A 42661-nucleotide genomic window follows, 5' to 3' on the forward strand; every position below is an offset into this window, starting at 1 on the left:
GCTCGCACTCGTCACCGGGCTCAACTCCCGAGGGCAGTTGTTCACCACGCAGCCAGCCGCTCATAATCACCGCGGGTGATTCCGCAACCTGGGCGGGTACTACCGGCAGGGTGCCGAGGGACTGCCGCAACAGTTTCATCAGCTCTTCGGCTTTGGCGGCGGAAGAGGCATCCACCACCAGCCAGCCGGTTTGGGTGTCGATATAGGCGTAGGTACGCTGGGATTTGGTAAAGGCCTGAGGCAGGCATTCAAACACAATGTCGTCTTTGAGGCTTTGCTGCTCCTTGCGATAGACCCGGCGATCCTCGGTGGCTTGAATGTGGGCGACCTTTTCTTCCAGCTTTTCGCGGATTACCGCCGCGGGCAGTACTTTTTCTTCGCGTCGGGCGCAGAACATCAGACAACCATTGGCTGAGTGAAACAGCTGATCGCTCAGATCGCCCATGGGGGGTACCCAACCATAGCGGTGAGTATCCTGTTTGCCGCAGGGTTTAAAGGCTTGCTCCTGCAATTGCTGGTTGAGGGTATTCTGATCGATGTCCACTTTGCCGGGAAAGCGGTACAGGAGAAGATTTTTAAACCACATAGTTGCTGTATTTGTCTCTTAATGTGCTGCCAGTACTGGCGCTGAATTTTCAGGGCCGGGCATTATGCAGCAGCGATTAGCCAAACAAAAGTGGTTTAACACGGGCCAGCCAGACCATGCCGCTGACCGCCATAAGCGCCAGTACGCAGCAGCTGATTCTGGCTTTCAGGGTGCTGGCGTAGCGCAGGCCAAAGGCCCCTAAAAATATATAGGCTATTAATAAGATCAGCTTGGCCATTAGCCAGGGGTGGTAGATGGGGTTATAGGCAAATTGCCAGGCCAGAGTGATGCCTGTGAACAATAACAGGGTATCGATGATATGGGGCAGGATTTTGACGTGGCTTAGACCCAGTACGGCAGGTTTCATGACCATGGCGACGAACCGGGCAGTGAACCCGGTGATCGACAGCAGTGCCAGCGATATGTGGAGTAGTTTCAGGCTTGTCATTGCGAGGATCCTTCAGGCAGCGCGGCAATCTTTTGAATGACGTGCCTGTCCCCAGAGATTGCTTCACCGCTGTTCGGCTCGCAATGACGAGTGGTTACCAGGTCAAGCATTCAGCGCCTTGCCCACCAGCTCGCCCATGGCCTCAGGCAGATCCAGCGCCAGTGCGGCGGAGTGGCCCTGATCGGACATTTTATTCCAGGTCTTCTGAATGATACTGATCAGCTTTTCTTCGCTGTGTTTCGCGGCGAAGGGCTCTAGATAGTATTCAAGAAAGACCAGACAAATAACGTCTTCCAGTGCCTGGGCTTCCGGGTCGCGCTTGAGCTGTTTCTTTTGCAGCAGACTGTGGACGCGATCCTGACTGGTCTGGTCAAAACCCTGCTGTTGCATCAGTTCTACGGTGAGGTCGGCGTGAAAGCGGCCCAGTTCGGTACGCCACTTTTTATAGCCGGCGCGATCCATGGGGTAGTCGCTGCGGGGGCTGGCCCAGCGCTTGATGTGTTGTGCACGGCAGGCGATTTGCAGTTCGGGGGAGGCTTCCGGGCAGAACTGTTGTTGCTGCCGGGTCATGCGCTGACCATAGATCAGTTCTTTGGGTTGTTCACTGCCATCCACCTGTTCGATGTTGGGGTCTTGCTGGTTGATGGCATCAATGGCGTGAAATACAGCGTCGAGAGGTGTTTGGTTCATGAAAATCCCATTGGTTCAGAAAATTTGGTCTATTTTATTTCAGGAATTGGAAAAAATTAATTCAGATCAAAAAAAATTGTCAGATGCTGGGGTTTAATGGCCCCACTTAATGATTTCCACCAAATTAATACATTGAAAGAGAGATTGATGCTATGAAAAAAGTATTGAAGCCTTTGACTCTGGCCGCGGCCGTTTCTGCTGCTCTGGTTTCCGGTCACGTTGCTGCCTATGAAGCAGGTGATTGGATTGTGCGTGCGGGTGCTACTCAAGTAGCTCCTGATGAAGATAGTTCAGAAGTACTTCTCAATGGCGGCGGTATTGGTACCGAAGCTGAAGTTGATAACAATACTCAGTTGGGTCTGACCGTTGAGTATATGTACACTGCCAATTGGGGTATTGAAGTGCTGGCCGCTACTCCATTTAGCCACACTGTTTCAGGTAAGGGTGGTGTTTTAAATGGCTTGGATGTTGCCGATATTGAACACTTGCCTCCTACTGTAAGTGCCGTATACCACTTTGATACTCAAGGCAATCTGGATCCTTATGTAGGTGTTGGTATCAACTACACTGCTTTCTTTAGTGAAGATCTTGCTTCTGATACTGCAGGCGCTGTTACAACTGGTGATGTTGACTTAGATGATTCTTGGGGCTTGGCACTGCAAGTTGGTGTTGATTACCAAATCAATGAAAAGTGGTTGGTTAATGCCTCCGTTCGTTGGATCGATATTGATACTGAAGCTGAAATCAAATTCGATAATGGCGCTGTAGCTGAAGTTGATGTGGATATCGACCCAATGGTTTACTCCGTAATGGTTGGCTACAAGTTCTAAGATAAAGATCTTGTCTGTTGGGCTGCAAAGCCCAACACCAAAAAAAGGGACGCTGCTTTAGCAGGGTCCCTTTTTTAATGCTGGAGCAAAAGATCACTCAACGTTGGCAATGGCCTTGAGTCCTTCCATATCCAGAATGGTAATTTCCTTCTTGTCGACCTGCAGCAGGTCACTTTTCTGGAAGCGTCCCAACACCCGGCTGACGGTTTCGATGGTCAGGCCCAGATAGTTGCCCATATCCGAGCGCGACATGGGCAGGCGGAAGTGGGTGGCCGACAACTGGCGATGGTGATTGCGGGTAGAGATGCTCAACAGCAGGGCGGCAATACGCTCTTCGGCGCTGTTTTTGCTGAGCTGGATAATCAGTTCCTGATCGGCGGTGATCTCTTTGCTCATCAACTGGAAGAAGTGGCGCTGCAGGCTGGGGATTTTGAGACTCAACTCTTCCAGACGGGTAAAGGGAATTTCACATACGGCGGAAGTTTCCAGCGCGCTGGCAGAATTGGAGTGGCTGTCATCAGCCAGACCATCCATACCCAGAATTTCACCGGGCAGATAGAAGCCGGTGACCTGTTCCTGGCCGTCGTTGGTGATGCTGACGGTTTTGACACAGCCGGAGCGCACCGCATAGACTGCCTGAAAATTTTCACCGGCACGGTACAGATACTCGCCCTTTTGCAGGGGCTTGCCGCGCTGAATGATTTCATCCAGCTTTTCAATGTCATCCATGTGGACGCTGATGGGCAGACAAATACCGCTCAGGCGGCAGTCACCACAGGATACTTGCGGGTTGTGATGGCAATTAGTGCTCTTGCCCGCGGAAGCGGATAGAGGTTTATTGCTGGCAATGAGTTCACGCATGGATGAATCCCGTAGAGTCCTTGAGTCTGGTCAAAAAAACCTCGGTATTTTGCATTAGATATCGCACCAAGGTAAAGCATTATTCCCGGTTATTTTTTATAGTAATTAGCTTATTTCTTTAGGAAATAAGTCGATTTTTCTTTTTAGGTTATTGTTTTTAAAGTGTTTTTTAAAGGCTTTGTGGTGCGGTTACAGGCTGGCAAGGTATTCTGGCACCACTTCCGTGGCCGGGCCGTAGATGGCCTGATCGAACTGGGAGCCATTGCTGGATGGCTCAAGGTTCAGCTCCACGGTGTGGGCTCCGGACATCTTGGCGAGTTGATGAAAGCCGGCCGCGGGGTAGACGTTGCCCGAGGTGCCAATGGAGATAAACAGGTCGCACTGGCTTAATTCTCTCTCGATGATATCCATATACAGAGGTATTTCCCCGAACCAGACAATGTGCGGGCGCAAATTACCCGGTTGTTGGCAGCAGGGGCAGGGTGTATCCACCGCAGTTTCACCATGGCAGGAGAATATCCGGTTTGAATCCATGCAGCGGACCTGCATCAGCTCGCCGTGCATATGTAACAGGTTCTGGCTGCCCGCCTGTTCGTGCAGGTTGTCGACATTCTGGGTGATCAGGGTAAAGCGACCGGCAAAGCCTTTTTCAAAGTCGGCCAGCGCCCGATGGCCGGCATTGGGCTCGATGCCGTTGAGTAGTTGCTGGCGTCGCTGGTTGTAAAACCGGTGCACCAGTTCAGGGTCGCGCTCAAACGCCTCCGGGGTGGCCACATCCTCGACCCGATGATCCTCCCAGAGGCCGTCAGCGGCGCGGAAGGTACGAATGCCGGATTCAGCGGAGATTCCGGCCCCGGTGAGCACAACAATGTGCGAATATCTACTCATGGGGTTTCATTCCGGCCGACTTGTCTCAAGCTGTCTGGCATGGGCATTTTCTGTCCGGGGAAATAACTTGCCCAGATTCTGTCCAGAGTGCCGTCTTGTGCCATGCGGATCAGATTTATGTTTATCTCGTCTGCGCGATTGGCCAGTGGTGAGTTTTTGCTGATGGCGATCAGGGCAGTATCCCACTGGTCCAGCACCAAGGGCGCGAGTTCAATATCCGGGTAGTCCCGATTAAGGTTGGCCAGTAGACCACCATAGGAGGGAAAGGCATCAATTCGGCCAGCGGCCAGCATCTTGGGCAATTGCCCTTCAACCAGTATCTGGTGCCGCTTGAGGCGGCTGTCACGGTCAAATCGTGGTGAGTAGACGTAACCGTTAACGGAACCAATCTGAAAGTCGTACAGGTCTTCGTATGTCTGCAGTTTGTGGGAGTCCGCTTTGCGAGTTACAAAATAAATGGGAACGGGGTTGCTCCAAGTTTGAACCGGCACAATAAATTCGCTTCTTTCCGGGGTGACCGCAATAAACACCATCAGATCCAGTTCTCCGCTGAAGAGCATGCGGGTGCAGCGTTTGAATGGGCACACCTGATGATCTGTTTGCAGGCCCATTCTTGAGGCCAGTTCGTCGACGATGTCACGGTTCATGCCGGATATCAGGCCCCGGTGATCCATTTCGGTGAAATGCATCTTGTGTTGATTGCCGTGTTTGATGATCACGTCATCCGCTGCCAGCGCCAGTGATACTGGCGCCGTGATGCAGATCATCAACAGGGTATTGATCAGGTATTGAATCCGGGGCACTTAAATTTCCGTCAGGCAGGATGTAACAGAGCCTTGTTATTACAAATGTCTCATCAGCATGGCATAGCCGCCGTCATCAGACAACGGGATGTCCGTTGGCACCGGAATGCGAACCTTATGGCCCGAGCCCGGGGCAACATCAATGGCTTCGCCCTTGCTGTTTTCCAGTGTGTCCAGAGAGAACTGCAGATTGCCTGCCGGTGTAATCAGTTCCAGTCGATCGTTGCGCTCGAAGCGATTTTTGACATCGAGGGTTAACCAGCCGCTGCTGGCATCGTAGTTAATGGCTTCCCCGACAAACTGTTGGTTCATGGTGGAGTTGCCGTTTTCGTAGTTCTGGTATTCGTTGGGAACGTGGCGGCGGTAAAAGCCTTCGGTGTAACCGCGGTTGGCCAGATGCTCCAGTTCGCCCATCAGATTCATATCGAAGCTCTTGCCGGCAAGGGCGTCGTCGATGGCGCGCCGGTAGGTCTGGGCGGTGCGGCCCACATAATAATGGGACTTGGTACGCCCCTCGATTTTGAGTGAGTGAATGCCCATTTTCACAAGACGCTCGACGTGCTGTACCGCGCGAAGGTCCTTGGAATTCATGATGTAGGTGCCGTGTTCATCCTCGTAAGCGGGCATGTACTCACCGGGGCGGCTGCGCTCCTGTAACAGTACGGCCAGTTCATCCTGTTGCTCGTTGGCATCGGCTGAGGTGTTTGGATCAAAGCTTTGTGCGCCGGGGGCGGAGTCAACGGCAATCAGATCGCCGGTTTCCGTCTCAGTGGCAGCGTGAGCATTGTACTGCCAGCGACAGGAATTGGTGCAGGCCCCCTGATTGGAGTCACGGTGGGTCATATAGCCCGACAGCAGGCAGCGGCCTGAGTAGGCAATGCAAAGTGCGCCATGGACAAACACTTCCAGTTCCATCTCCGGGCAACGCTGACGGATTTCTTCAATTTCATCGAGGGATAATTCGCGGGATAAAATAACCCGTTCAATGCCCTGACGGTGCCAGAACTGGACCGTGGCGTAGTTGACGGCATTGGCCTGTACCGATAAATGCACCGGCATGTCGGGCCACTTTTCCCGTACCATCATGATCAGGCCGGGGTCGGACATGATCAGTGCGTCCGGGTTCATTTCGATGACCGGTTCCAGATCGCGCAGGTAGGTGCGCACCTTGTCATTGTGGGGTGACAGGTTGCTGGCCAGATAAAACTTCTTGCCCTGACTGTGAGCCTCGTCGACCGCGGAGGCCAGATTTTCAATGCGGTTGAATTCGTTGTTGCGAACCCGAAGGCTGTAGCGCGGTTGTCCGGCATAGACAGCATCCGCGCCATAGGCAAAGGCGTAGCGCATACTTTTCAGGGTTCCGGCGGGGGAGAGAAGCTCTGTGCTCATGTTGTAAACTCTTGAAACAGTAATAATCTAAGGCGGTTCTGGTTTGTGTCGTTCAGTTGGAGATCCCTCGCATTCGCTCGGGATGACGTTCTGCGAAGCTATCAGGCTGACGCCCTGCGAATCTGTCAGTGTGGCAGGTTTTTGCTCCTGCAAAACCTGCATACACGCCATCCATGGCGATAACGACCGCAGGGCGGAAGAATCTCTTTGACAACAAAAAGCCAAATTTTACGCTAAATCGGCCGATAATTCAGAAATAGATAATCTCTTTGGAGTACCCGGGTGGGCCTTGAACAGGAAAATGCGCGATTGCAGCAGACATTGAAGCGTCTGTTGGAGCGATTGGAAGACAATCAGCGCATCAGTGACCATTTTCATACCTTCGAATTGCATCTGCTGGGCTGCAAGAGTCTGGCGGAGCTGCTGGAGTGTATGCTCAATGAGGCGCTGGATCATTTCAGCCTGTCGGATGTGAGTCTGATTCTGGTGGACTCCGATTACAGTCTCAAAGGGGTGCTCGAATACCTGCAATTGGGTATTTATGGCAATCGGTTGCAGTTGCGCCACAGTGACGATTTCGCCATGACCCTGTATGGCAACAAATACGACGTATTGCTCGATGTGTTGGACCCGCTTGCCGCCGGCCGCCTGTTTCCCAACAGTGCAGAAGTTAAGTCGGCTGCGCTGTTGCCACTGGAACGACATGGGGTGCTGATTGGCAGTTTGCATTTGGGCAGTAATTCGGCCGAACGATTTACTCGCGACAAGGGGGTGGATTTTCTGTCGTTTCTTGCTTCAATTTGTGGTGTCTGTATTGAAAATGCTCTGGCCCGTGAGCATCTGCGCTATCAGTCCCAGATCGATATGCTGACCCAGGTGCGCAATCGCATGAGTTTTGATGCCGAGTTCGCCAAAGAACTGGAGCGCACTCAGCGCGGCGATGATCATTTGACCTGTCTGTTTGTGGATCTGGATCACTTTAAGAGCATTAACGACCAATACGGTCACACGGCAGGAGATAACTGCCTGCGCGCCGCTGCCGATGCCATTGCCGGGCAGCTGAGAAAAACCGACCTGGTGGCCCGCTATGGGGGTGAAGAATTTGTGGTGCTGTTGCCTCGTTGCGATGAAGAGTCGGGCATGGTTACTGCCGAGAGGATTCGCGCCGCAATTGAGCAGTTGCGGGTGGATCACATTGCCGGTGATGGCTGCATTCGGCCGACTGCGTCGCTGGGGCTTTCGACCTGGCATCCGGTGGGTGAAAAGCGCACGGATTTACAGAAATTGGGTGTGCGTCTGCTCAATACCGCCGATGAAGCCATGTACGAGGCCAAGCGCGATGGCCGCAATCGGGTCGTGTTCAAGCCCTTCTACTATCTGGTGTGATACAGTTAGGGTGTTTTCTTACTTTTGAGTCAGGGGCGGCTGTTTTATGCTCAGGTCCAAGTTTGTTGCGTTGATGTTGTTGGTGTTGTCTGCATCCGTTTGCGGATCTGAGGTTTTGCCAGGCAAACTGGTGCTTGCCTCAACCGATTGGTGCCCTTACGCCTGCGCCCGAGCCGGAAAGCATTCTGATGCCAATACCCAGCAGGGTATTGTAGTGGAATATCTGGCAGAGATTCTGGGTGACCGGGGGGTTGAGCTTGAAGTTCAGTTTTACCCCTGGAGCCGGGCCGTCGCCAATGCCCGACAGGGCAACAATATTCACGGCCTTCTGACCGCTGTGCCGGCCGAGGCGCCGGGTCTGTTGTTTACCTCGGTACCCACCATGTCTTACGGTACCTGTGTATTTACCCGGGAAAATTCAGGCTGGCAGTATCAGGGGCTGACTTCTCTTGAGGAATTGCGCATCGGCTATATTCAGGATTACAGCTACGGTGCGCTGATGGATGCATACATCAACACCCATGCCGATAGCGACCAGTTGATGGTGATTACCAGTATGGGCGGTGTCAAACAGCTCTCCCGCATCCTTCAGGCCGGGCGTATTGGCGGTTTTGTCTCTGATCCTCTGGTGGCATTGAATGAGCTGTCGGCCTCTGACATCAGTTTGAAAGTCAGTGCCTGCTTTGAGCAGTATCCCTTCTTCTTGGCACTTAACCCGGATAATGAGTGGTCGGCGGCTTTGATCAAGTGGTTGAATCAGGCGTTTGCGGATGAAACGCAAAAATTGAGGCTGGCCAAGTTGATCGGTGGTTATATTGATACGTCCATCGAATTACCGTTGGATTTTCCCGCTGCCGGGCAATAACTCGAGCTGGTAGAGGTGTTGCCAGTATTTTCCGGTTACCCACAGAGTGTTGCTGCTGTTGTCCCAGGCAATGCCGTTCAGTACGGCTTCATTCTGGTATGAGCGGTTTTCATCGACCAGTTTGCGCAAATTAAGATGCGCTGTGACTTCGCCAGTGTCTGGGTCTATCTGGATAACTTGATGGTTGTGCCAGATATTGGCCCACAGGTGATTACTGGTGGCGGTCAGGTCGTTTAGCCGGGTTACCGGCTCTCCTTCCGCTCTGATCTGGATTGACCGCTTCGGAGAGAGGGTTTCCGGGTGGTAAAAAGTGATGGTGTCGCTACCGTTACTGATTGCCAGATCTTCTCGCCAGAGTGACAGTCCCCAGCCCTCACCATGGATGCGATAGGTTCGGTCCAGTTCCAGTGAATGTTTTCGCCAGCGATACACGCGCCCGGATTTCCAAGTCAACCCGTAAAGGTAGTCGCCCATCAGCGCGATGCCCTCGGCAAATTCATGGGCCGGGTAGCGGAACTGAGTCAGTGCCCGGACTTGCTGTTTGTCCCTGCGCTGTAACAGCGATCGGCCATACAGGCCGCTGGATTCCCACAGGGTGTTATCTTCAATAACCAATCCCTGAGTGAACAGCTGCGGATCGTGAGGCAGCTTTTGCAGGACTTTGTAGGGCAGTTGCGGGCCTAATGGTTGCGCCGCGGCAATCAGTGGCAGCTGGCACAGCGCGAGCAGGAAAAGCGTTGGGATCAATCGGTAGTGCATGGCAAGGGCGGTGTGATACACCGCCATAGATGGGTTGCGGCGTGAATCATTCCTGAGGTTGTTCGGCCATTGCTCGAGCGGCTTCCCGCTCTTCAACATAGGCAATGGCATCGCTGACGGCTTTACTGACTTTTTCTTCAATTTCGGCTAACTCTTGGGTCGACATAAAAAAGGTCATGTCGACATCGTGACGAATGTAGCGCGGCGGTAGACGATTGAGTGCAACACAGGCTGCGTCGGCGAGAAAGTCACCGTCGGTGCGGCTGCGCTCACTGGTTTTCTGGAGTTCGACCAATACCAGATTTTCGTAATAGTTGTGTACTGAGTCGACTCCACTGGCGATGTGTTCGACTCGTTGTCCTGCGCCGAGTAGCATGATGTTCTCCTTAGGCCTTGTTTCTTATGTTTCCAGTGTAGTCCTTTTGTTGCCGCTTGTTGATGCTATCGCGCTATCTCTTTTTACGAATCAGATCCCGGATCTGGAACCGGGCCGGGTTTAATGCCTTTTGCAGCTCGCGCCCCATGGGCATGGGGTCGCCATTGATCTGGGCGGCGAGCATCATGGAGCACAGTGGAATATAGGCCAGTCCCCGTGAGCCATAACCGGTGCTGATGAAAAGGTTGGGGTGGTAGGGGCCGGGGCGGGGTATCTCCGAGCGCGCGTTTTTGCGCAGCAGCTGGAAGTCCTGATCAAAGGCCTCGCTGTTGGGGGCCGGGCCGGTCAGTGGCAGGTAATCGGGACTGGTGCAGCGCAGTGCAGCTCGCCCATCGACATCGTCGGCAGTGAATGCTGAGTTTGTCAGACCGGGAAATTGCTCGCGCAGGCGCTGCAGATTCTGACGGTGATCGTCTGCGGTGGTGGCGGTTGACAGGCTGCCAAGATCAAAACTGGCCCCGAGGCAGTGGTGATCATGGTGTGCCGGGGCAATATAGCCCTCGCCGCACAGGACGGTTTTAAGTCGGCGGCTGCTCGGGTCGGCTGGGATTTGAGTGATCTGTCCGCGCACCGGTTTCAGTGGCAGTTCCCGGGTCTGGGAGAAGCTCTGGCTGGCGTTAGCGCAGCAAATAATGGCGGTAGTTGCGCTGGCAATGCATTGATTGTCGCCGTCGAGCAGCTGCCATTGATCATCACGGTGTTGCAGGTTTGAGACAGGCTGATCGAATTGGGCGTTGATGCGCGGGTGTTGCAGCAAATGCTCGCAGACCAGCGGAGGGATCAGCCAGCCGGAGCGCGGGAAAAACAGTCCGCCCTGCGCCAGATCAATGCCGGCAAGGGTGCTGGCTGTCTCTTTATCGATGCGCCTTGTCAGGTGTTCGCTTGATAATGCCTCGGCAATCAGTTGCTGCTGTTGTTCGGTTTTATCGCTCTGAGCCAGTTGGATAACGCCGCACTGTTCACCCAGTTGCGGCTGTTGTTGCCACAGTGGCGTGTAATGACGTTGGGCAAACTGCAGTGCCGCCAGATTGAAGTCGCTGAGGGTTTCTTGGCGGTGGGAGAGTTTGGCGTAGAGGATGCCCTGAGGGTTGCCCGAGGCTTCCTGCCCCGGTTTGCTGTGGCGCTCAATGACAGTGATCTGCCAGCCTTTGTCTGCCAGGTTGCGGGCAATTTGACAGCCGGCGAGGCCGGCGCCAATTACCAGCGCCTGCTTTTGCTTGGTGGGCTGGTCTTCGAGCGGGGCGCGCCTCTGGGAATAGTGCCAGGGTGCAGCATTAGGGCTGTTGAAATGGCTCTCCTTGAAGGTCTCTGGTTCGGGCAGGGTTGCTGGCGTGTCCAGGTGGCCGCGCAGCATGTCGCGCTTGTGGCCAAAGCCCTGAACCTTTTCGATGGCAAAGCCGCATTCCCTGAGGCCGCGCTTGACGATGCCCGCGGCGGTGAAGGTAGCAAAACTGGTGCCGGAGTGGCTCAGTTGCTGCATTCTCAAAAACAACTCCGGCTGCCACATATCGGGGTTTTTGGCGGGGGCAAAGCCGTCCAGAAACCAGGCATCAACCGGACACTGGGGCAGGCTGAAGGCGGGGTGGGTGCTTGCTAACAATTGTTCAAAGCCGTTGCTGGCGTCGTCAATAATCAGGGTCAGTTGTACGCGCCCGCCATCAAATAAAAGCGTATGAAAGCCGGGGCAGGGTTCGTCCGGATACTGCTCGCAGAGATTTTGGCTGAAGTAGGACAGCTCATCCCACAGTGAGAGGGCCCGGGATAATTCGGGTTTGGCAATGGGGTGCTTTTCTACGCTGATAAACTGCAGCTGCGCGTTTTCTGGCGCGGTTTGTTGCCACAGCTGCCATGCCGCCAGAAAGTTGAGGCCGGTACCAAAGCCGGTTTCAGCAATCACAAAGCGATCGCTGTCACCCAGTTGTTGCCAGCGTTGCGGCAGGTGGTTGTGTTGCAGAAAGACGTAGCGGGTTTCTTCCAGACCGTTGGCTTTGGAGAAGTAAACGTCGTCGAACTGGCTGGAAATGGGCTGGCCGTCGTCGCTCCATTGCAATTGGGCCAAGTGGCCCGGAGGGTGGTCGTGTTTGTCTGTCATGGTTACAGGCCAAATTCATGATGCAGCTGGGCCACCCACTGGCGAATCCGGTCATCGCTCTGCTCAAACTGGGTTTCATCGTCCAGTGCCAGCCCAACAAAATGGCTTTGATCGGTGGTCAGGGCTTTGGATGCTTCGAATTCGTAGCCCTGATTGGGCCAGTGTCCAACCATCTCGGCGCCGCATTTGCGGGCTTTGTGATACAGATAGCCCATGGCATCGACAAACCATTCCGGGTAGCCTTCTTGATCCCCCATGCCATAGACGGCCACTTTCTTGCCGGTCAGATCCAGCTCGTCGATGTCGTCCCAGATCTCTTCCCAGTCTTCCTGCAGTTCGCCGTAATCCCAGGTGGGAATGCCAAAGATAATAAAATCGTAGAAACCGGCTTCGACAATGGGGGTGTCGGTGATGTTGAAGGTGTCTACTGCCGGCGCCCCGGGGGTCTGGCTGAAGGCTTGCTGGATCTTTTCGCCGGCCATTTCGGTGTAACAGGTGGAGCTGCCGTAAAACAGGCCTATGGGTGCCTTGGCGGTCATAAATCGTACTTCCAGTGGGCAAAGGGGGGATTATACCGCGTTTGTGAATCCCTGTTGGCGCCAGGCTTCGTACACCATGACGGAGGCGGCATTGGACAAATTCATGCTGCGGCTGTTGGTCTGCATGGGGATTCTGACAATGTCGTTGGGCGCCATGCTGTTGAGTATGTCGTCAGGCAGGCCGCGGGTTTCCGGGCCAAATACCAGATAATCCCCCGCCTTGAACTCGATGTCCGTGTACCAGGATTTCCCCTTGGTGCTGATGGCGTAGAGGTTTTGCGGCTGGCAGTTCTGCAGGAAGTCTTGCCAGCTGTCGTGAACCTGCATGTCTTTCCATTCGCCGTAGTCGAGGCCCGCTCGGCGCAGGCGTTTGTCGTCCAGCTCAAAAGCAATGGGTTTGATCAGGTGCAGGGCGGCGCCGGTGTTGGCACACAGGCGAATAATGTTGCCGGTATTGGGCGGAATTTCCGGTTGATAGAGGACGATATTGAGTATGGCTTGGGGCATAGTGTCGGGTCTTTTTCTGACTGAAATCCGGCGTCTGTCCGGAAGTCTTAAAAAAATGAGTCAATTTAAGTGGATATATTAGAGTTCTTTATAAAAAGTGGCTAATATCTCTTTGAATAAGAAGGATTTTATCTGATTTCTTTGTGTGTCTGTGTCTCTCAGCTCGGATTTTGAGCGACATCATACTCGACCATAACGCCGGGGGCGAAAGTTTGGTGAGCCTGAAGAGCTTGTTGAATCGTTTTAAAAGCAGCCAGAATGCGGGCGCGCTGGGTCTCGGCATGTGCCCGGATGGTTTTTCCGTAGCCCGTTTTACCCCGGGTGCTGAGGGCCCCACCCTCAAGCAATGTGACTTCCTGCTGAATATGGATGGCGCGCCACCGGTTGCCGAACTGAAAAATCGCGTTCACGACTACAAGCTGCAAGGGGCCGACTGCCACGTCTGTCTGCCCGTCAGCGAGTACAACCTGTTGCTGGTAGAGGCGCCCAAGGTTCCCGAGGAAGAATTGCGCGAAGCGATTCGCTGGAAGGTCAAGGATCTGTTGCCCTACCCGCTGGAAGAGGCCGCAATCGACGTGTTTCCGCTGCCGCCTGAGAGTTCCCGGGGTCGCAATATGGTCTATGCCGTGGCGATGCCCGAGGCCGAGGTGTTAAGAATCAAGGCCATGCTCGACGAAGTCGGGTTGAAACTGGCGTCCCTTGGCATCATGGAGTTGGCCCTGCGCAATCTGACTGAGCAGATTGTCGAGGATGAGCGCGGTATCTGTCTGGTGTACCTCAAACAGAACCGCGGTTTGCTGGTGCTGCTCAAGGGCAGTTCGGTCTTTCTGTCGCGTCAGTTTGATGTCAATTACAACGCCGGTCTGTTCGATGAGCTGCCGGAAGATCAGCTGATCCTCGAGTTGCAGCGCAGTCTCGACTACTACGAGAGACAAATGGGGCAGGCGCCACCGGGCAAGATCCTGTTCTGCGGTGAAAATGTTTCTGGCGACAAGATTACAGAAACTCTGCAAGGGGCGTTTCGCTCTGAGGTTGCGGTACTGGATGTGTCACCTTTAACGGGGGCCGAAGTATTTGAATCATCACTGCTTAACCTGGCGCTGCCCGCCATAGGCGCGGCCATGACTCAGGGAGGCAATTCATGAGTCAGGTGCGCCAGGAAGTCGATCTGTATTTGCCCCATCTGCGGCCCAGTGTCGATTGGTTGTCGCCGGTCAACAGTTTATTGATTGTGGTTGCGGCTACGCTGTTGATGTCGCTGCTGGCCTTGTTGACCTGGCAGGGCAATCAAAAGTTGCAGGATGATATTGCCGCCTTAACCCAAAAAAAACCGGGATACCCAAACTCAGATTGAACGTATTTCTGCCCGCTTGCCCAAGAGTCAGGCGCAGCAGCTGGATTTGCAAATTGCCGAACTGCGTGAACAAATTGTTCAGCGCCAGCGTATTAAGAGTCTGGTTGAAGCCCAGAATCTGGGCAATGCCGATGGTTTTTCCGGGCAGATGGAAGGCTTGGCGCGGCAGATCCCCGGGGAAATGTATCTGCAGGGATTTCGCTTGGAATCCGGCGGTTCTCAGGTGTCACTGACGGGCATGGCCCTTAAGCCGGAGTCGGTGCCTCTGTATGTCGAACAACTGCAGGGCGAAGCCGCCTTTGCAAACAGTCAGTTCGGGGTCATGGCCATTGAGCGACAGACCAGTCAAGCGGCGGTGAGTTTCAGAATGGCGCCTGCCGCCAGTTTTGATCAGGCCGGTGCTCAGGTAGCCACACCAACTGCGCCGGTGCAGGGTGCTGCTCCGACAGTCGTTGAGGGAGAGCAGCCATGATGGATTCGCTCAATAATTCCGAACTGGCTCAAAAGTATCAGGTTCTCTCTACCCGGGAGAAGGTGTTGCTGATCGGTGCGGCGGTGGTGGTGCTGTTTCTGTTGTTCAATCTGATGCTGCTCACTCCTCTCGATGAAAAGCGGGTACGGCTGCAAAACGCTCTGGCCAAAGAGCAGGAGCAGCAGGTGGCTCTATCCCAGCAGCTGGTAACCCTGTCAGAAGCCTTGGCCAGTGATCCGGACAAAGCCAAAAAGCAGCAGTTACAGGCTTTGAGCAAGCAGTTACAAACTCTTGATAAGGCGCTGGCCGAAATGTCGGCGGGTCTGGTGCCGGCCGGTCAGTTGGCTGTGGTATTAAGGCAGGTGCTTGAGAATCTGGACGGGGTGGATCTGGTGTCCATGAACACTCTGGCGGTGGAAGAATTAAAATTTGCGGTGCCGCAACAGGCGGCGACAGAGCAGGTCGATATTGAAAGCCTGAGCGATGCAGTGGACGATGGCTCGGTGGGCATGTTCAAGCACGGCGTGGCAATTAAATTCAGTGGCAGCTATTTTGCGGTGATTGATTACCTCAAAGCACTGGAAGAGTTGCAATGGCGCTTCTATTGGGAGTTGGTTGACTATCAGGTTGCGGACTATCCGAAAGCCAGTGTCGAGTTGCAGGTGTATACCTTGTCTACCGAAATCGGCGCTTTGGGTAGTTGAGGTTTATGTTATGAAACAACAAAAGAATAAACCCAGCCAGATGATTCGATGTGTCAGTACCTCTGTTCTAGCGCTGTTACTGGCGACTTTGTCGAGCAATCTACTGGCAGAGTCTCTGCAAGATCCAACCCGGCCGTTGTTCCAATTGGCTGGTGCGCCAGACCAATCCGAGCAGGGATTAAAGCTGGAATCAATTTTGGTGGCTGGCAAACGCAAAGTGGCTGTGATCAATGGTCAGCCGGTTACCGAGGCGCAATCTGTGAACGGTGCGCGAATAGAAAAAATTTTCCCGGATAGAGTGATTGTGCTGCATCAGGGTAAAACCAAATCATTGAGTTTAATAACTTCCGTCAGATCGGTAAAACCATGAGCGGGGGTTCAGGAATGCGTATGAAACCATCGATGAAACATCTTCTGTTGGGGGCGTCGGCTCTGCTTTTATCGGCTTGCCAGACAAGTTCTGTCAATACGGCTGTTGGGCCGGTAGAGCGCCAGTCTGAAACCATAGAGCAGGCGGCCAATCAATATTCTAAAGACAGCAAGCCAGCGGTCAGTTCGGAAAAGTCGGTGGTTGATCAATTGCTGCTGGCCGGAGGTGCGGCGGAGTCTAAGACCAAGGCAGAAGTTGAAGATGAAACCTTTGATGTGTCTGTTATAGACATTAACTCCCGGGATTTTTTCCTGGGGCTGGTCGCAGGTACCGATCTCAATGTGGTGGTGCATCCAGAAGTCACGGGCACGGTGTCGCTGGGATTGAAAAATGTCACCATTGAAGAAGTGTTGGCGACGGTTCGTGATATCTATGGCTACGAATACAAGCTCAACGGTTCCATTTACACCATTTATCCGCGCAAGCTGCGCACCGAAATTTTTAAAATTGATTATCTCGATGTCAAGCGTGTCGGTGTTTCCGATACCAGTATTCTGATCGGTAAAATTGACTCAGAGAGTGGCGATTCCAGCAGTTCTTCGTCAGACAGTGGCGATGAAACTTCCAACCTGTTCGGCCTGGCCGGGTTGACTTCTTCCGAAGGTGGAGCCGGTTCTGAAGCGATTTCTCCCGGGTCGCGCGTACAAACCCTGACCCGCACCGATTTCTGGACCTCTCTGCAGGAAACCATGATGGCCATGATCGGCACCGATGGTGTCAGTGGTGAGCGTATGGTGGTGGTGAACCCACAAGCTGGTCTGGTGGTGGTAAAAGCCTATCCACAGGAATTGAATGCGATTCGCCGTTTTCTTGATAAGTCAGAGTTGAGTGTTAAACGCCAGGTGATTCTGGAGACCAAAATTCTTGAAGTGCAGCTCAATGACAGTTTCAACGCTGGTATCAATTGGAATGCCATTAATGGCCAGTTGCTGTTGACCAATAATGTCGTCGATTTTACCGCGCAACCTTCGATTGATACGGCTTCGGAAGCTGTCGGCGAAGTTTTTTCCTCGATCTTTATGGTTAACGACATCACTACCCTGATTGATCTGCTGCAAACCCAGGGCAATGTGCAGGTGTTGTCGAGCCCGAGAGTGTCTACGGTCAATAATCAGAAGGCCATGATTCGGGTGGGTTCTGATGAATTTTTCCTGACCGGCTTGTCATCCGATACGGTATCTAACGCCTCTTCGACGGTCAGCACACCTGACGTTGAACTGTCGTCTTTCTTCAGCGGGATTGCGTTGGACGTAACGCCGCAAATTGCGGATAACGGTGAAGTGATTCTGCATATCCATCCGGTGGTCAGCACCATCAGTGACCAGGTGAAAGAATTTACCATTGGTAACAGTGAGTATTCGCTGCCATTGGCTCTGCGGGAAATTCGCGAATCCGATAGCATCGTGCGGGCCAGCAGTGGTCAAATTGTGGTGTTGGGCGGTTTGATGCAGGAGCGCCAAATAGATGTGAACTCAAAACATCCCTACATAGGGGATGTGCCGGTGGTTGATACCTTCTTCAAACGTAAAAACAATACGACAGTAAAAACCGAGCTGGTGATTCTGATGCGCCCTATCATTGTTGAGGATAACGAAGACTGGGCCAACGATATCCGTCAGTCCAACAGCCGGATTAAAGATCTGGGTAGTGCCTATCGCAACCGCTAAATAGCGAGATTAAATAGTCACAACAACTACCACAGAGGTCCAACAAGAAGCACACGCCATGGCAATGTATTTGGAACATTTCGGACTGCAGGAAAGGCCTTTTTCCCTGACGCCCGATACCCAGTTTTTTCTCAATGGTCAAAGCCATCGCCAGGCATTAAACACCATGTTGCTGTCGCTGTCCCACAGCGAAGGCTTTATTAAAATTGTCGGTGAAGTCGGCACCGGTAAAACCATTCTTTGTCGTAAATTATTGGCCTCTCTGGACAGCCGTTATCTGACGGCGTATGTGCCCAACCCCTACCTGACCCCGGATGAATTGAAATCCTATCTGGCCGGGGAGATCGGTGCCCAGTTAACCGACGACATGAAAGCCCATCAGGTGATGTTTTCAATATATCGTCGCTTGATTCAGTTGGCGCGTCGCGACAAGCGGGTGGTATTGATCATTGATGAAGCTCAGGCGATGCCAGTGGAAACCATTGAAGCATTGCGGCTGCTGACCAATCTGGAAACGGAAAAACGCAAGCTGGTGCAGGTGGTGCTTCTGGGGCAGCCTGAATTGGATGACCTGCTGAATCGGCCCGATTTGCGTCAGTTGAAACAGCGCATTGTCTTCTCTGAATACCTCAAGCCTTTCTCATGGAAGGGCGTAAAAACCTATCTGGATTACCGTTTGAATGCGGCTGGAGCCACGGAGAAGGTTTTTTCTTCGCCTGCGGTCTGGCTGATTTACAAGGGATCAGGCGGCATCCCCAGACTGATGAATGTTATTGCTCATAAAGCCATGATGCTGGCTTACGGACAGGGCGATAAAAAGGTTAAAGCGCGGCATGTGGCCAAGGCGATTGTCGATACGGATGAAAGTTCCCGCATTGGCAAATTTTACGCTTTGCGCTGGCGTCTGTTGTGGCCAGTAGTTGGGGCGGTTACTGCGACCCTGTGCATTCTTTTACCTCAGTGGCTGGGAGGTGCACTGTGAGTCTGGTTAACGACATGCTGAAGGATCTGGATGCCCAGCAGCAGGAGCGTGTGGGTGATGAGGATCTGGCTCTGACCGAGGCGCTGCCAAATGATGACAAACTTGGTCAGCCGGACAAAAATCCCGCGCAGTTCTGGTCGGTAGTCAGTGGCTTTCTGATCTTCTTTGTTATCCTCGGAGGCTATTTTTATTGGCAATTTGTGCCGCAAGAGGTTGAAGAAGTTGTTGTTGAAGAGAAGCCCAGCTTTGATGAGGTGCTGTTAAGTTCCGATGTGATTGCGGTGCTGGACAAAGAGGTTGACGAGATTACTGATGCCGACGCGGTGTTTGACAGTGACCTTGTCAGTGAAAGCCGGCGTAAACAGAATCAGGTGGTTGAACTGATTGAGGTGCCGGAACAGCCAGTGGTTACGGCCAATGTGGAAAACCACATACAGTCCCTGCTCGATGCCGGTGACAAAGCTTTCAAGGCCGACCGGTTGCGCACTCCCAAAGACGACAACGCCTATGATCGTTACACCGCGGTACTGTCTCTGCAGCCGGATAATCCCGGAGCTCAACAAGGCATTGAGAAAATTCAGCAGCGCTATCTGGGTTTTATCAAAAGCGTGATTGCCAAAGGGCAGTATTACAAGGTGCCTGATCTGGTGAAAAAAGCCAGAGAAGTGGGTGCCTCTCAGGCTGATATCGATGACATGCTGAATCAACTGCCCAGTCAAAAAAGTCAGCCGGCCAAGGATGTGATCAAGCACCTGGAAGAGAAAAAAGTTGCCGGAGGCCAGCTGGCCAATGATGCCTCAGGAACAGCGGTTATTGTGGAAAAGAGTTTCAGCAGTCGCGATCTGGAACTGGCTCAGGAAGCGGCTCGCAATATGGACAAGGGGCGTTTGCTGCAGGCGGAAAAACAATTGTCGGACTTTGTCAGCCAGAACCCGCAATCGGTATTCGCCTATCAGAAACTGTTTGATCTGTTGCTGTCTCAGGGAAGGGTGCAAGAAGCGGAAGCCATGGTTGATCAGGGCACTCATCTGCCCGGAGAACTGTTTTCCTATATGGTGGCTCAGGTACTGACTCGCCGCGGCGATCTCGAAGGTGGCTTGCGCGCGTTGGAATCTCATTCCCCGAGCATGGAAAAACTGCCCGGTTATTACGCGTTAAAGGCCGGGTTGTTGCATAAGCTGGAGAAAAACAAGGAGGCGATAGCGCTGTATCAGAGGCTGATCGCTCAGGACTCCCAGAATCCCGGTTACTGGCTTGGGCTGGCGGTATCCATGGATGCGATTTCCGCCGCACAGACGCTATCGGTATTTGAGCAGGTTTACAAAATTGCTCCTGATAATGCCCCCTACCTGAATTACGTACAGCAGCGTATTCAGGCTCTGGATCCCAACACTTCCGCAGGTACTGATTCATGAACACAGCACAGCCACAACGCATTCGCCTCGGTGATCTGCTGGTTGCCCAGCAGTTGATCACCCCGGATCAGCTGGATGCTGCTCTGCAGGAACAAAAAGTCACCGGGCTGAAATTGGGACGCACCCTGATTGAAATGGGGTTTGTGGATGAGAACACTCTGCTGGGGCTGCTGTCACGGCAGTTGAACTACCCGTTTGTAGAGCTCAAACACTTTCACTTCGATCGCGAGCTGGTGCAGCGACTGCCCGAGACGGTGGCACGACGCTATCGGGTCATGGTGCTGAAAGAAGATGATGATGGTATCCAGTTGGGTATGGGTGATCCCACCGATATTTTCTGTCTGGACGATATTGCCAAGTATTTTGACAAACCGCTGAAGCCAGCGGTGGTTCGCGAATCAGAACTGCTGGATATTCTCGATATCGGCTACAGCCACACGGACGAAATTGCGTCACTGGCTGAAGAGCTGCACGACGAGCTGGAAGAAGACAGTCTCGATCTCACGGATATTGTTGAAGATGCCACCGCAACCGATGCCCCGGTGGTGCGGCTGCTGCAGAAAATTTTTGAAGACGCCATCAACGCCAAGGCGTCGGATATCCACATTGAACCCGATGAAACGGTGCTGCGAATTCGCGAGCGGATCGATGGTGTGCTGACCGAACAGGTGATGAACGAGCAGCGAATTGCCGCGGCGCTGGTGGTGCGTTTGAAGTTGATGTCCGGGTTGGATATTTCGGAGAAACGTCTGCCGCAAGATGGCCGCTTTAATCTGAAAGTGAAGCATCACAACATCGATGTGCGTATCTCAACCATGCCGGTGCAGTTCGGCGAGTCGGTGGTCATGCGTCTGCTGGACCACACTCAGGGGGTGTTGCCGTTGGAGAAAGTGGGGATGCCCGATTACTACATCCGACGTTTCCGCAATCTGATTCACCGGCCGCACGGTCTGGTGTTGGTGACAGGACCTACGGGTAGCGGTAAAACCACGACACTCTATGGTGCCCTGTCAGAATTGAATACCCCCGAGAAAAAAATCATCACGGCGGAAGATCCGGTGGAATACCGGCTGCCGCGGATCAGTCAGGTCCAGGTGAATGAGAAAATCGGGCTGGACTTTGCCACAGTTCTGAAAGCGACACTGCGTCAGGATCCGGATGTGCTGTTGGTGGGGGAGATTCGGGATTCCGATTCAGCGGAAATCGCCCTGCGTGCAGCGATGACCGGTCACATGGTGTTATCAACCTTGCACACCAACGATGCGGTGACTTCGGCACTGCGTCTGGTGGATATGGATGTCGATCCCTATCTGGTGGCCGCCTCCCTGAAAGCAATTATTGCTCAGCGTCTGGTGCGCAGGGTATGTGAAAGTTGCGCCAAACCCTACACACCCAATGCGGGCGAGGCGCAGTTGTTGCGTCAGGTTCCTCAGGAGCAGTGGGTCAATCTGAAAAAGGGCAGTGGTTGTCCCCATTGTTTTAATTCCGGTTATCGCGGTCGTATCGGTGTGTTCGAATTATTGGAAATCAATCGTCCAATGGCCGATGCCTTGCGTGATAACGACGTTAAAGCCTTTAATGCTGCCGCACTGGCAAGCAAGGATTATCGCCCATTGAGCAACAGTGCCCTGGACTTTGCCCTCAAAGGGGTGACCACGCTGGAAGAAGTGCTGCGGGTGTCTGCGCAGGTAGAAGACGAATCACTGAGCGAGCTGACTGATGGCTAATTTTCAGTATCAGGGGCGCGATGCCGAGGGGAAATCGGTAGCGGGTATGTTGGAGGGTTCGTCCTCCGATGCGGTGGCATCACAGCTGATGGGGCGGGGTATTACGCCTGTGTCCATTGCGCCGGCCAAGGCGGGCAGTGTTGAAATTGATTTCAAAAGCTTGCTCGGGCCTGAAAAAGTTCGACCCGAAGACCTGATCATGCTGACCCGGCAATTCTATACCATCACCAAAGCCGGTATTCCTCTGATTCGCGGGGTGCGCGGCTTGGCCGCCTCCATCAGCCATCAGCGCCTTAAAGAAGTGCTGATGGATATTGGTGATTATCTGGAAACCGGTATGCAGCTGTCGGCTGCGATGAACCGTCATCAGGATATTTTCGATACCCTCTATATCAATATGATCAAAGTGGGTGAAGACAGTGGCCAGCTCGAAGCCATCTTTGACCAGCTGAGTGAATACCTGGAGCGAGATATGGAATCGCGCAAACGGGTTAAGGCGGCCATGCGCTATCCCTCTTTTGTATTGGCAGCCTTGGCTGTGGCGATGGTGGTGGTCAATATCTTTGTGATCCCGGCCTTTGCCAAAATGTTTTCGCAGTTCGGTGCGGATTTGCCTCTGGCGACCCGGATTCTGATTGGTACCTCCAATTTTTTCCTCAATTACTGGGGGTATCTGCTGGGTATAACCGTGGCTGCCATGGTGGCGTTTCGGCGCTATATCAAAACGGCTGATGGCAGCCAATGGTGGGGCAAGTACAAATTAAAACTGCCCATTGTAGGCGACATTCTACTGCGCGCATTGATGGCTCGTTATGCCCGTTCGTTTGGTCTGATGCTCAAATCCGGTGTGCCATTACCTCAGTCGCTGGAGTTGTGTTCACGGGCTATTGGTAACGATTATCTGGGTCATAAAATTGCTGACATCAAACACGGCGTTGAGCGAGGTGAGTCCTTGCTGCGTACTCATAATCAAAGTGGATTATTTACCCCTCTGGTATTGCAGATGATTGCGGTGGGTGAAGAGAGTGGTCAGGTAGATACGCTGTTGGCAGAAGTGGCGGGCTTTTATGAGCGGGAAGTGGACTACGATCTGAAAACCCTGAGTGATCGCATTGAACCGATAATGATTGTGATTATGGCGATTTTTGTGTTGATTCTGGCATTGGGCATCTTTCTGCCAATGTGGAGCATGTACGATGTGCAGGCCGCATAAGAAATCCTGTAATCAGGGCGGGTTTACCCTGATTGAACTGATTATTGTGGTCTGCATGATTGCGGTATTGATGGTTGTCTCTCTCAAGTATTACCAGAATGTGATGGACCGTGCCCAGAGAACCGGTATGCAAATGCTGTCCAGTCGATTTGATTCCACCATGACTGTGCTGCACATGAAGTGGAAGTTTGCCAGCATGCCCAGCGAACTGATCAGCGAAGAAACGGTCTATCAGATGAATGACAGAGGTTGGCCGGTGGGGGCCAGGGCAGACTTTATTGAGGCGGGTCAGAAAGATTGTCAGCAGTTATGGCAGGCGGTGTTTAAAAATCCGGGAAAGTTGCTGGATTTTTTGCCGAAAGATGACGCGGGTATGCAATTTTGGATGTCGTACCCGGAAAAGGGAGTCTGTAGGTATCAGATGGTTACTGCGGAATCACAACGCTACTATTTTGATTACAATTCTTTAAGTGGTTCTGTAAAAGTTACTCTTAACTAGTTGGTATATAAGGAAAAACCGACTAAACTTAATAAATTAAGCGCCAGTGGTGGCAAGTTGGCGCAGGGCAGGAAGCTCGAATCAGGGATGTTAATAATTGTTGGAACAATAAAGCCAGATTAAATACGGGCAGGTATAGAATTATGAAAAAACAAACGGGTTTTACCCTGATTGAACTAGTGGTTGTTATTGTTATTCTCGGTGTGCTGGCGGCCATTGCGATTCCAAGACTGATCACTATCGAGCGAGAGTCCCGCATTGCGGTATTGGATGCTTCGCGTTCAGCATTGCGCTCTGCAACTACCATGGTCTATGCGACACAGGCCACCAATGGTTTGTTTGGCGCCAATGATCCGGCGGATGTCGATGGCGATGGTGCGGCGGATATCAATACTCGCGGAGGTTACCCCCGTGCAACGGAAGCCAATCTGGTGCCTTTGTTTGAAGATCTGTCCGATCGTTACACCTTTAATGGTGGTGGTAACGGTGATGCGGCAACCATTGAAATGCGCTTGGATGGCATTGATGAATGTGAAGTTCGTTACACCGCTGCGGACATCAGTGGCGGCGGTCGTGTCGCAGCTTTTACTGCTATTGAAGATTCCGGTTGTTAAGACCCGCAAATTTAAATCCTGAAAGATTGTAAGAGGTAAGAAATATGAAAATGCGCAACAGCGGTTTTACGCTGATCGAATTGATTGCGGTGATTGTGATTCTGGGTATTCTGGCTGCTACGGCTATCCCCAGATTTATTGATATTCAGGACAGTGCCCGAGGCGCTCGCTCTGCGGCATTGGCGGGTTCTTTGGGGTCTGCCATTTCTCTGAACTACGCTGCCGGTTTGGCGGTGAACGCTGGTCTGACGGCTTCTGACAAATTGACCGTTACTGATGTGACAACCGATGTCAGCCAGTTAACTCAGTTATTGGATGTTTCCAGCAGTGTATCGCTGGTGGATTCCTGTGCGGCCACGCCTGTTGATCAAACCTACACGGCCACTTGTGGCAGCTGGACAACCACTGAAGGTGCTGATAATGGCAACACCGACCTTGGTGACACCACGACCTGTACCGTTGCCGATTGTGTATTGACCTCGGCAACCGGAACTTTCACGGTTCACTACGTGCCCTGATTTATTTTTTCCAAGCAACGTGCAAAGGGATTCGGGCTTTACGTTATTAGAGTTATTAGCGGTTATTGTCATTCTGGGTGTACTAGCCGCGACCGCTTTCTCTCGTTTTAATTATTCCTTTGCCGACCTTCAGCGAAGCCGCGACGATACCGTCGCGGCTTTGTTTTTTGCGCAGCAGGTGGCCATGGCTCGCGACAGCTCCACCAATGCGGTTCGCTTTGTGTCTACGGCCAATTCAATCAGCGTTACTGAAAATGGCTCCGCCCTCACCAATGGCAATATCCAATATCCTCTGAGCCTGCCTGCCGGAGTTACGGTAACCGCTGCCACACTGGATTTTGATAAGTTGGGGCGCATTGCGGCTGCGACAACTTTGGCGATTACCTCCGGCTCTGATTCAGTCAATGTCACTATCAGTGAGAGCGGTTATGCGCGTTAAGACTTGTCAGGGCTTTACGTTAATCGAACTGGTCGCCTTTATTGTGATCGTCAGTGTGGCGTTGGTGGCACTGGTCAGTGTGTTTTCCCGTGCAACTCAGGACAGTGTTGACCCCTTGATTCAGATCCGCGCGCTGGAATGCGCCCAGGCCAAAATGGATGAGGTACTGGCGCGCAAATTTGATGAAAATACCCCCACCGGTGGCGTGCCCGCATGCGATACGTTTGATGCAGGTACCAACAGCTGTGCTGGTATTCTGGCCGATACGGATCTCGATGATGTTGGTGATTACAACGGCCACACCGATACATCCAAAGATCGCTGTAGTATTTCAGTGACTGTTACCGAGGCCGGTACGGATTTGGGGTTGGCCAGTGATGCCGAAGCACGCCGCATTGATGTAACGGCCAACAGCGATGGCGGCGGTCAGGCGATTTTGTCGGCTTACAAGGTGAATTTCTGATGGCTGCTTTAGACGTCATCCCACACCTCAATCCCTCGACCACTTCTGGTGTCATCCGGAACTCCGCTGTCATCCCGAACGAATGTGAGGGATCCAATGACAGAATTCAGCAACAGTTTTATCAAAAGCAATCAGGCCTTACCCTGGTGGAATTAATCGCCGTGATTATTGTACTGGCGATTGTCGGCACCATCGGCTTTGGCTTTGTAGGCAACACCATGGAAACCTACGCATCAACGATCGAGCGTGGCAAGTTAGTGGCCAAAGGCCGCGCAGCGCTGGAGCGTATGGCGCGGCAGTTGCGCGGTGCCGCGCCAAACAGCATTCGAATCACCGGCAATTGTGTGGAGTTTTTACCGGTAGCCGGTGGCGGTAATTACATCGGCGATGTCCCCGATACGGCCAATGGTGCCGCGCCCTCAGGTTCTGCGGTAACCACGCCGATTGCAACCGCTCCGCATGCTGTCAGCTTGTGGACTGCACGCTATGTGGTCATTGGTGCACTGGATGAAGCGGAGCTCTATGATACTCAGGTATCTCTGGCCGATTTGGCCGGACGCACCGCCACCAGTCTGACGCTAACCGCAGACAAACAGTGGCTGCGTAATTCGCTTAATCGACGTTTTTATCTGGTGGATAACCCTCAGGCGTTTTGTGTGACTGCTGGAAGCTTGAGGTTTCATGCCAGTGGTTATGCAACGCCTTCTACATCAACCGGTACGCCGGCAGGTGCTGGCGATTTAATGGCGGGTGGGGTCAGTGTGGCCGCGCCCTTTGTGCTGTCACCGGGAACTGAAGATCGCAATGCCACCTTGAGTATGTCACTGCAGTTCAGTGAAGGCGGTGAAGGCATTGTGTTAAATCAGGAGGTATTGATTCGCAATGTGCCCTGATTCCAAGAATAAACAATATCAGTCTGATACTGTCATCCCGAAGCGTAGCGAGGGATCTCGCGGCAGTGGATCGAGGGATCCTTCACTGTTGTTCAGGATGACAGGGGAAGCGTTCAGGATGACAGGGGAAACGCTCAGGTTTAAAAGCCAACAAGGCTTTCTGATGCCCATGGCCATTTTTATTATTCTGGTGTTGGGCGGCATGGCGTTAACCATCGCCCGCTATACCAGTCAGGCATCCACGGCGTCCTTTCAGGAAATAATGAATGTTCAGGCCTTTTATGCCGCCGAGAGTGGTGCACAATATGGCATGAACCAATTGTTTTACGATGAAACTCAAGCCATGACACAGGCTCTGGCTTTGGCTAATTGCGCAGCTCTAGTCAGCCCTCCCACATTCAGCGGTGCGGGACTGCAGAATTGCACGGCGACCGTCAGTTGTAACAGTACGCTGGTTTCTGGTGTTCGTTATTTTTCAATTGAGAGCGTAGGCCAATGCGGTGTCGGATCCCCCTATTCAGCTCTGAGAACATTGAATGTTTCGTCATTTGTTGAGTGATCGTTTCATGATGATTTTGCGCAGCACACGGCAATGGTTGTTGTTATTGCTACTAGTCTTGCCGATTGGGGAGGCCTTGGCCGGCCGGACCATTGTCTCGGTGGACTTGAATGGTGGTGCACCCCTGCCTGTTACGGTTGGTTCTGGAGGTTCCGTATCCGTCGATATTACGGTATCGATGGGAGGGCCGGGTAATGATAATTGGCGTGCAACCCAATACAGTTTTTCAGATGGGACATCAGGCTGTATCGATCACAGTAATTACAATTCCGGCACTGAAACCGAGACCTTCAATATTACCGCACCGACCACTGCCGGAACCTATAATCTGGAGTTGATCGCTTTTCAAAATAACTCTTGTGGTGGTGGCAGCGATGTTGATGTGATTAGCAATGCGGTGACGGTATCGGGAGGGGCAGGCAGTACGGCGGGTTGCTCGTCCATGATTGGGGATGCCACCATCAATGAGGTGGCTCAGGCCATTGGTGGTGATCCTTCTTTTATCGAAATAAAAGTTCTGGATACGGATTTGGGAGTTCTGATTGCACTTTTGGGTTGGCGCCTAGAACTGTGCGATTCCGGTGGCTGTGAATCTTTCAGTTTACTGTCGAGTTTTGGTAACAGTAATCCTGATTTAGCCAGTAATTTTCCCTGGATGGTCTTTGAAGGTGATGAGGACTTTAACGATTCCCGGCTCGATTTTAAAGATGGCTTTTCGGTAGCGCTTTACGATAACTCGGATTTTTTTGGCAGCAATGACAAGGTGATCGATGTCTTGTCTGTAAATGGTTTCGATGTGTCTGGCTATGACTGCAGTAACTTTGATTACGACACAGATTACAGCGGAACAAACAATGGCACCAAGTTTGTTTATCGCGACCCTGATGGCACTGGCGATTGGGATAAGCAGCAGTCCAATGGACAGGATGAAACTCCGGGAGGCGATAATGATGGCAGTGGTGGCGGTGGTGTTGAACATTACGCAATCAGTTTTACCGGTGGGGCAGATTTCACCAATGCCACCGGCCTGACCTGTCAGGCCAGTGAAATCACCATTATTGCACACGATGTAAACGACAATCCCATTGCTCCGGGGGTGGGTGTGCAAATCAACTTATCGACATCGTCTGGACGGGGGGCTTGGAGTAGCCCGGATGCGGGTAGCCTTTCCAGTATAGGTAACAACGATGGTACGGCAATCTATACATTTGCCTCCAACGATACGGTGCGTCTATTGCTGAATCATACCGATGCCGGAGTGGTGAATATCAATACCGGTTCTGATAGCGCGGGAGAAGATCCAAATATCGAATTTTTTGACAGCGGTTTTCGTTTTATCGATGGATCTGATAATCCGTTAACCATCGCCAATGGTTTTATTCCGGTTGCGGCACAAAACAGCGATACTTTTTATCTTCAGGCAGTACGCAAAGATAACAACACACTGGGTTGCGTTGGCGTGTTCAGCAACGGCAGCGTCCACAAGATAGGTTTGGCTGCTGAGTGTATCGATCCGATTGCCTGCCGTGGTGAACAAGTGAGCCTTATCAATAATGGCAACAACTATACAGTGGCCACAAACGATGGTGCGCCTGGTTACACCAATGATCTGGATATTTTGTTTGGTGTTGATTCCAAAGCAGCCTTTACCCTGAATTATCCCGATGTGGGTTTGATCCAATTGCATGCGCGTCACGATATCCTGCTGGAAAATGGCAGTGATTCGGGCGTTGATATATTGGGCTCAAGTGACAGCTTTGTGGTCAGGCCGGCCGATCTGGTGATTACCAGTATTCCTGGCAATCTGGGAACAGAAGCTATTGGCACAGGCTTTCAGGCTGCTGGTACGGATTTTACTGTACAGGTGGAGGCTCGCAATGCACTTGGTAATCGCACCCCGAATTTCGGGCGCGAGGTTTCGCCGGAGTCAGTATCTTTGACTTTTGATTCTCTGAGTTATCCATCGCCCGGTGACAATGGTTCGCTGTTTGGCGGTACTTTCACTCTGACGACAACGGACGGATTGCTTGAGGCGACAGATGTGAATTGGAGTGAGGTGGGCACCTTTACTGCTTACCCGGTTATTGCCGATGGCAATTATCTTGGTGCCGGGGATGTGACGGGTGCAACCAGCGGTAATATTGGTCGCTTTTATCCCGATTACTTCAGCCTGGATACCAGTGCTCTGGGTGATACCTGTGGTAGTTTTAGCTATCTGTCACAGCCGGGTATGGATGTCAGTTTTACAATTACCGCTAATCGTTTCGGCGGTGGTCAGGTCAATAATTACTATAACGATACCGCGCCGGGTTTTGCGGTCGCGACGGTCGAGCAAGTAGCCGAACAAAATAATAATGGCGCCGACTTGTCGGCCCGTCTCAGTGTGTCCCCTGCCAATTGGGTGAATGGTCAGTATATTGTCAATGACACTTCGGCGTTGTTGGTGCGAGATGCTGGGCTTGAGGCGCCACTTGATGGTTTGTCTCTGGGGTTAAAAATTACGGACACACTCGACAGCCGGGATTTCGATTCGCTGGATATGAACGCCGCCACCTCTGGTGATTGTACATTGGTACCTGATTGCGATGCCCGGGCTTTGAGTGGCACATTGAATCTACGGTTTGGCCGCCTGTTTACCAAAGATGTACACGGCCCTGAATCTTCGCCTCTGCCGCTGATATTGCGCGCAGAATACTGGAATGGCAGCGGCTGGCAATTGAATAGCGACGACAGCTGCAGCAGTTTCCCTCGTGCCAATATCGACTTTGCTGGAACCGCAATTGTGAACGATTCGGATCTTCCCGTTGGCGTGGGCAGCGGCACCGCGACAGGCAGTTTCCTGAATCTGTCGGCAACGGTTATGACCTTGGTCGCTGGTGATGCCGGGTTGGTCTTCAGTGCCCCGGGCTCGGGCAATACCGGCAGCTTTCCTGTGGCGGTGGATACTTCTTCTATGCCCTGGTTTCAGTTCGACTGGGATCAGGATGGCAGCCATGATGACGACTTGCCTGACGCTACGGTGAGTTTTGGCAGTTACCGGGGTCACGATCGGGTAATCTATTGGCAGGAGCGCCTGGCGGATTAAATCATGGCCCTGTCGAGGATTGTGTTAAAGAAAACCCATACGCCCGAGGCCATATCCGAGCGTTTGGGCAACGGACCTTCCCAGGTGTATTTAAAAGATATGGTGTTTGGCGGCATTGATGGCGCCATCACCACGTTTGCCGTGGTTTCGGGGGTTGCCGGTGCCGGTTTGAGCAGCGGAGTGGTAATTGTCCTCGGTCTGGCCAATTTGCTGGCCGATGGTTTCAGTATGGCGGTCAGTAATTATCTGGGCAGTCGGGCAGAGAATCAGCATCGCCAGAGCTTAAGGGATCGTGAACAACTGGAAATTGAGCTCTATCCGGAAGGTGAGCGTGAAGAGGTGCGCCAGATCTATGAGATGAAAGGCTTCTCCGGTGAGGAGCTGGATAAGTTGGTCGAGCTGATTACTTCCAATCAGGAGTTGTGGGTCAATACCATGCTGCAGGAAGAGCATGGTATGGGCGTCGAAGACAGCAACCCGCTGCTGGCAGCCATTGCCACCTTTATTGCTTTTTTTCTGGCTGGTGCGTTACCGCTGTTGAGCTTTGTCACCAACTGGCTGCGACCCGGCAGCGTCGAATCGCCGTTTGTGTTCAGCGCGGCGGTAACGTTTCTGGCGTTCTTTGTGGTTGGGCTGTTTAAAGGCCGCTACGTCAATCAGAAGTGGTGGGTATCGGCACTGGAGACCACGGTGGTGGGTGGTGTTGCCGCAGGGCTGGCCTACGGCGTTGGTTACTTGCTCAATGGGCTGGTTTAAAACGCTTATTCTTCCGCAGTGGTGTTTTCTTTTTCGTCGATCTCGATGTCTACTCCCAACTTGTCGGAAATATCATCCAGCTGGTCCATCAGACTGTCGATATCGGTGCCTTCTGGAATCTGCAATGAACCGCGGGCGGTGAACATGGGGTCGCCGGACCAGGGCATGCTGGAACACCCGGTTTCCAGCTCATCGACATTGATATGATGATTGGCAAAGGCCTGCGACAGCTCTTTAACGATCCCCACCCGGTCATTGCCCACCAGTGTGAAATGCATGGACTTGGTATCGCCACCCGCGTCGCTTTCATTGACTTCCGAGGTGATAATGGCAATGCCTTTGGTTTCCAGAGCCTGCAGTGCCTGGGTTAACTGCTGGATATCGGCATCACTGACGCTGACCTGCAAAATACCGGCAAACTTTCCGGCCAGCTGGGTCATGCGGCTTTCCAGCCAGTTGCCGCCGTTAGCTGAAATGGTGGCGGCCAGAGTTTCAACAATGCCGGGTTTGTCCTCACTGAGGATGCTGAGTACAAGAGAGCGGTTCATGGGTAATCCTGATGTGTCCTGATAATTGATACTGATTATAGAAGCAGTTGAGACCGTCGAATAGTCTGTTCATAATCTCGCTCCAGCATTTTTTAAGCAATGGCGGTATGCGTTGTGATTATTCCCTATGAGCAATTATCCTCCGAGGCCCTGAACGGGTTGGTGGAAGAGTTTATTACCCGCGAGGGTACCGACTACGGCCTGCAGGAAATCAGTTTGACTGATAAGGTGGCGCAGGTACTGACCCAGATCAAGCAGGGCGATGTCGTGATTGTATTTGATGCGGGTATGGAGTCTGTCAGCCTGATGACCCGTCTGGATGCCAGAGAGAATGGATTTTATGAGTGACCAAACCCCACACAATTTAACGATTGAGGGCCGGCCTGAGTGGCCGTTGTTTGTGTTTGCCCATGGCGCCGGTGCGCCGATGGACAGTGATTTTATGAACCGCATGACCGAACTGTTGCTCGAGCGCCGGGTGGCGGTAGCCCGCTTTGAATTTCCCTATATGGCCGAGCGCCGTGAAAACGGCAAAAAGCGGCCACCCAATGGGCAAAAACAATTGCTCGATTGTTGGCGGGAGGTCTTCGCCGAGTGTAAAGCTGACAGAAAGCTGATCATTGGTGGCAAGTCCATGGGCGGTCGCATGGCTTCCATGATAGCTGACGAGGTCGGCGCTGCGGGTTTGGTGTGCCTTGGTTATCCGTTCCACGCTCCGGGCAAGCCAGAGAAAACCCGGACCGAGCATCTGCAGGCGCTGCAAACCCCCACGGTTATCATTCAGGGCACCCGGGATGCCATGGGCAATCAGGAAGAGGTGACACACTATTCACTGTCCGATGCCATTGAGCTGTTTTGGCTTGAAGATGGTAATCACGACCTCAAGCCCCGGATTAAGTCGGGGTTCAGTCACGACCAGCATTTGCAGCTGGCCGCTGATCGCATGGCTGCGTTTTGCTCTGAGGTAGATGCTTAGGAATTTTCTAGAATGGAAATTTTTTCCTGCTCCTGCAGTAGCAGATTGATTTCGTTCATCTGATTTTTACGGGCTTCGGAGTGTGCCCAGTTGTGCCAGTCCTGAACATTGCGCCATTTTGACAGTACAAAGCGACGCAGGGGGTTATTGATGTCGGTAAAGGTTTCGCCGTTGATAAACCCCGGCGCCTGATAGGCATGGTGCAGGGTATTTTTGGCCATGGCTTCGTAAGTGCTGGCCATGTCCATGGCAATATTTCTCTCAATAAGAACGCTGATCATAGGGATGTTCCAAATCGTGTTGCAATAATGCCATCTTAGCGCTGGCTTCTTGGGTGGATCAATCGCTCTGGGGCTTGGGGGTTAAAATTTTTTCCTGCAGTAAGAAGTCCGCCAGAGCCAGCCAGTCCTGCAGCAGGGTTTTCAGGATAACCAGTTTGCCGGGATCCGGATTGGGCTGGTCGACTTCAATCTGACTGATTTCGGTGATGGCGGTTATCACTTCCTGGATGGACGGACCGTCGAGAATGATGGGAAAATAATCCTGATGCTCTGACAGTCCGGGGTCACAGACAGTGTCGCCGGACAGCAGGTTGCGCACTTGCAGCGCCAGCCCCGGAGCGTGTTCCCGTAGCAGGGTAAACGTCAGCTCCAGCGCGCCACGGCTGAAAATATCAGGCCGGTCGCGGAGTTCGAGGATGGCTTGGCTGTTGGTCATGTACCGGCTTGCCTGTCGTTAAATGCAGTAATGTAAGTATAGTGACATATGTCACCTGTAATTGTTGGATATCTATGTCAGTTTCGAAATTGTCTGATTGGAAGTTTTCCCATACGCTGGATGCAAAAGGGCTGGAGTGCCCTGAGCCGGTTATGATGTTGCATAAGGTGGTCCGTGAAGCCGCCAGTGGTGAGATGATTAAAGTGATGGCCACGGATCCCTCTACCAAGCGAGATATTCCCCAATTTTGTCAGTTTCTGGGGCATGAGCTGGTGGACAAGGCTGAGACGGAATCAGAGTTTTTGTTTCTGATTCAAAAGAGCTAAGTTTAAAGAGATCCTTCGCTGTGCTCAGGATGACAGGGGTTGAGAGTGCAGCGGAATAGGGACTGTCATCCTGACGAACGCAGTGAGGAAGGATCTCTGAAAGGCAGACCATTACTTATCCATCAAAGTCGCAATCGCCGCAATCGCCTCCGGATCTTCAGATTTCAATTTATTGGCGATCTGGTGCTGGAAGAAGTAGCGAAAGTCCTCGCGCTGCTGCACCGGATACAGGCATCTGTCGCCTGGTAATACCGGGGTGCATTCAACTTTTTCCGGATCCGGTAGCGTGCCTTGGACGGTGCCGTCTTTCAGCAGCTGCCAGCTGACCACTTCACACAGTACCAGACTGTGAAAGCCGTTATCGGACATAACCGCATGGGTGCCTATGGTGTCGGGGATTTCCTGAATCACGTCCTGTGGATTCTCGGCCTGACATTCATAGTATTCGGCGGCTGTTTCCAGCTCGACGATCTTATGAATCGGGCCTTCCATAAAGATTTCATCGATGCCCGGATCATAGTAACCCTGCCATTCGCCATTGAGCGGATCCTGTATGTCCGGCGCGGCAACCAGTTGGTTGAGCCAGGGAACCATACCGACGACTTCGCCGTTTTCCCGCAGTCCCCAGCAGAGGATTTTCAGGGTAAAAAGCTTATCGGGGTTGGATTCGTTGGAGTAGAGCATTTCCAGCCCGTCGAGTTCGGGCGAGAGCCGGATGATGCGCTGGCTGTGACGCTCCGAGAAGGGCTGCCCAGAGAACAGATCAACCACATTGTTGTGGCCTGATGTTGAGGTCTTCATAATACCACCTCCTGCTGAGGCCTCTATGGGCCTTTGATTACCCCCAAAGGGCGGAATGGTCTTGAGACAAACGCCGAGTGCAAAAACCGCAGCGCCTACTACATAAGGTATAGCCAGTTTGGCCAAAGCACAATACTTGGATGAAATTTAGTATGACCTCTTTACAGGTGCCCACGTTCAGGACGCTTGATCATCGAGCCTTGATCGAGGTGTTTAACCAAACGTTTGAGTTATCTCACAATACCGTACTGGTGGGTGGGGCAGAGGAACCGATTTACTTGCCGGCCGATGACAGCCACCGCCAGCACCGGATAATTTTTACCCGCGATTATGGCGCCAGTGCCCTGCACGAAGTGGCTCACTGGCTGGTGGCGGGCCCTGAACGACGGCTCCAGGAGGACTATGGTTACTGGTATGCCCCGGATGGCCGAACTCAGGCTCAGCAGGACGAATTCGAGCGCGTGGAGATCAGGCCTCAGGCCATAGAATGGTTGTTGTCTGTCGCTGCCGGGCGTCGCTTTCGTGTGAGTGCCGACAATCTTCAGGCCGGACTCGGGGCCAGCGATGAGTTTAAAAACAATATTTATCAGCAGGTTCTGACCTTTATTGATCAGGGCGTCAGTGATCGGCTGCAGCGTTTGATCGGGGCTCTGGAAAAAGCCTCCGGCCGCACCGTGACATTTACGCCTGGTCACTATTGTCTGGGGGCGCTCTGACGATGGCTATGCGTATTGTTGCCGACGAAAATATTCCCCATGTTCGCCATTTCTTCGAGCGTTTTGGCGAGGTGGTCACTCGTCCTGGTCGACGGATCAGTGCTGACGACGTGCGCGAAGCCGATGTGCTGGTGGTTCGCTCTGTTACGCGTGTGGATAAAGACCTGCTGCTAGGCAGTCGGGTGCGTTTTGTCGGGACCTGCACCATAGGGGTGGATCATCTCGATACCCAGTTTCTCGATCAGCAGGGGATTGGCTACGCCAGTGCCCCGGGCTGCAATGCCAACTCGGTGGTGGAATACGTTTTCAGTGCGCTGGCCCAATTGCGCCCGCAGTGGCTATCGCTGAGTTTTGCGGTGGTCGGTTGTGGCAATGTCGGCGGCGCTCTATACCGCCGGCTTAAAGCTCTGGGGCTGGAAGTCAGCTTTTACGATCCGCTGATTGATGTGGCTGCGCGGCAGGATCTTGATCCGTCCGATGCGGTTAGTCTTCGTACGGCATTGCAGGCTGATGTGGTGTGTTTGCATGCCCCCTTGACCCGAAGCGGCGAGCACCCCAGTTGGCACCTGCTGGGTGAGGCGGAGCTGGCGCAACTGAAACCCGGCTGTCTGCTGTTGAATGCTGGTAGGGGCCCGGTGATTGATAATCAGGCGTTGCGAAAATGTTTGCAGCGGCGCAATGATATCAATGTGGTGTTGGATGTCTGGGAGCCGGAGCCTGAAATTGATCTGGCTTTGTTGCCGTTGGTGGATCTGGCAACCCCGCATATTGCCGGCTATTCCTACGATGGCAAGGTGGCCGGTACCGAGATGATTTACCAGAGTGTGTGCCGCTTTCTCGGGCTTGATGTGGTTGAGCGCGACGAGTCACTGTTGCAGGGCGGAGGCCAAATAGTGACTCTGGCTGATCAGCCGCTGCAGGAGTGCCTCAATCAGGCTATTTTGTCCGGTTTTGATATTGCCGGGGACGATCGCCGGATGCGGGCAGCTTTGGCTGGACTTGATACTGTGGGGGGCGTGTTTGACCAGCTGCGCAAAGACTACCCCAAGCGCCGGGAGTTCTTTGTCAATCAGGTTGTACTGGGTGACGGTCACAACGATCAGGACCGGCTGCAGCTGCAACAGGCGCTGGCGCTGCTGGGATTTGCCGTTACCAAATAGGCAGTGTGCGCCGAACTTGTTACAGGGTCAGATTGTAGGGGTAGCGGCTCTGGTTGTGATGCTGGCGCTCCCACTCTTCACTGAGGCGCTCCAGGGTGGAATCAATCATCTCGGCGGTCATAGGAATTTCATTGCCGCTGGCATCAATAATGGCGGCGCCATGAAAGTCTCTGGCAAAATGACTTTGCTGCTGTGCACTGGTTGCAACTAATGGGGCTTGAATACTCAACATAACACCCTCTTTAACGTTCGGTTTTAAGTTGGGGGCACTATAAGACGCTTTTGTGACGCTTAGATTACATGGGTAACAATCCGTGGTTGTTAAGACCCCCTTTGCCCGCTAGAGTGCCGTAAATTTAAGGACTTAAAATTCATATTCATGAATCAGATCATTCACTCTCTGCATATCGGCTTTATTCTCAACCCATTAGCTGGTGTTGGCGGCCCTGCGGCATTAAAGGGCAGCGATGACAGCCAGTTGGTGGCTGAGGCCATTGCTCAGGGGGCCGAGCTGCGTGCGCCAGAGAGGGCTCTGCGCTGCCTGCAGTCACTCACTACCGAGCAGCGGGCGGCAATCACACTCGCCACATTTGCCGGTGCACTGGGTGAAGACATTGCCCGTGAGGCTGGTTTTGATCCCGTGATTCTGGGGACGGCTGAGTCCGAGCCTTCAACCGCTGAAGATACCCGTCGAGCGGCCCAAGCTCTGGTTGCGCAAGGGGTGGATCTGATTTTGTTTGCCGGTGGGGACGGCACGGCCCGGGACATTTGTTCGGTTGTTGGTCAGAAGATTCCGGTACTGGGTATGCCCTCTGGCGTTAAGATGCATTCCGGGGTATTTGCCATTTCACCCGAGGCCGCCGCCGAGGTCATTAAACGGATGCTGGTCGCTGAGCTGGTGGATTTGTGTGAGCAGGAAGTTCGGGATATTGATGAGGCCGGATTGCGTCAGGGGGTGGTCAGGAGTCGCCACTACGGTGATATGCAGGTGCCGCAGGTTGGCCATTTTGTGCAGCAGGTGAAAGATGGTACCGGGCGAGAAATTGAGGAACTGGTGCTGGATGATATCGCCGCTGAATTACTGGAGCGCATGGAACCCGATACTCTGTATCTGGTGGGCGCCGGTACCACCACTCAGGCATTGATGGATCAACTGGGCCTGACTAACACCCTGCTGGGGGTGGATGTGGTGTGCAATGAGTGCCTTGTTGCCAGCGATGTGGGCGCCGGAGAACTGGAGCAGTTGCTGGCCGGTCATTCCGGGGAGGTGGTGGCCGTGTTGTCGATTACCGGTGGCCAGGGATCATTGATCGGACGTGGCAATCAGCAATTCTCACCCGGGGTTTTAAAGCGCGTTGGCCGGGATAATCTATGGGTGGTGGCGACCAAAACCAAGATTCGAGCGCTGCAAGGCCGATCTCTGTTGATGGACAGTAACGATTTAGCGCTGGATCGGCAGTGGCAAGGCTACATACCGGTTATTACCGGTTATCGCGATACCATCCTCTATCCGCTGGGGATTGAAGTATGAGTGCGCCAGTTATTGAAGCCTCTGCTCGTTTAAGCATGTTGAGCCGTTCCGCCCTTCCGCTGGAACAGTGGTCGAGCCAGAGATTGTTTCACGGCCGTGGCTGCTGCTTTCCGGGGTTTGAGCAGGTTACGCTGGATCTGTTTGCACCGGTGATGTTACTGACATTTTTCAAACCTTCAGAGGCAGATGTTGAGACGTCGTTGATCTCGTCCGTTATTCAGCTGGCTCAGGAATATGGCTTGCAGGCCTTGCAGGTGCAGCGTCGCTATCTGCCCGGCGCCCCGGCAGAGACTGTTTGGGGTGCATTACCTGAAAAACCTGTGGCTCGGCGCGGTGAATTACAGTTTCCCATCTGTCTGGACGGTCGCCAGAATGTCGGTTTCTTTCTGGATATGGAGCCCGGCAGGCAGTGGTTGGAAAGTCGCTGTAGTGGTAAGCGGGTGCTCAACCTGTTTGCCTATACCTGTGCTTTTTCTGTGGTGGCGCAGGCTGCTGGTGCGGCACAGGTGGTTAATGTTGATATGAGTCGCTCGTCGCTGAATCAGGGGCGGGAAAATCACCGAGCCAACCAGCACAAGACCGACAATATAAAGTTTCTGGCAGAAAATATTCTCAAATCCTGGGGGCGGATTCGTCGCCCTGGGCCCTACGAGCTGGTGATTATGGATCCGCCGTCCTATCAACCCGGCAGTTTTGTGGCCGAGCGCGATTACGGCAAATTACTGCGTCGCATTCCCCAGTTGCTGGTGCCCGGGGGGGATATCCTGGTGTGCCTGAATTCGCCAGAACTGGATCAAGACTTTATTCATGCGCTGATGGCTCAGGAGTGTCCGGAGAGTGTTCTGGTCGGCCGGTTACCGGCGCATCCGGATTTTCCGGATGAGGACCCGGCGCGACAGCTGAAGCTGTTTCACTACCAATATCAGCCTTAAGCGTAGTTCCTCGATTGCACCAGAAGGTGTTGCACGATTTGGCGGATTTTATTGGAGTCGCCTACTTTCAAGGCGTCGCGCAACAGAAAAATATTGGATGACTGGCTTTCTCGCACTGATGGCGGCAGATGCTCGGCATCGTCGTGAGTGGGTAAAAAAGCGGCGCGGGCCGACAGCAGGGTGAAGGCTTTGTGACTGAGGACCGCTTGATCCAGAGCCTCCTGGCGCACCGCTTCGCTGTACTTCAGGTAACCGGATTCCGCCAGCCAGATGGCTGCACCAAAGCACGATTGGTGCCGCTCGCTGTGTAGCCCGTATTCGTCCGGAGTGTCCGGCCCACAGATATCTTCCACAAACAGCAGTGTTTTTCTGGGGAAGGAGCGATACAGCAACGCCAGTATCTTGCCTGCGTCCTTATAGAAGTCATCGATGTGAATGTCGCCCATGGTGTTCTCTGCCTTGTTGAAAAGCTTACTGGCTGTAGCGCTCAATAAAGTGACCAAATTTGGTCAGAGCTTCATCCAGCTCATCGGCTCTGGGCAAAAATACGATGCGGAAATGATCCGGTGTTTTCCAGTTAAAGGCTGTGCCCTCAACCAGCAGGATTTTTTCCTGCAACAGAAAATCCAGCACCATTTGCTGATCGTTGTGGATTTTGTGGTGATCAAGATTGATCTTGGGGAACAGGTACATGGCGCCTTTGGGTTTGACACAGCTGACACCGGGAATGTCATTGATTTTCTCCCAGGCCATATCCCGTTGTTCACGTAGGCGTCCACCTGGAGCAATCAATTGATTGATGCTCTGGTGCCCGCCCAGCGCTGTCTGGATGGCAAACATGGCCGGTACATTGGCGCACAGACGCATGGAGGAAAGCATCTCCAGGCCTTCGAGGTAGCTGCCGGCTTTGTTTTTGGCGCCGCTGATGATCATCCAGCCAGAACGGAAGCCGGCCAAGCGGTAGGTCTTGGAGAGACCATTAAAGCTGATGCACAACACATCATCGGCCAGACGAGCCATAGGCACGAATTCGGCGTCGTCATAGAGGATTTTGCTGTAGATTTCGTCGGCAAAGATAATCAGGTTTTTCTCCCGGGCCAGCTCCACGATCTGTTCCAGAAGTTCCTGGCTATAGACCGAGCCGGTGGGGTTGTTGGGATTAATGACGACGATGCCACGGGTTTTGTCGGTGATTTTACTGCGGATGTCGTCAATGTCCGGGAACCAGTCTGCCTGTTCGTCACAGGTGTAGTGCACCGCATTGCCGCCAGCGAGATTGACCGCGGCAGTCCAGAGTGGGTAGTCCGGTGAGGGCACCAGCATCTCATCACCGTTGTTCAGCAGGGCCTGCATCGACATCATGATTAATTCACTGACACCGTTACCAAGAAAGATATCATTGATGTCGATATTGGGAATATCCAGTCGCTGGCACTCCTGCATAATGGCTTTACGGGCGGCAAACAAACCACGTGACTCGCAGTAACCCTGAGCATTGCGCAGGTTGTAAATGACATCGAGCATGATTTCATCCGGGGCGTCAAAGCCGAAGGGGGCCGGGTTGCCGATGTTCAGTTTTAAGATGCGGTGGCCTTCCTCTTCCAGGCGCACGGCATGCTCCATAACCGGGCCGCGGATGTCGTAGCAAACGCCGTGAAGCTTGTCGGATTTGTTGATCGTATGCATAGGGCTAACAATAGAACCGTCAGATTGTATTGGGATGAGCGGCAGTCTGTGCCACACTTCGATTGTCAAATAAATGAATAGGTCGAATTATGTCAGAAGATCAGTTAAATGACGATGAATACTGGCGCGATAAGCTGTCGCCAGAGGAGTTTATAGTCTGCCGCCAGCAGGGTACCGAAAGGGCGTTTACCGGTGAGTACTGGGATTGCAAAACCGCTGGGGAATATCTGTGTCGCTGTTGTCAGGAGCCATTGTTTTCTTCGTCCGCCAAATACGATTCCGGCAGTGGTTGGCCCAGCTTTTTCGAACCATTGCAGGGCGATCTCATTAACGAGTTGAGCGATACCACTCACGGTATGGTTCGCACCGAGATTCGCTGTCAAAAGTGCGGCTCCCACCTTGGTCACGTCTTTACTGATGGGCCGCAACCGACCGGCTTGCGATATTGTGTGAATTCGGCCTCTTTGACGTTAAAAGAAAATGGGTGACAAACGTTCAATCCTGTTATCCCGAACCGAGGTGAGGGATCTCTCGCTGTGCTCGAGATGACTCTTTTGGGGGAGACTGCTAAGTCGTAAAGGGAAAAATAATGAGATCCTTTCAATCTATTTATGATACCGCGGTGCTGCACAAAGGCAGTGCCAAAGCGGTTGAGTCCCTGCTGCCGGACATTCGCGCCGAGTCTGATCTGCGCGAACTGCCCAATCATTATTATCTGTCTGAAATGAGTCGGCGCATTTTTCGCGCCGGCCTGAAACACTCGATGGTAGATGCCAAATGGCCGGCTTTTGAGCAGGCATTTTTTGAGTTTGATCCCTATCAGGTTGCGATGATGTCCGATGAGGATCTTGAGTCATTGATGCAAAATGATCGAATCATTCGCCACTTTGGCAAGATTAAAGCGGTTCGCGGCAATGCCATCTGGATGCTGGATGTGATTCGCGAATTTGGATCTTTTGGTGCGCTGCTGGCCGACTGGCCAGCGGATAATATTGTTGGCCTGTGGACGCTGTTAAAAAAACAGGGAACCCAGATGGGCGGGCAATCCGGAGCTCGCTTTCTACGGATGGTGGGCAAGGATACCTTTTTGCTGACAGAGGATGTGGTTAATGTTCTGAAGGCGGAAGGGGTAGTGGACAAAATGCCGACGTCACAACGGGATTTACTGAAGGCGCAGGAAGCATTTAACCAGTGGCAGTTGGAGTCTGGGCGCCCTATGGCTGAAATAAGTCGTATCGTTTCCTTTACGACGAATGCCAGAGCAGCTTAATCGTAGACCGACTTCTTCTTCCAGCTTTCGTCGCCTTTGTTGAATTCATCCCATTCAGTGGCGGCTTGTTCTTCGGCTTGTGCTTCGGCGGCAGCTCTGTCGGGGTTTGCGGCAGCCTCTTCGGCGAGGGCTTTTTCTTCCAGTTGTGCAATGACGCCGCTAAGTTGCTGAATCTGTTTCTGGTAGTTCTGTTTACCGCTTTCCTTGGCCAGTAATTTTCTGGCCAGGGTGTAATAGTGAATAGCCAAGCGGGTTTTGCCGGAGCCGCTGGCCTGCTTGGCATTGATGATGTAGGAATCCACCGACAGCTGCACCACCATGTTCTTGATCTGTTGCTCGTAGTTGGCATGCTGGCTGGCATTGATGGTGCCACGTTTTCTGAGGTGGGCGAGAAACTTGTTCAGCTCCTGTAATAATCGCTTAACTTCCTTGGTTTGCTGTGGATTGGTGAGTTTGGCACGCTTGGCGTTCTTGGGTTTTCGTTGAACTTCTTCCAATTGCTTGTTATAGAGCGTCAATTCTTCAACGTACAGCTTCTCTTTGGGTTCGAGCTTGGCCAGTTGTTCGGTAACCTCAATAATGCAGCGATATACCAGAATGCTGAGGTCTTTGGATAAAAAATTGGGCGGGAAGCCATTGATTAAGAATTTGAAATCACGGGCCCGAATCTTTAGGGCCGTCAGCAGACGTTGTTTTTGCTGACGTCGTGTCGTGATTGTCTGGCTGATAAAGGCATAGCTCATCAGTAAAACGAGAACAGCGATGATAATGCTGATGATCAGTGTGGATGACATGGCCCTTGTTCGCCCGCTATCTGAGTTAGTTATTACTTATATCACTGAAGCATAACTGATAACCCTGCAATCACACCACTTTTTCGGGAAAAGCCCGTCCATATCAGTGATTTTTTGCAAGATTTTTTGCCGCTTGTTGCTTTTTTGGTCTTTTTGTCTGTTTTCGGTAAGTGTTTGTTCTTGAGGGGAAAGTTGGGTGAAAAAAAGTTAAATCTTGTTGTTGACAGGGGGGCGATCGCTCCCTAAAATGCGCCCCACTTCTGACGAGCACCACTCGTTGTGAAGGTCCAGGGTCCCCTTCGTCTAGAGGCCTAGGACACCGCCCTTTCACGGCG

Annotated in this window: 51 protein-coding genes (1 of these 51 running past the window's edge); 31 read left to right on the forward strand and 20 right to left on the reverse strand. The window is 52.8% G+C overall.

Going from position 1 to position 42661, the window contains the following annotated elements; all coding sequences use genetic code 11:
- The 3 genes from rdgC to ACPXV9_RS11210 all read right to left on the reverse strand — a co-directional run.
- Window positions 1–586, reverse strand: the 5' portion of a protein-coding gene (gene rdgC, locus ACPXV9_RS11200; RefSeq protein ID WP_423896994.1) for a recombination-associated protein RdgC. 329 nt of this gene lie to the left of the window's left edge; only the first 586 of its 915 coding nucleotides appear in the window; its start codon is at window positions 584–586; its stop codon lies beyond the left edge, outside the window.
- 76 nt (window positions 587–662) lie between these two features.
- Window positions 663–1034 carry a SirB2 family protein gene (locus ACPXV9_RS11205; protein WP_423896997.1) on the reverse strand — a complete coding sequence of 124 codons (372 nt, stop codon included), beginning with the start codon at window positions 1032–1034 and terminating at the stop codon, window positions 663–665.
- Between the two features lie 102 nt (window positions 1035–1136).
- A complete protein-coding gene (locus ACPXV9_RS11210; RefSeq protein WP_423896999.1) occupies window positions 1137–1724 on the reverse strand; it encodes a DUF4202 domain-containing protein in 588 nt (195 codons plus the stop codon).
- 152 nt (window positions 1725–1876) lie between these two features.
- Here ACPXV9_RS11210 and ACPXV9_RS11215 point away from each other — a divergent pair, with 152 nt between their 5' ends.
- The gene (locus tag ACPXV9_RS11215; RefSeq protein ID WP_423897001.1) at window positions 1877–2554 is read left to right on the forward strand and encodes an OmpW/AlkL family protein; all 678 of its coding nucleotides are present in this window, start codon (window positions 1877–1879) and stop codon (window positions 2552–2554) included.
- Between the two features lie 93 nt (window positions 2555–2647).
- Here ACPXV9_RS11215 and fnr read toward each other — a convergent pair whose 3' ends face one another.
- The 4 genes from fnr to yegQ all read right to left on the reverse strand — a co-directional run bounded on the left by fnr (window position 2648) and on the right by yegQ (window position 6495).
- Window positions 2648–3415, reverse strand: a complete 768-nt coding sequence (gene fnr / locus ACPXV9_RS11220; RefSeq protein ID WP_423897003.1) for a fumarate/nitrate reduction transcriptional regulator Fnr — start codon at window positions 3413–3415, stop codon at window positions 2648–2650.
- Between the two features lie 189 nt (window positions 3416–3604).
- Window positions 3605–4303 carry a Sir2 family NAD+-dependent deacetylase gene (gene cobB, locus ACPXV9_RS11225; protein ID WP_423897005.1) on the reverse strand — a complete coding sequence of 233 codons (699 nt, stop codon included), beginning with the start codon at window positions 4301–4303 and terminating at the stop codon, window positions 3605–3607.
- Window positions 4300–5106, reverse strand: coding sequence for a substrate-binding periplasmic protein (locus ACPXV9_RS11230; protein WP_423897007.1), 807 nt, complete (start codon window positions 5104–5106; stop codon window positions 4300–4302). Before ACPXV9_RS11230 ends, cobB begins: the two co-directional genes overlap by 4 nt.
- Before the next feature lie 39 nt (window positions 5107–5145).
- Window positions 5146–6495 (reverse strand): tRNA 5-hydroxyuridine modification protein YegQ, encoded by a 1350-nt coding sequence (gene yegQ / locus ACPXV9_RS11235; RefSeq protein ID WP_423897009.1) that lies wholly within the window; start codon window positions 6493–6495, stop codon window positions 5146–5148.
- A 282-nt stretch (window positions 6496–6777) separates the two neighbouring features.
- On the opposite strand from yegQ, the gene ACPXV9_RS11240 reads away from it, so the two are divergent.
- Entirely contained in the window at window positions 6778–7881 is a 1104-nt protein-coding gene (locus tag ACPXV9_RS11240) for a GGDEF domain-containing protein (RefSeq protein WP_423897012.1), read from the forward strand.
- A 46-nt stretch (window positions 7882–7927) separates the two neighbouring features.
- Window positions 7928–8746, forward strand: a complete 819-nt coding sequence (locus tag ACPXV9_RS11245; RefSeq protein ID WP_423897015.1) for a substrate-binding periplasmic protein — start codon at window positions 7928–7930, stop codon at window positions 8744–8746.
- Here ACPXV9_RS11245 and ACPXV9_RS11250 read toward each other — a convergent pair.
- The 5 genes from ACPXV9_RS11250 to trmL form a co-directional block, all read right to left on the reverse strand.
- Window positions 8714–9532 carry a glutaminyl-peptide cyclotransferase gene (locus ACPXV9_RS11250; RefSeq protein WP_423897017.1) on the reverse strand — a complete coding sequence of 273 codons (819 nt, stop codon included), beginning with the start codon at window positions 9530–9532 and terminating at the stop codon, window positions 8714–8716. The genes ACPXV9_RS11245 and ACPXV9_RS11250 overlap by 33 nt on opposite strands.
- A 19-nt stretch (window positions 9533–9551) precedes the next feature.
- Entirely contained in the window at window positions 9552–9881 is a 330-nt protein-coding gene (locus ACPXV9_RS11255; RefSeq protein WP_423897019.1) for a late competence development ComFB family protein, read from the reverse strand.
- A 73-nt stretch (window positions 9882–9954) separates the two neighbouring features.
- The gene (gene mnmC, locus ACPXV9_RS11260) at window positions 9955–12033 is read right to left on the reverse strand and encodes a bifunctional tRNA (5-methylaminomethyl-2-thiouridine)(34)-methyltransferase MnmD/FAD-dependent 5-carboxymethylaminomethyl-2-thiouridine(34) oxidoreductase MnmC (RefSeq protein ID WP_423897022.1); all 2079 of its coding nucleotides are present in this window, start codon (window positions 12031–12033) and stop codon (window positions 9955–9957) included.
- A gap of 2 nt (window positions 12034–12035) precedes the next feature.
- On the reverse strand, window positions 12036–12572 hold the full coding sequence (fldB, locus tag ACPXV9_RS11265) for a flavodoxin FldB (protein WP_423897023.1): 537 nt from the start codon (window positions 12570–12572) through the stop codon (window positions 12036–12038).
- Window positions 12573–12602: 30 nt separating this feature from the next.
- Entirely contained in the window at window positions 12603–13067 is a 465-nt protein-coding gene (trmL, locus tag ACPXV9_RS11270; RefSeq protein WP_423897112.1) for a tRNA (uridine(34)/cytosine(34)/5-carboxymethylaminomethyluridine(34)-2'-O)-methyltransferase TrmL, read from the reverse strand.
- 227 nt (window positions 13068–13294) lie between these two features.
- Here trmL and ACPXV9_RS11275 point away from each other — a divergent pair, with 227 nt between their 5' ends.
- From ACPXV9_RS11275 to ACPXV9_RS11365, 19 genes are all read left to right on the forward strand, one after another.
- Window positions 13295–14224: an MSHA biogenesis protein MshI gene (locus tag ACPXV9_RS11275; RefSeq protein WP_423897024.1), complete on the forward strand. Its 930-nt coding sequence runs from the start codon at window positions 13295–13297 to the stop codon at window positions 14222–14224.
- Window positions 14221–14433: a hypothetical protein gene (locus ACPXV9_RS11280; protein ID WP_423897026.1), complete on the forward strand. Its 213-nt coding sequence runs from the start codon at window positions 14221–14223 to the stop codon at window positions 14431–14433. Before ACPXV9_RS11275 ends, ACPXV9_RS11280 begins: the two co-directional genes overlap by 4 nt.
- Window positions 14434–14449: 16 nt before the next feature.
- Window positions 14450–14905, forward strand: a complete 456-nt coding sequence (locus tag ACPXV9_RS11285) for a PilN domain-containing protein (RefSeq protein ID WP_423897029.1) — start codon at window positions 14450–14452, stop codon at window positions 14903–14905.
- Complete coding sequence (gene gspM, locus ACPXV9_RS11290; RefSeq protein WP_423897031.1) at window positions 14902–15609, forward strand: type II secretion system protein GspM; 708 nt, start codon at window positions 14902–14904, stop codon at window positions 15607–15609. Before ACPXV9_RS11285 ends, gspM begins: the two co-directional genes overlap by 4 nt.
- A gap of 10 nt (window positions 15610–15619) precedes the next feature.
- Entirely contained in the window at window positions 15620–15979 is a 360-nt protein-coding gene (locus ACPXV9_RS11295) for a hypothetical protein (RefSeq protein WP_423897034.1), read from the forward strand.
- 20 nt (window positions 15980–15999) lie between these two features.
- A complete protein-coding gene (gene mshL / locus ACPXV9_RS11300; protein WP_423897037.1) occupies window positions 16000–17706 on the forward strand; it encodes a pilus (MSHA type) biogenesis protein MshL in 1707 nt (568 codons plus the stop codon).
- 64 nt (window positions 17707–17770) lie between these two features.
- Window positions 17771–18688: an ExeA family protein gene (locus ACPXV9_RS11305; protein ID WP_423897115.1), complete on the forward strand. Its 918-nt coding sequence runs from the start codon at window positions 17771–17773 to the stop codon at window positions 18686–18688.
- Window positions 18685–20103, forward strand: a complete 1419-nt coding sequence (locus tag ACPXV9_RS11310; protein WP_423897038.1) for a tetratricopeptide repeat protein — start codon at window positions 18685–18687, stop codon at window positions 20101–20103. Before ACPXV9_RS11305 ends, ACPXV9_RS11310 begins: the two co-directional genes overlap by 4 nt.
- Window positions 20100–21830 (forward strand): GspE/PulE family protein, encoded by a 1731-nt coding sequence (locus ACPXV9_RS11315; protein ID WP_423897040.1) that lies wholly within the window; start codon window positions 20100–20102, stop codon window positions 21828–21830. The genes ACPXV9_RS11310 and ACPXV9_RS11315 overlap by 4 nt, the downstream gene beginning before the upstream one ends.
- Window positions 21823–23043 carry a type II secretion system F family protein gene (locus tag ACPXV9_RS11320; RefSeq protein WP_423897042.1) on the forward strand — a complete coding sequence of 407 codons (1221 nt, stop codon included), beginning with the start codon at window positions 21823–21825 and terminating at the stop codon, window positions 23041–23043. Before ACPXV9_RS11315 ends, ACPXV9_RS11320 begins: the two co-directional genes overlap by 8 nt.
- Window positions 23027–23542 (forward strand): type IV pilin protein, encoded by a 516-nt coding sequence (locus tag ACPXV9_RS11325; RefSeq protein WP_423897044.1) that lies wholly within the window; start codon window positions 23027–23029, stop codon window positions 23540–23542. The genes ACPXV9_RS11320 and ACPXV9_RS11325 overlap by 17 nt, the downstream gene beginning before the upstream one ends.
- A gap of 143 nt (window positions 23543–23685) precedes the next feature.
- On the forward strand, window positions 23686–24156 hold the full coding sequence (locus tag ACPXV9_RS11330; protein WP_423897047.1) for a prepilin-type N-terminal cleavage/methylation domain-containing protein: 471 nt from the start codon (window positions 23686–23688) through the stop codon (window positions 24154–24156).
- Between the two features lie 44 nt (window positions 24157–24200).
- On the forward strand, window positions 24201–24674 hold the full coding sequence (locus ACPXV9_RS11335) for a type II secretion system protein (protein WP_423897050.1): 474 nt from the start codon (window positions 24201–24203) through the stop codon (window positions 24672–24674).
- A 19-nt stretch (window positions 24675–24693) separates the two neighbouring features.
- Window positions 24694–25113 carry a type II secretion system protein gene (locus ACPXV9_RS11340; protein ID WP_423897053.1) on the forward strand — a complete coding sequence of 140 codons (420 nt, stop codon included), beginning with the start codon at window positions 24694–24696 and terminating at the stop codon, window positions 25111–25113.
- Window positions 25103–25576: a type IV pilus modification PilV family protein gene (locus ACPXV9_RS11345; RefSeq protein ID WP_423897055.1), complete on the forward strand. Its 474-nt coding sequence runs from the start codon at window positions 25103–25105 to the stop codon at window positions 25574–25576. The genes ACPXV9_RS11340 and ACPXV9_RS11345 overlap by 11 nt, the downstream gene beginning before the upstream one ends.
- A complete protein-coding gene (locus ACPXV9_RS11350) occupies window positions 25576–26469 on the forward strand; it encodes a PulJ/GspJ family protein (RefSeq protein ID WP_423897058.1) in 894 nt (297 codons plus the stop codon). The genes ACPXV9_RS11345 and ACPXV9_RS11350 overlap by 1 nt, the downstream gene beginning before the upstream one ends.
- Before the next feature lie 163 nt (window positions 26470–26632).
- Window positions 26633–27028 carry a hypothetical protein gene (locus ACPXV9_RS11355; protein ID WP_423897059.1) on the forward strand — a complete coding sequence of 132 codons (396 nt, stop codon included), beginning with the start codon at window positions 26633–26635 and terminating at the stop codon, window positions 27026–27028.
- 7 nt (window positions 27029–27035) lie between these two features.
- Complete coding sequence (locus tag ACPXV9_RS11360) at window positions 27036–30113, forward strand: DUF6701 domain-containing protein (protein ID WP_423897061.1); 3078 nt, start codon at window positions 27036–27038, stop codon at window positions 30111–30113.
- 3 nt (window positions 30114–30116) lie between these two features.
- A complete protein-coding gene (locus ACPXV9_RS11365) occupies window positions 30117–30869 on the forward strand; it encodes a VIT1/CCC1 transporter family protein (protein WP_423897063.1) in 753 nt (250 codons plus the stop codon).
- Between the two features lie 5 nt (window positions 30870–30874).
- Here ACPXV9_RS11365 and ACPXV9_RS11370 read toward each other — a convergent pair whose 3' ends face one another.
- Window positions 30875–31417, reverse strand: coding sequence for a glycine cleavage system protein R (locus ACPXV9_RS11370; RefSeq protein WP_423897066.1), 543 nt, complete (start codon window positions 31415–31417; stop codon window positions 30875–30877).
- Between the two features lie 99 nt (window positions 31418–31516).
- Between ACPXV9_RS11370 and ACPXV9_RS11375 the strand changes: the two genes are divergently transcribed.
- A complete protein-coding gene (locus ACPXV9_RS11375) occupies window positions 31517–31765 on the forward strand; it encodes a YheU family protein (protein WP_423897069.1) in 249 nt (82 codons plus the stop codon).
- Window positions 31758–32393 (forward strand): alpha/beta family hydrolase, encoded by a 636-nt coding sequence (locus ACPXV9_RS11380; protein ID WP_423897071.1) that lies wholly within the window; start codon window positions 31758–31760, stop codon window positions 32391–32393. Before ACPXV9_RS11375 ends, ACPXV9_RS11380 begins: the two co-directional genes overlap by 8 nt.
- On the opposite strand, the gene ACPXV9_RS11385 is transcribed toward ACPXV9_RS11380, so the two are convergent.
- Both ACPXV9_RS11385 and ACPXV9_RS11390 read right to left on the reverse strand, forming a co-directional pair.
- Complete coding sequence (locus tag ACPXV9_RS11385; RefSeq protein ID WP_423897073.1) at window positions 32390–32674, reverse strand: antibiotic biosynthesis monooxygenase family protein; 285 nt, start codon at window positions 32672–32674, stop codon at window positions 32390–32392. The genes ACPXV9_RS11380 and ACPXV9_RS11385 overlap by 4 nt on opposite strands.
- A gap of 58 nt (window positions 32675–32732) precedes the next feature.
- Window positions 32733–33110: a hypothetical protein gene (locus ACPXV9_RS11390; protein ID WP_423897075.1), complete on the reverse strand. Its 378-nt coding sequence runs from the start codon at window positions 33108–33110 to the stop codon at window positions 32733–32735.
- Window positions 33111–33184: 74 nt separating this feature from the next.
- On the opposite strand from ACPXV9_RS11390, the gene tusA reads away from it, so the two are divergent.
- The gene (gene tusA / locus ACPXV9_RS11395) at window positions 33185–33436 is read left to right on the forward strand and encodes a sulfurtransferase TusA (protein ID WP_423897077.1); all 252 of its coding nucleotides are present in this window, start codon (window positions 33185–33187) and stop codon (window positions 33434–33436) included.
- Window positions 33437–33547: 111 nt separating this feature from the next.
- On the opposite strand, the gene ACPXV9_RS11400 is transcribed toward tusA, so the two are convergent.
- Entirely contained in the window at window positions 33548–34237 is a 690-nt protein-coding gene (locus ACPXV9_RS11400; RefSeq protein ID WP_423897079.1) for a hypothetical protein, read from the reverse strand.
- A gap of 152 nt (window positions 34238–34389) precedes the next feature.
- Here ACPXV9_RS11400 and ACPXV9_RS11405 point away from each other — a divergent pair, with 152 nt between their 5' ends.
- Both ACPXV9_RS11405 and ACPXV9_RS11410 read left to right on the forward strand, forming a co-directional pair.
- Window positions 34390–34953 carry an elongation factor P hydroxylase gene (locus tag ACPXV9_RS11405; RefSeq protein ID WP_423897082.1) on the forward strand — a complete coding sequence of 188 codons (564 nt, stop codon included), beginning with the start codon at window positions 34390–34392 and terminating at the stop codon, window positions 34951–34953.
- A 2-nt stretch (window positions 34954–34955) separates the two neighbouring features.
- A complete protein-coding gene (locus ACPXV9_RS11410; protein WP_423897084.1) occupies window positions 34956–36113 on the forward strand; it encodes a 4-phosphoerythronate dehydrogenase in 1158 nt (385 codons plus the stop codon).
- A 19-nt stretch (window positions 36114–36132) separates the two neighbouring features.
- On the opposite strand, the gene ACPXV9_RS11415 is transcribed toward ACPXV9_RS11410, so the two are convergent.
- Window positions 36133–36345 (reverse strand): PA1571 family protein, encoded by a 213-nt coding sequence (locus tag ACPXV9_RS11415; protein WP_423897086.1) that lies wholly within the window; start codon window positions 36343–36345, stop codon window positions 36133–36135.
- Window positions 36346–36492: 147 nt separating this feature from the next.
- On the opposite strand from ACPXV9_RS11415, the gene ACPXV9_RS11420 reads away from it, so the two are divergent.
- Both ACPXV9_RS11420 and ACPXV9_RS11425 read left to right on the forward strand, forming a co-directional pair.
- Window positions 36493–37644, forward strand: coding sequence for an ATP-NAD kinase family protein (locus ACPXV9_RS11420; protein ID WP_423897088.1), 1152 nt, complete (start codon window positions 36493–36495; stop codon window positions 37642–37644).
- Window positions 37641–38576 carry a class I SAM-dependent methyltransferase gene (locus tag ACPXV9_RS11425; protein ID WP_423897091.1) on the forward strand — a complete coding sequence of 312 codons (936 nt, stop codon included), beginning with the start codon at window positions 37641–37643 and terminating at the stop codon, window positions 38574–38576. Before ACPXV9_RS11420 ends, ACPXV9_RS11425 begins: the two co-directional genes overlap by 4 nt.
- On the opposite strand, the gene ACPXV9_RS11430 is transcribed toward ACPXV9_RS11425, so the two are convergent.
- Both ACPXV9_RS11430 and ACPXV9_RS11435 read right to left on the reverse strand, forming a co-directional pair.
- Window positions 38573–39022 carry a hypothetical protein gene (locus ACPXV9_RS11430; protein WP_423897092.1) on the reverse strand — a complete coding sequence of 150 codons (450 nt, stop codon included), beginning with the start codon at window positions 39020–39022 and terminating at the stop codon, window positions 38573–38575. The genes ACPXV9_RS11425 and ACPXV9_RS11430 overlap by 4 nt on opposite strands.
- 25 nt (window positions 39023–39047) lie before the next feature.
- A complete protein-coding gene (locus tag ACPXV9_RS11435; protein WP_423897095.1) occupies window positions 39048–40262 on the reverse strand; it encodes a pyridoxal phosphate-dependent aminotransferase in 1215 nt (404 codons plus the stop codon).
- 89 nt (window positions 40263–40351) lie between these two features.
- On the opposite strand from ACPXV9_RS11435, the gene msrB reads away from it, so the two are divergent.
- On the forward strand, window positions 40352–40750 hold the full coding sequence (gene msrB / locus ACPXV9_RS11440) for a peptide-methionine (R)-S-oxide reductase MsrB (protein WP_423897098.1): 399 nt from the start codon (window positions 40352–40354) through the stop codon (window positions 40748–40750).
- A gap of 101 nt (window positions 40751–40851) precedes the next feature.
- Window positions 40852–41532, forward strand: coding sequence for a DNA-3-methyladenine glycosylase I (locus ACPXV9_RS11445; RefSeq protein WP_423897101.1), 681 nt, complete (start codon window positions 40852–40854; stop codon window positions 41530–41532).
- Here the strand turns inward: ACPXV9_RS11445 and ACPXV9_RS11450 are convergent.
- Window positions 41529–42326 (reverse strand): hypothetical protein, encoded by a 798-nt coding sequence (locus tag ACPXV9_RS11450; RefSeq protein ID WP_423897102.1) that lies wholly within the window; start codon window positions 42324–42326, stop codon window positions 41529–41531. The two genes, ACPXV9_RS11445 and ACPXV9_RS11450, sit on opposite strands and share 4 nt — an antisense overlap.
- Window positions 42327–42661: the final 335 nt, after the last annotated feature.

The organism is Candidatus Pelagadaptatus aseana (genome assembly GCF_040362265.1).
In the GTDB taxonomy this organism is placed as follows: domain Bacteria; phylum Pseudomonadota; class Gammaproteobacteria; order Pseudomonadales; family Cellvibrionaceae; genus Pelagadaptatus; species Pelagadaptatus aseana.

Bases quoted from the DNA above. Each gene is read 5' to 3' on its own strand.
- ACPXV9_RS11205 (WP_423896997.1), bottom strand. From the start codon at position 1,034: ATGACAAGCCTGAAACTACTCCACATATCGCTGGCACTGCTGTCGATC.
- ACPXV9_RS11210 (WP_423896999.1), bottom strand. From the start codon at position 1,724: ATGAACCAAACACCTCTCGACGCTGTATTTCACGCCATTGATGCCATC.
- ACPXV9_RS11215 (WP_423897001.1), top strand. From the start codon at position 1,877: ATGAAAAAAGTATTGAAGCCTTTGACTCTGGCCGCGGCCGTTTCTGCT.
- fnr (WP_423897003.1), bottom strand. From the start codon at position 3,415: ATGCGTGAACTCATTGCCAGCAATAAACCTCTATCCGCTTCCGCGGGC.
- cobB (WP_423897005.1), bottom strand. From the start codon at position 4,303: ATGAGTAGATATTCGCACATTGTTGTGCTCACCGGGGCCGGAATCTCC.
- yegQ (WP_423897009.1), bottom strand. From the start codon at position 6,495: ATGAGCACAGAGCTTCTCTCCCCCGCCGGAACCCTGAAAAGTATGCGC.
- ACPXV9_RS11245 (WP_423897015.1), top strand. From the start codon at position 7,928: ATGCTCAGGTCCAAGTTTGTTGCGTTGATGTTGTTGGTGTTGTCTGCA.
- ACPXV9_RS11250 (WP_423897017.1), bottom strand. From the start codon at position 9,532: ATGGCGGTGTATCACACCGCCCTTGCCATGCACTACCGATTGATCCCA.
- ACPXV9_RS11255 (WP_423897019.1), bottom strand. From the start codon at position 9,881: ATGCTACTCGGCGCAGGACAACGAGTCGAACACATCGCCAGTGGAGTC.
- mnmC (WP_423897022.1), bottom strand. From the start codon at position 12,033: ATGACAGACAAACACGACCACCCTCCGGGCCACTTGGCCCAATTGCAA.
- fldB (WP_423897023.1), bottom strand. From the start codon at position 12,572: ATGACCGCCAAGGCACCCATAGGCCTGTTTTACGGCAGCTCCACCTGT.
- ACPXV9_RS11280 (WP_423897026.1), top strand. From the start codon at position 14,221: ATGAGTCAGGTGCGCCAGGAAGTCGATCTGTATTTGCCCCATCTGCGG.
- gspM (WP_423897031.1), top strand. From the start codon at position 14,902: ATGATGGATTCGCTCAATAATTCCGAACTGGCTCAAAAGTATCAGGTT.
- ACPXV9_RS11295 (WP_423897034.1), top strand. From the start codon at position 15,620: ATGAAACAACAAAAGAATAAACCCAGCCAGATGATTCGATGTGTCAGT.
- mshL (WP_423897037.1), top strand. From the start codon at position 16,000: ATGAAACCATCGATGAAACATCTTCTGTTGGGGGCGTCGGCTCTGCTT.
- ACPXV9_RS11305 (WP_423897115.1), top strand. From the start codon at position 17,771: ATGTATTTGGAACATTTCGGACTGCAGGAAAGGCCTTTTTCCCTGACG.
- ACPXV9_RS11315 (WP_423897040.1), top strand. From the start codon at position 20,100: ATGAACACAGCACAGCCACAACGCATTCGCCTCGGTGATCTGCTGGTT.
- ACPXV9_RS11320 (WP_423897042.1), top strand. From the start codon at position 21,823: ATGGCTAATTTTCAGTATCAGGGGCGCGATGCCGAGGGGAAATCGGTA.
- ACPXV9_RS11325 (WP_423897044.1), top strand. From the start codon at position 23,027: ATGTGCAGGCCGCATAAGAAATCCTGTAATCAGGGCGGGTTTACCCTG.
- ACPXV9_RS11330 (WP_423897047.1), top strand. From the start codon at position 23,686: ATGAAAAAACAAACGGGTTTTACCCTGATTGAACTAGTGGTTGTTATT.
- ACPXV9_RS11335 (WP_423897050.1), top strand. From the start codon at position 24,201: ATGAAAATGCGCAACAGCGGTTTTACGCTGATCGAATTGATTGCGGTG.
- ACPXV9_RS11345 (WP_423897055.1), top strand. From the start codon at position 25,103: ATGCGCGTTAAGACTTGTCAGGGCTTTACGTTAATCGAACTGGTCGCC.
- ACPXV9_RS11350 (WP_423897058.1), top strand. From the start codon at position 25,576: ATGGCTGCTTTAGACGTCATCCCACACCTCAATCCCTCGACCACTTCT.
- ACPXV9_RS11355 (WP_423897059.1), top strand. From the start codon at position 26,633: ATGCCCATGGCCATTTTTATTATTCTGGTGTTGGGCGGCATGGCGTTA.
- ACPXV9_RS11360 (WP_423897061.1), top strand. From the start codon at position 27,036: ATGATGATTTTGCGCAGCACACGGCAATGGTTGTTGTTATTGCTACTA.
- ACPXV9_RS11365 (WP_423897063.1), top strand. From the start codon at position 30,117: ATGGCCCTGTCGAGGATTGTGTTAAAGAAAACCCATACGCCCGAGGCC.
- ACPXV9_RS11370 (WP_423897066.1), bottom strand. From the start codon at position 31,417: ATGAACCGCTCTCTTGTACTCAGCATCCTCAGTGAGGACAAACCCGGC.
- ACPXV9_RS11375 (WP_423897069.1), top strand. From the start codon at position 31,517: ATGGCGGTATGCGTTGTGATTATTCCCTATGAGCAATTATCCTCCGAG.
- ACPXV9_RS11380 (WP_423897071.1), top strand. From the start codon at position 31,758: ATGAGTGACCAAACCCCACACAATTTAACGATTGAGGGCCGGCCTGAG.
- ACPXV9_RS11385 (WP_423897073.1), bottom strand. From the start codon at position 32,674: ATGATCAGCGTTCTTATTGAGAGAAATATTGCCATGGACATGGCCAGC.
- ACPXV9_RS11390 (WP_423897075.1), bottom strand. From the start codon at position 33,110: ATGACCAACAGCCAAGCCATCCTCGAACTCCGCGACCGGCCTGATATT.
- tusA (WP_423897077.1), top strand. From the start codon at position 33,185: ATGTCAGTTTCGAAATTGTCTGATTGGAAGTTTTCCCATACGCTGGAT.
- ACPXV9_RS11400 (WP_423897079.1), bottom strand. From the start codon at position 34,237: ATGAAGACCTCAACATCAGGCCACAACAATGTGGTTGATCTGTTCTCT.
- ACPXV9_RS11405 (WP_423897082.1), top strand. From the start codon at position 34,390: ATGACCTCTTTACAGGTGCCCACGTTCAGGACGCTTGATCATCGAGCC.
- ACPXV9_RS11410 (WP_423897084.1), top strand. From the start codon at position 34,956: ATGGCTATGCGTATTGTTGCCGACGAAAATATTCCCCATGTTCGCCAT.
- ACPXV9_RS11415 (WP_423897086.1), bottom strand. From the start codon at position 36,345: ATGTTGAGTATTCAAGCCCCATTAGTTGCAACCAGTGCACAGCAGCAA.
- ACPXV9_RS11420 (WP_423897088.1), top strand. From the start codon at position 36,493: ATGAATCAGATCATTCACTCTCTGCATATCGGCTTTATTCTCAACCCA.
- ACPXV9_RS11425 (WP_423897091.1), top strand. From the start codon at position 37,641: ATGAGTGCGCCAGTTATTGAAGCCTCTGCTCGTTTAAGCATGTTGAGC.
- ACPXV9_RS11430 (WP_423897092.1), bottom strand. From the start codon at position 39,022: ATGGGCGACATTCACATCGATGACTTCTATAAGGACGCAGGCAAGATA.
- ACPXV9_RS11435 (WP_423897095.1), bottom strand. From the start codon at position 40,262: ATGCATACGATCAACAAATCCGACAAGCTTCACGGCGTTTGCTACGAC.
- msrB (WP_423897098.1), top strand. From the start codon at position 40,352: ATGTCAGAAGATCAGTTAAATGACGATGAATACTGGCGCGATAAGCTG.
- ACPXV9_RS11445 (WP_423897101.1), top strand. From the start codon at position 40,852: ATGAGATCCTTTCAATCTATTTATGATACCGCGGTGCTGCACAAAGGC.
- ACPXV9_RS11450 (WP_423897102.1), bottom strand. From the start codon at position 42,326: ATGTCATCCACACTGATCATCAGCATTATCATCGCTGTTCTCGTTTTA.